Raw genomic sequence first — 57,671 nt, forward strand, 5'->3', positions numbered from 1 at the left:
GGAGGCCGCCGACGGCGGGGTCGTCGTCGGCACCCTGCACCGCGAGGCGGGCGGCCCGGACCGCTTCCTGACCTCGCTGGGCGAGTTGTACGCGCGCGGTGCCGCGGTCGACTGGAGCGCCGTGCACCGCGGCGGCCGCCGGGTCGACCTGCCCACCTATCCGTTCCAGCGGCAGCACTACTGGCTCGTACCGCGCCCCCTCGCACCACGCGACCTGCCCGCGGCCGAGGACACCGCCGCCTGGCGCTACCGGGTCGACTGGCGCGTCCGGCACGACCTGCCGTCCCGTCGTGCCACCGGGGACTGGCTCGTCGTCACCCCGGACGGCACCGACGTCACCGCCCACCTCGACGCCCTGCGCCGGCACGGCCTCACCCCCCTCGTGGTGCCGTGGGAAGCGGCCGACGACCGCACCACCGGCGCGGCACGGCTCCGCGCGGCCGCCGACGGGCACGAGCCCGCCGGCGTGCTCTCCCTGCTCGGACTCACCGACCGGCCCTGGTCGGACGAGACCGTGCTGCCCGCGGCCCTGCCGATGACCGTGGCCCTGCTCGGCGCCCTGGGCGACGCGGGTATCGACGCCCCGCTGTGGGCCGCCACCCGCGGCGCCGTCTCCGTCGGCCCCGCCGACCCCGTGACCGCGCCCGCGCAGGCCGCCCTGTGGGGTCTGGGCGGCGCCGCGGGAGTCGAGTACCCGGACCGCTGGGCCGGTCTGGTCGACCTGCCCGCCGTCTTCGACGACCAGGCCGCGCAACGCCTCCTGGCCGTCCTCACCGGTGAGCCGGGCGAGGACCAGGTGGCCCTGCGTCCGTCCGGCGTCCACTGCCGCCGCCTCGCGCACGCCGACCGGCCCGGCCCCGCACGGCCGTGGCAGCCCGGCGGAACCGTCCTCGTCACCGGTGGTCTCGGTGCCCTCGGCGGGCACGTGGCCCGCTGGCTGGCCACGGCCGGCGCCGAGCACCTGCTGCTGACCGGACGGCGTGGCGCGGACACCCCCGGCGCGGACGAGCTCACCGCCGAACTCCGCGCGCTGGGCGCCCACGTCACCGTCGCCGCCTGCGACGTGGCCGACCGGAACGCCGTCGCGGAGCTGCTGGCCGGCATCCCGGCCGAGACCCCGCTGACCGCCGTCGTGCACGCGGCGGGCGTCCTCGACGACGGTGTGGTCGACTCCCTCACCGCCGACCGCGCGGCCGGCGTGGCCCGCCCCAAGGCCGACGCCGCGCTCGTGCTCCACGAACTGACCCGCGAGACGGACCTGTCCGCGTTCATCCTGTTCTCCTCGCTGGCTTCCACCCTCGCCGGCACCGGGCAGGGCGGCTACGCCGCGGCCAACGCCTTCCTCGACGCGCTGGCCCTGCACCGCCGCGACCTCGGCCTGCCCGCCACCTCCGTGTCCTGGGGGCTGTGGGGCGGCAGGAGCCTGACCGACGAGGCGGTGGCCGCCCGACTGGTCCGCGACGGCCTGCCCGCCATGGACCCCGCGCGCGCCGTCGCCGCCCTGCCGCAGGCCGTCGGTTCGGGCGAACCACACGTCATCGTCTCCGACTTCGCCTGGGACCGCTTCGTCGCCGCCTTCACCTCCCTGCGGCCCAGCCCGCTCATCGCCGACCTGCCCGAGGTGGCCGCGCTCACCGCACAGGCCGCACCCGAGCGGACGGCCGCACCGGACCGGGCGGCGCTCCTGGAGCTGGTGCGCACGGCCGCCGCCGAGGCCCTCGGCCACGACGGCGCCGACGCGATCGGCCGCGACCGGGTCTTCAAGGACCTCGGCTGCGACTCGCTGACCGCGGTGGAACTGCGCAACAAGCTCTCCGCCGCGACCGGCCTGCGTCTCCCCGTCACCCTGGTCTTCGACCACCCGACCCCGGCCGCCGTCGTCGACCACCTGATGACGGAGCTCGGCGAGCCGGACGTCCGCACCGGGACCGCGATGGACGCGGCGGCCGCCGGCACCGACGACCCCGTCGCCATCGTCGGGCTCTCCTGCCGCTTCCCCGGCGGGGTCCGCACCCCGGAGGACTTCTGGCGCCTCATCAGCGAGGGCGGCGACGCCATCACCCCGTTCCCCACCGACCGCGGCTGGGACCTGGACGCCCTCTACGACCCGGACCCCGGCCACCACGGCACCACATACGTCCGCGAAGGCGGCTTCCTGCACGACCTGGCCGACTTCGACCCCGCCTTCTTCGGCATCTCGCCCCGCGAGGCGGCCACCATCGACCCGCAGCAGCGGCTGCTCCTGGAGACCACCTGGGAGGCCTTCGAGCGCGTCGGCATCGACCCTCGGTCAGTCAAGGGCAGCCGCACCGGCGTGTTCGTCGGCTCCAGTTACCACGACTACGGCCTGCGGGTGCGCAACGCCCCCGAGGAGGTGGAGGGTTACCTCGGCATCGGCAGCGCGGGCAGCGTCGCCTCCGGCCGCATCTCCTACACCTTCGGCCTGGAGGGCCCGGCCGTCAGCGTCGACACCGCGTGCTCGTCCTCGCTGGTCGCCATCCACCTCGCCGCGCAGTCCCTGCGCTCCGGCGAGTGCACGCTGGCCCTGGCCGGCGGTGCCGCCGCGATGGCGACCCCGACCTCGTTCATCGAGTTCAGCCGGCAGCGGGGCCTGTCCGCCGACGGCCGCTGCAAGCCCTTCGCGGCCGCCGCCGACGGCACCGCCTGGGCCGAGGGCGTCGGCCTGGTCGTACTGGAACGGCTCTCCGACGCCCGGCGCCTCGGCCACCCGGTGCTGGCCCTGGTGCGCGGCAGCGCCGTCAACCAGGACGGCGCGTCCAACGGCCTGACCGCACCCAACGGCCCCTCCCAGCAGCGCGTCATCCGCGACGCCCTGACCAGCGCCCGCCTGACACCCGCGGAACTCGACGTGGTCGAGGCGCACGGCACCGGCACGAAGCTGGGCGACCCCATCGAGGCACAGGCGCTGCTGGCCACCTACGGCCAGGACCGCGACCGGCCGCTGCTACTGGGCTCGGTCAAGTCGAACATCGGCCACGCCCAGGCCGCCGCCGGCATCGCGGGCGTCATCAAGATGGTGCTCGCCATGCGGCACGGAACGGTGCCCGCCACCCTCCACGTGGACGAGCCGTCGCCCTTCGTCGACTGGAGCGCCGGCCGCGTCGACCTGGTCACCGGGAACACACCGTGGCCGGAGACCGGCCACCCGCGCCGCGCCGCCGTGTCCTCCTTCGGCGTCAGCGGCACCAACGCCCACACCATCCTGGAGCAGGCCCCGGACGACGAACCGGCCGCCACCGCCGGCCGGCGCGAGCCGCTTCCGGTGCCGCTGGTGCTCTCCGCGCGCAGCGCACCGGCGCTGCGCGCCCAGGCGGACCTGCTCGACCGCCACCTCGCGGACCACCCGGACCTGCGGCTCGCCGACGTCGCCCACACCCTGGCCACCGCCCGCGCCCACCTGGAGCACCGGGCGGTCGTGCCGCACGGCGACCGTGACGCGGTCCGCGCCGCCCTGCGCTCGGTGACCGGCAGCGTGCCGCCCGCCGAGCCCCGCGTGGCGTTCCTCTTCGCCGGCCAGGGCAGCCAGCGGCCGGGCATGGGGCTGCGGCTGCACCGCGAGTTCCCGGTGTTCGCCGCCGCCTTCGACGCCGTGTGCGCCGCCCTCGACCCGCTGCTCGACCGCCCCCTGCACGAGGTACTCGGCGCCGCGGATCCCGAGGACGCCGGCCTGCTCGACCGCACCGCCTGGACCCAGCCGGCCCTGTTCGCCGTCGAGGTCGCCCTGTTCCGGCTCGCCGAGCACTGGGGTCTGCGCCCCGACCTGCTCATCGGCCACTCGGTCGGCGAACTGGCCGCCGCACACGTCGCCGGGGTGCTGTCCCTGCCGGACGCCGCCCTGCTGGTGGCCGAGCGCGCCCGGCTGATGCAGGCCATGCGCGCCGACGGCGCCATGGTGTCCGTGATGGCGCCCGAGGAGACGGTGCTGCCGTACCTCGCCGAGTACGGCGACCGGGCCACCGTGGCCGCGGTCAACAGCACACTGGCCACCGTCGTCGCCGGTGACGAGGACGCCGTGCTGGGCCTCGCCGACCGGCTCGCGGCCGACGGCCGCAAGACCAAGCGGCTGCGCGTCAGCCACGCCTTCCACTCCCCGCACATGGACGCGATGCTGGAGGAGTTCGGCCAGGTCGCGGCCCGGCTGGAGTACCACCCGCCGCGCATCCCCGTCGTCTCCAACGTCACCGGCGAGATCGCCGGCGCCGACGAGCTGCGCACCCCGGACTACTGGGTGCGCCACGTCCGCGGCACGGTCCGGTTCCTCGACGGCGTACGGGCCCTCGAACGGGCCGGCGTGACGGCGTACGTCGAGATCGGCCCCGACGGCTCCCTCACCGCGCCGGCCCAGGACTGCCTGGAGCACCCGGCCGTGCTGATCCCGCTGCTGCACCGGGACCGCGACGAGACCGAGGCGGTCACCGCCGCCCTCGGCCGCTACCACGCCGAGGTGGCCGCCCCCGACTGGGAACGGGTCCTCGAGGACCGCGATGTACGCCGAGTGCCGCTGCCCACCTACGCGTTCCAGCGCGAGCGCCACTGGCTCGACGACACCGCCGGCGCCGGCGACGTGACGTCGGCGGGTCTGCTCGCCACCGGACACCCGCTGATCGGCGCCGCCGTCGAGGTCGCCGGCACCGACACCTACGTGTTCACCGGCAGACTGTCCCCGCACGACACGCCCTGGCTGGCCGACCACGAGGTCTTCGAAGAGGCCCTGTTCCCGGCGACCGCCTTCCTCGAACTGGCCGTCAGGGCGGCCGACGAGGTCGGCTGCGCCCGGGTCGACGAACTGTCCCTCGCGGCACCGCTGGTGCTGCCCGAGGACGGGGCCGTCGTCCTGCAGATGCGCGTGGGCCCGCAGGACGCGGACGGCACCCGCGGCCTGGAGGTGTTCTCCCGGCCGCAGCACGCGCCGGACGGCGAGGGGTGGACCCGGCACGCCGACGGTGTGCTGTCGCCGGGCGCCACGCCCGTCGCGCCGGCCGCCGCGACGCTCACGCAGTGGCCGCCGCCGGGCGCCGAACCGGTCGACGTGACCGGCCTGTACGAGCGGTTCGCCGAGAGCGGCTTCGCCTACGGCCCGGCCTTCCAGGGCCTGACGGCGGTGTGGCGGCGCGGCGAGGAGGTGTTCGCCGAGGCCGCCCTGCCCGCCTCCCTGCGGTCCGAGGCAGGCCGGTTCGGACTCCACCCGGCCCTCCTCGACAGCGTGCTGCACTCCCTCGCCTTCGGCGTGCTCAGCGGCAGCGGCCGGGCCTGGCTGCCCTTCGCCTGGAGCGGAGTCACCCTGCACGCGGCCGGCGCCGCCGCCGTCCGGCTGCGGATGGCGCCCACGGGGGACAGCTCGATGTCCGTCGTCCTGGCCGACGGCACCGGAGCCCCGGTCGCCACGGCCGAGTCGCTCGCCCTGCGGCCCGCCGCGCCCGCCCGGACCGCGACGGGCGGCGGACGCACCCACCGGACCCTGTTCCGCCCCGAGTTCACCGAGATTCCGCTGCCCGCCGCCCCCTCGCCCGTTCCCGCGTTCGAGACGCGCGGCTACGAGCCCGGGCAGGACGCGGCTGCCGTGCGCCGCGCCACCCGGCGGGCGCTGGCCGACATCCGCGACTGGCTCGCCGCCGACCGGGCCGGCGCGAAGCTCGTCTTCACCACCCGCGGCGCGGTGCCGGCGACCCCCGACAGCGACGTGACCGACCTCGCGGGCGCCGCCGTCTGGGGCCTGGTCCGCTCCGCGCAGACCGAACACCCGGACCGGTTCGTCCTGGTCGACCACGACTACGAGGACCGGGACCGGGCGGCCGCCGCCGTCGCGCGCGTTCTCGCCGGAGCCGAGCCGCAGATCGCCCTGCGCGACGGACGGGCCTACGCCCACCGCATCGCACGCGTCCCCGTAGGAGCCGCGGACGCCGCGGACGCCGCGCCGCAGTGGGAGCGCGGCGGCACCGTCCTGGTCACCGGCGGCACCGGCGCGATCGGCGCCCACGTCTCCCGGCACCTGGTCACCGCACACGGCGTCAAACGGCTGCTGCTGACCAGCCGTACCGGCCCGGCCGGTGAGGGCACCGCACGGCTGCACCGGGAACTGACCGCACTGGGCGCCCACGTCGAGGTGGCCGCCTGCGACGTCGCCGACCGCGACGCCCTCGCCGCCCTCCTCGCCGGCGTCCCGTCCGAGCACCCGGTCACCGCCGTCGTCCACACCGCCGGTGTCGTCCAGGACGGCATCGTGGCGTCGATCACCGACGAGCAACTGGACGCCACTCTGCGGCCCAAGGTCGACGCGGTCCTCAACCTCCAGGAACTCACCGGACCCGACCTGTCGGCCTTCGTCGTCTTCTCCTCCATCGCGGGCGTCCTCGGCGGCATGGGACAGGCCAACTACGCGGCGGCCAACGCCTTCCTCGACGCCCTGGCCCACCACCGCAGGGCCCGGGGCCTGCCGGCCGCCTCACTGGCGTGGGGCCTGTGGGCCAACGACACCGGCATGAGCGGCCACCTCGACGCCAACGACTTCAAACGCATCGCACGCGGCGGCATCATCCCCTTCCCGCCGGCCGAGGGCCTGGAACTGTTCGACACCGCGCTCGCCGAGGACCACCCGGTCCTGCTGCCGCTGCGCCTGGACACCGACGCGGTCCAGGCGCAGGGCGAGGTGCCCGCGGTGCTGCGCGGCCTGGTGCGCCCGGCCGTACGGCGCACCGCCGCCGGCACCGGCACCGGCGCCGACGGGGCGGCGGGCCTGGCCCAGCGGCTGTCCGCCATGACGGACACCCAGCGCCGGCGGGCCCTGCTCGACCTGGTCCGCGACCACGCGGCCACCGTGCTGGGCTTCGCCGACGCCGGTTCCCTCGACGTCGACCGGGGCCTGCTGGAGGTGGGCTTCGACTCGCTGACCGCGGTCGAACTGCGCAACCGGCTGGGCGCCGCAAGCGGACTGAGGCTGCCCGCCACCCTGCTCTTCGACCACCCGACGTGCCGCGCCGTCGCCGGCCACCTCGCCGACGAACTCGCACCCGGACCGGAGACCGGGCAGCTTCCCGGACTGGCCGAACTGGAGCGGCTCAGCACGCTCCTGGACGACGAGCGCCACCGCGAGGAGCTGACCGGCCGGCTCCACGACCTGCTGGCCAAGGCACGCGGGGCCGCCGGCGGCGACGTCGTCGAAGAACGCCTCGACGCGGCCGACGACGACGAGATCTTCGCCTTCATCGACAACGAGTTGGGCATGTCGTGACCGCCGATCAACGCAGAGGGACAGCAGTGAACGACGACAAGCTCCGTACGTACCTCAAGCGGGTCACGGCCGATCTGCACCGCACGCGACAGCGGCTGACCCACCTCGAGGCGAAGGACACCGAACCCGTCGCCATCGTGGGCATGGCCTGCCGCTACCCCGGCGGCGTCAACAGCCCCGAGGACCTGTGGCGCATGGTCGCCGCCGGCACCGACGCCGTCACCCCGTTCCCGGACGACCGCGGCTGGGACCTGGAACGGCTGTACGACCCCGACGGCAGCCGGCCGGACAGCAGCTACGCCCGCGAAGGCGGCTTCCTCGACGACGTCTCCGGCTTCGAGCCGCAGTTCTTCGGCATCTCACCGAACGAGGCGCTCGCCATGGACCCCCAGCAGCGGCTGCTCCTCGAGACCACCTGGGAGGCCTTCGAACGGGCCGGCATCGACCCGCAGGCCCGGCGCGGCGACCAGGTCGGCGTCTTCGCCGGCATGCAGTACCAGGACTACGGCTCCCGGCTGCGCCGGGTGCCCGAGGAGGTCGAGGGCTTCCTCGCCGGAGGCAACTCCGACAGCGTCGCCTCCGGCCGCATCTCCTACACCTTCGGCTTCGAGGGCCCCGCGGTCAGCGTCGACACCGCCTGCTCGTCGTCGCTGGTCGCACTGCACCTGGCGGTCCAGGCCCTGCGCTCCGAGGAGTGCACGCTCGCTGTGGCCGGCGGCGCCATGGTGATGTCGACCCCCGCCGCGTTCACCGAGATGAGCCGGCAGCGGGGCCTGGCCGCCGACGGCCGCTGCAAGTCCTTCGCCGCCGGCGCCGACGGCACCGGCTGGGGCGAGGGCGTCGGCATCCTCCTGCTGGAGCGACTCTCCGACGCCCGGCGCCACGGCCACCCCGTGCTCGCCCTCGTCCGCGGCACCGCCGTCAACCAGGACGGCGCCAGTTCCCGGCTCACCGCGCCCAACGGCCCCGCCCAGCAACGGGTCATCCGCAAGGCCCTGACCAACGCCGGGCTGACCCCGGTCGACATCGACGTCGTCGAGGCGCACGGCACGGGCACCCCGCTCGGCGATCCCATCGAGGCACAGGCGGTGCTCGCCACCTACGGCCGCGCGCACAGTCCCGAACAGCCGCTGCTCCTCGGCTCGCTGAAGTCGAACATCGGCCATACCCAGGCCGCCGCCGGAGTCGGCGGCATCATCAAGATGGTGCAGGCCATGCGGCACGGCCAGGTGCCGCCCACCCTGCACGCGGACCGGCCCACGCCCCAAGTCGACTGGGAGGCGGGCACGGTCCGGCTGGCCACCGAACTCCAGCCATGGCCCGGGACGGACCGGGTCCGCCGCGCCGCCGTCTCCTCCTTCGGCGTCAGCGGCACCAACAGCCACGTCGTCCTCGAACAGGCACCGGAGCCCGGGGAACCGGGGGAGACCGGAACCCCCGACACCGACGGCGCCGATGCGGCGCCCGCCGCGGTGACCGCCCCACCCGTCGTGCCCTGGACGCTCTCCGCACGCAGCCCGCAGGCCCTGCGCGCCCGCGCGGCCCAACTGCGCGCCCTCACCGGCCTCGACCCGCTGGACGTCGGCCACTCCCTGACCACCACCCGAGCCGCGCTGGAACACCGCGCCGTCGTGGTCGGCGGCGACAGCGGCGACACCGACGCCGCACTCGCCGCCCTCGCCCGTGACGAGGAACACCCCCTCCTGGTCCGTGGCACCGCCCGGCCCACCCGCGATGTGGTCTTCGTCTTCCCCGGACAGGGCAGCCAGTGGACCGGCATGGCCGCGGACCTCCTCGACACCTCGCCCGTCTTCGCCGACCGGATCGCCCAGTGCGCCGACGCCCTCGCCCCCCACGTCGACTGGTCCCTCGAGGACGTCCTGCGCTCCGGCGGCCCTGACCGGGTGGACGTCGTCCAGCCGGTGCTGTTCGCCGTGATGGTCTCCCTCGCCGCCCTCTGGCAGGCGGCCGGGGTCCGGCCGGACGCCGTCGTCGGACACTCCCAGGGCGAGGTCGCCGCGGCCGTGGTGGCCGGCGCCCTCTCACTGGAGGACGGCGCGCGCATCGTCGCCCTGCGCGGCAAGGTGCTGAACACCCTCGTCGGCCGCGGCGGCATGACCGCCGTCGCCCTCTCCGCCGAGGAGACCCGGCGCCGCATCGGCCCCGGCCTGTCCGTCGCCGCCGTCAACGGCCCCTCGTCCGTCGTCGTCTCCGGCGACACCGCCGCCCTCGCCGCCCTCGACACCTGGGACGACGTACGCGTCCGCCGCGTCCAGGTCGACTACGCCTCCCACTCCGCCCACGTCGAGGAGGTCCGCGAGGAACTGCTCACCGCCCTCGCCGACCTGACACCCCGCAGCGCCGGCATCCCCTTCTACTCCACGGTCACCGGCGGACTGCTGGACACCACGGCCCTCGACGCCGAGTACTGGTACCGCAACCTGCGCCGGACCGTGGAACTGGAGACCACGGTCCGCGCCCTCGGCGCCGCGGGCCACGACGTGTTCGTCGAAGTCAGCCCCCACCCGGTGCTGACCACGGCCATCGAGGAGACCGTCGCCGGCACGGTGGTGGGCACCCTGCGGCGCCAGGCGGGCGGCTGGGACCAGTTCCTGCTCTCCCTCGCCGAACTCCACGTGACCGGCGTCCCCACCGACCTCACCGCGCTCCTCCCCGGCGGAACCCGCGTCGACCTGCCCACCTACCCCTTCCAGCGGGAGGCCTACTGGCTGGAGGACCACTCCGGCCGGCAGGGCGACGTCGCCCAGGCCGGCCTCGGCTCCGCCGACCACCCGCTGCTCGGCGCCGCCGTAGCACTCGCCGACACCGACGGCGCCCTGCTCACCGGACGGTTCTCCGCACGCACCCACCCCTGGCTCGCCGACCACAAGGTGCGCGGCGCGATCCTGCTGCCCGGCACGGCGTTCCTGGAACTCGCCGCCCGCGCCGGCGACCAGGTGGGCTGCCAACAGGTCGAGGAACTCCTCCTGGAAACCCCGCTCGTGCTGCCCGAGAACGGCGCCGTGGCCATCCAGCTCGCGGTCGGCGCCCCCGACCGGGCCGGCCGCCGCACGGTCACCCTGCACGCCGCCCCCGACGGCACCGACGAGTGGACCCGCCACGCGAGCGGCACCCTGTCCGCCGCGCCCGTCAGCCCCGCCGCCGACCTCACCGTCTGGCCGCCGCGCGACGCCACCCCGATCGACCCCGCCGGCCTCTACGACCGCTGCGCCGCGGCCGGCTTCGGATACGGCCCGGCCTTCCAGGGCCTGCGCACGGCCTGGCGCCTCGGCGACGAGCTCTTCGCCGAGGTCGCCCTCCCCGAGGACCAGCGGGACGCGGCCCGCCTCTTCGGCCTGCACCCCGCGCTGCTCGACGCGGCACTGCACGTCACAGCCCTCGCCGACACCGCCGAGGCCCGGCTGCCGTTCTCCTGGAACGGCATGTCCCTGCACGCCCAGGGCGCCACCGCCCTCCGCGTCCGCATCGCGCCCGCGGGACAGGACGCCGTCTCCGTACACGTCGCGGACCCCGCCGGCCGGCCCGTAGCCTCGGTCCGGTCCCTCACCCTGCGGCCACCCGCCGGGAACACCGTGCGCGCCCCCGGCGCCGACTCCCTCTTCCGCCCGGCCTGGACCCCGGTGACCGCGGTGCCCGGCACCGCAGGACCGGCCGCGACCGTACGCATCGAGTCCGGCGGCGACGTCCGGACCGCCGTGCACCACGCCCTCGCCGAAGTGCAGCGCTGGATCGCCGACGACGAGCCGGGACGCCTGGCGTTCGTGACCACCGGAGCGATGTCCACCGCCCCGGAGGAGAACGTCACCGACCTCGCGGGCGCCGCCGTGTGGGGCCTGGTCAGGTCCGCCCAGTCCGAACACCCCGGACGCTTCGTCCTCGTGGACACCGACACCGACGGCACCGAGACACCCCTCGTCGCCGGCGAGGACCAGCTCGCCGTGCGCGGCGCCCGCCTCCTTGCCCCTCGCCTGGAGCGCGCCCGCTCCGACGGCGCCCCCGCCGCCCTCGACGGCACCGTCCTCATCACCGGCGGCACCGGCCTGCTCGGCTCCCACCTCGCCCGGCACCTCGTCACCCACCACGGCGTACGCGACCTCGTCCTGCTCAGCCGCACCGGACACGCCCCGGAACTGCGCGCGGAACTGACCGGACTCGGCGCCGACGTCGACATCGTGGCGTGCGACGCCGCCGACCGCGCGGCGCTGCAAACGGTCCTCGACGGACTGCGCCGGCCGCTGCGCGCCGTCATCCATGCCGCCGGCGCGCTCGACGACGGCGTCGTCACCGCCCAGACCCCCGAGCGCCTCGAAACCGTCCTGCGGCCCAAGGCGGACGCCGCGGTCAACCTCCACGAGCTGACCCGCGACCTCGACCTGTCCGCGTTCATCCTGTTCTCCTCCGCCTCCGGCGTCTTCGGCGGCCCCGGCCAGTCCAACTACGCCGCCGCCAACGCCCACCTCGACGCGCTGGCCCAGCACCGCCGCGCTGCCGGGCTGCCCGCACAGTCCCTCGCCTGGTCCCTGTGGGAACCGGCCAGCGCGATGACCGGCCACCTCGACGAGGCCGACCTGCGCCGCATCGCCCGCTCCGGCATGCCGCCCCTCACCGTCGAGCAGGGTCTCGCACTGTTCGACCAGGCGCTGTGCGCCCCGGACCCGCTGCTCGTCCTGATGCGCCTGGACCTGCCCGTCCTGCGCGCCTCCGCCGACCCGGTCCCGCCGCTGCTGCGCCAACTCGTCCGCACCCCGCCCCGCCGGGCCGCCGCCGCGCAGGAGCCCGACGAGGACACCACCTCCCTGGCCGCACAACTCGCCGCCCTGCCCGCCGCCGACCGGCTCGGCGCCGTCGTCGACCTGGTCCGCACCCGCGTCGCCACCGTCCTCGGTCACGCCTCCGCCGACGTCATCGACGGCAGCAGGGCCTTCCGCGACCTCGGCTTCGACTCGCTCGCCTCGGTCCAACTGCGCAACCGCCTCAACGCGGTCACCGGCCTCAAGCTCCCGGCGACCCTGGTCTTCGACCACCCGACCCCCATCGCCCTCGCCGAACACCTCCTCGCCGAACTCGGCGAGGAACAGGACACGGCCGCCGAAGCGGTGCGGACCGTCGCCGTGGACGAGCCGATCGCCGTCGTCTCGATCGGCTGCCGCTTCCCCGGGGACGTCCGCACCCCCGAGGACCTGTGGAACCTCGTCGCCTCCGGCGGTGACGCCATCACCGCCTTCCCCGGCGACCGCGGCTGGGACCTGGAGGGCCTGTACGACCCCGAAGGCGCCCGCCGCGGCACCTCGTACACACGGGAGGGAGGCTTCCTCGCCGAGGCCGCCGACTTCGACCCCGGCTTCTTCGGCATCAGCCCGCGCGAGGCGCTGGCCATGGACCCGCAGCAGCGGCTCCTGCTGGAGACCAGCTGGGAGGCGTTCGAACGTGCCGGCATCCGTCCGCAGGATCTCAAGGGCAGCGCCACCGGCGTCTTCGCCGGCGTGATGTCCCAGGACTACGCGGCACGCGTCACCGAGGTGCCCGAGGAGATCGAGGGCTTCCTCGGCACCGGCACCTCGCCCAGCGTGCTCTCCGGCCGTATCGCCTACACCTTCGGCCTGGAGGGGCCGGCGGTCAGCGTCGACACGGCGTGCTCCTCCTCGCTGGTCGCCATCCACCTGGCGAGCCAGGCGCTGCGCTCGGGCGAGTGCTCGCTCGCCCTCGCCGGCGGCGTCACCGTCATGTCGACCCCCGTCCTCTTCACCGAGTTCAGCCGCCAGCGCGGTCTGTCCCCCGATGGCCGCTGCAAGGCGTTCGCGGATGCCGCCGACGGCGCGGGTTTCGGCGAGGGCGCCGGAGTGGTTCTGCTGGAGCGGTTGTCGGACGCCCGTCGTAACGGGCACCCGGTGCTGGCCGTGGTGCGCGGCAGCGCGGTGAACCAGGACGGTGCCTCCAACGGGCTGTCCGCGCCCAACGGGCCTTCGCAGCAGCGGGTCATCCGGCAGGCGCTGGCCAACGCGGGCCTGGAACCGTCCGACGTGGACGCGGTGGAGGCGCACGGTACGGGTACGTCGTTGGGCGACCCGATCGAGGCGCAGGCGCTGCTGGCCACTTACGGGCAGGACCGTGAGGCGGAGCGGCCGCTGTGGCTGGGTTCGCTGAAGTCGAACATCGGTCACGCGCAGGCGGCGGCGGGTGTGGCCGGTGTCATCAAGATGGTGCAGGCGATGCGGCACGGTGTGCTGCCCAAAACCCTGCACGTTGATGAGCCGTCGTCGCACGTCGACTGGTCGGCGGGCCGGGTGGAGCTGTTGACCGAGGCGCGGGAGTGGGTGGAGGAGGGTGCTCCGCGCCGGGCCGGTGTCTCCAGCTTCGGTGTGAGTGGGACGAACGCGCATCTGATTCTGGAGCAGGCGCCGGTGGGGGAGCCGGTTGAGGCATCGGGTGTGCCGTCGGGTGTGGTGCCGTGGGTGGTGTCGGGGCGTTCGGTGGGGGCGTTGCGTGCGCAGGCGGGGCGTCTTGGGCCGCTGGTTGATAAGGATCCTGCTGCCGTGGGTGCGGCGTTGTGGGGCCGGTCGGTGTTCGAGCATCGTGCGGTGGTGGTGGGTGGTTCGGCGGAGGAGTTCGCGGCGGGTCTGCGGGCGGTGGCGGATGGTGAGGCGTTGGCGGGTGGTGTGGCGGGGCCGGTGGGCAGGACGGTGTTCGTGTTTCCGGGGCAGGGGTCGCAGTGGTCGGGGATGGCGGTGGAACTGCTGGGGTCGTCGTCGGTGTTCGCGGCGCGGTTCGGGGAGTGCGAGCGTGCACTTCAGCCGTTTGTGGACTGGTCGTTGGCGGAGGTGGTGCGGTCGGGTGTGTATGACCGGGTGGATGTGGTGCAGCCGGTGTTGTGGGCGGTGATGGTGTCGCTGGCTGCGGTGTGGGAGTCGGTGGGGGTGCGCCCTGATGCGGTGGTGGGGCATTCGCAGGGGGAGATCGCCGCTGCTGTGGTGGCGGGTGCGTTGTCGCTGGAGGACGGTGCGCGCGTCGTGGCTCTGCGCAGCAAGGCCATCACCGTCCTGGCGGGTCGTGGGGGCATGGTGTCGGTGCCGTTGCCGGTGGATGAGGTCCAACGGTTGTTGCCGGAGGGTGTGTCGGTGGCGGCGGTGAACGGTCCGTCCTCGGTGGTGGTGGCTGGTGATCCGGCCGGTCTGGAGGCGGTGTTGTCCTCCGTGGAGCGGGCCCGCCGTGTGCCGGTGGACTACGCCTCGCACTCGGCCCACGTGGAGGAGATCCAGCAAGAGATCCTCAAGGCTCTGGAAGGTGTGTCACCGCGGACCGCCAGGGTGCCGTTCTTCTCCACCGTGGACGTCGGATGGGCCGACGGCACGGGCCTCGATGCCGGGTACTGGTACCGCAACCTGCGCCGGACGGTCCAGTTCGAGGCCGCGGTACGGGAGCTGGCCGGCGACGGCCACGACGTCTTCGTCGAGGTCAGCGCCCACCCCGTCCTCACCCTGCCCGTCGAGGAGACCGCCGACGTCCTGGCCGTCGGTACCCTGCGCCGCGACGAGGGCGGTCTGCGCCGGTTCCTGACGTCGGCGGGTGAACTGTTCGTCCGTGGCGTGGCGGTGGACTTCACCCCGTTCTACGGAGGCGTCCCGCCCTGCCGCGATCTGCCGACCTATGCCTTCCAGCATCAGCGGTACTGGCTGGAGGATTCCGTGTCGCGTGGTGATGTGGGTGCGGTGGGGCTGCGCAGTGCGGAGCATCCGTTGCTGGGTGCCGCGTTGCCGTTGGCGGAGGCGGGGGCGTATCTGTTCACCGGGCGGCTGTCGTTGCGGTCGCATCCGTGGCTTGCGGACCATGCGGTGAACGGGACGGTGTTGTTGCCGGGTACGGCGTTCCTGGAGCTGGCCCAGCATGCGGGAGCGCAGCTCGGGTGTGGCACGGTCGAGGAGCTGACCCTGGAGGCACCACTCGTCCTGCCCGACCGTGCCGGAATCGCGATCCAGGTCGTGGTCGGCGCGCCCGCCCCCGACGGCAGCCGGCGGCTGACGGTCCACGGCAAGGCCGAGGACGCGCCCGCCGACCAGGAATGGACCCGCTACGCGGGCGGCATGCTCGCCGAGGCGAGCGCCCCCGCCGACTTCACCGCCCATGCCTGGCCCCCGGCCGGGGCCGAGGCGATGGACCTCGACGGTTACTACGGCCGCATGGCCGACAACGGCTTCGTCTACGGCCCGGCCTTCCAGGGGCTGCGCGCCGCCTGGCGACAGGGCGACACCCTCTACGCCGAGGTCGCCCTCCCCGACGAACAGACCGACGACGCCGACGCGTACGGTCTGCACCCCGCACTGCTGGACGCGGCGCTCCAGGCGGCGGGCCTGGGCGCGTTCTTCTCCGACGACGGGGCACGGCTGCCGTTCTCCTGGCGCGGGGTCTCCCTGTCGGCGTCCGGCGCCGACGTGCTGCGCGTCCGGGTCGCCACGGACGGGCCCGACTCGATCACGATCGCGGCCGCCGACAAGTCCGGCGAACCCGTCGTGACCGTCGGCTCACTGGTGGTCCGCCCGCTCAACCCCGCCCTGTTCCGCACCTCTCGCGAGCTCCCGTACCACGTCCAGTGGCCGGTACTGACGCTCGACACCGACGGCAGGCACCCGGAGCCCGAGGTGTTCGCCGTCGGCGACGGCTCGGTCCACGAGGTGACCACGCAGGTGCTCGCCCGGCTGCAGGCGGCCCTCACCGAGGACCGCACCCTCGTCGTCCGCACCGAAGCGGCCGTGGCCACAGAGCCGGACGCCGACGTGGATCCCGCGCACGCCGCGGTGTGGGGCCTGGTCCGTTCCGCTCAGGCGGAGCACCCCGACCGCTTCGTCCTGATCGACTCCGACGAGGCGTCCCACCTCCTGATGGCCGCCGCCGCGGCGACCGGCGAACCGCAGCTCGTGCTCCGCGACGGCGTCGCCCACCGGCCGCGGCTGGCCCGCGCCGGCACCGGGGACACCCTGCTGCCACCCGCCGACGGCACGCCCGCGTGGCTGCTGCGCACCACGGAACGCGGCACGCTGGAGAACCTGGCGCTGCTGCCCGCGCCCGAGTTGCTCGCCCCGCCGGCCGACCACGAGGTGCGCATCGAGGTCCGCGCCGCCGGCATGAACTTCCGTGACGCGCTCAACGCCCTCGGCCTGCTCCCCGGCGAACCGGGCCCGATGGGCATCGAGGGCGCCGGAGTCGTCACCGCGACCGGGCCGGGCGTCACCGATCTCGCGGTCGGGGACCGGGTCTTCGGGGTGTTCCCCGGCTGCTACGGGCCGTTCGCGGTCGCCGACCGGCGGATGCTGGCCCGGATGCCCGAGCAGTGGACCTTCGAACAGGCCGCCGCCACCCCCGTGGTCTTCCTCACCGCCTACCACGGACTGGTCGACCTGGCAGATCTGAGCGCCGGCGAGACCGTCCTCGTGCACGCCGCCGCGGGCGGCGTCGGCATGGCCGCCGTCCAGCTCGCCCGCCACCTCGGCGCCGAGGTCTACGGCACGGCCAGCACCGGCAAGTGGGACGCGACCGGACTCGACGCCGGCCACCTGGCCTCCTCCCGCACCGCCGACTTCGAGAGCGCCTTCCTCACCGCCACCGGCGGCCGCGGCGTGGACGTCGTTCTCAACTCCCTCACCGGCGAGCTCATCGACGCCTCGCTGCGCCTGATGCCGCGCGGCGGACGCTTCATCGAGATGGGCAGGACCGACCTCCGCGACCCCGAGCGGGTGGCGGCCGCCTACGAGGGGGTGCGCTACCGCGCCTTCGAGCTGATGGACGCCGGCCTCGACCGGATCCACGCGATGCTGACCGAGGTGCTCGCCCTCTTCGAGCGGGGCGTGCTGACGCCGCTGCCGACCCGCAGCTGGGACCTGCGCCGCGCCCGCGAGGCGATGCGCTTCCTCAGTCAGGCCAAGCACGTCGGCAAGCTCGTCCTCACCCCGCCCCGCCGGCTCGACCCCGAGCGCGCGGTCCTGTTCACCGGCGGCAGCGGAGTGCTGGCCGGGCTCGTCGCCCGACACCTCGTGGCCGAGCACGGCATCCGCCACCTGGTCATGCTCAGCCGCAGCGGCGCCGCCCCGGAGATCTCCGGCGCCGACGTCCGCGCCATCGCCTGCGACGTCTCCGACCGGGACGCGCTGGCCGACGTACTGAACTCGCTGGACCGGCCGCTGACCGCGGTCGTGCACACCGCGGGCGTCCTCGACGACGGCGTCCTGGCCGACCTTACGCCCGAACGCCTGGGCCGGGTCCTGAGCGCCAAGGCCGACGCCGCCCTCCACCTGCACGAGTTGACGCGGGACCAGGATCTGGCCGCGTTCGTGCTGTTCTCGTCGGCTGCGGGCAGCTTCGGCGCCCCCGGCCAGGCCAACTACGCCGCTGCCAACGCCTTCCTCGACGGCCTCGCCCAGCACCGGCGGGCGGCAGGGCTGCCCGCCCAGTCCATGGCCTGGGGCATGTGGACGGAGCGCAGCGGCCTGACCGCGCGGCTGGACGACGGCGACGTCGCCCGGATGGCCCGGTCCGGCATGATGCCGCTCTCGACGGAGCAGGGCCTCGCCCTGTTCGACGCCGCCCTGGCGACGGACCTCGCGGCGCCCGTCATGGTCCGCGTCGACCACGACGCGCTGCGCCGGCAGGCGGAGACGCTGTCCCCCGTGCTGCGCGGCCTGGTGCGCACGCCCGTGCGTCGGGCGGCCACCGGCGCGGGCACCGGGTCGTCCCTCGGGGACCGGCTCGCGGCCATGCCGGAGCCGGAGCGACAGCGGTACGTCCTCGACCTCGTACGCGGCACCGCGGCCGCGGTCCTCGGCCACGCCTCCCCGGACCACGTCGAAGCCGGCAGGGCCTTCCGAGAGCTCGGTTTCGACTCGCTCACCGCAGTGGAACTGCGCAACCGGCTGACGCGGGCCACCGGCCTGAAGCTGCCGGCCACCCTCGTCTTCGACTACCCGACCCCCGTGGCCCTGGGCGCCCATCTCCTCGCCGAACTGGCGGGCACCCGCACCGCCGCGGCGGCCGCCCCGGTGGCAGCGGCCTCCGACGAGCCGATCGCCATCGTCGCCATGGGCTGCCGGTTCCCCGGTGGCGTCAGCACCCCCGAGGCGTTGTGGGAGCTGCTGGCATCGGGCGGTGACGCGATCACCGGGCTGCCCACCGACCGCGGCTGGAACGTCGGCCGCCTCTACGACGCCGACCCCGACCGCGCGGGGACCTCCTACGTGCGGGAGGGCGGATTCCTCGACGCCGCGGGCGAGTTCGACGCGGGTTTCTTCGGCATCTCGCCGCGCGAAGCGCTGGCCATGGACCCGCAGCAGCGGCTGCTCCTGGAAACCAGCTGGGAGACGTTCGAGCGGGCCGGCATCGACCCGGCCTCGCTCAAGGGCACGCCCGGCGGCGTCTTCATGGGCACCAACAGCCAGGACTACGTCACCCTGCTGGCCGGGACCCCGGACGCCGGCCAGGGCTACATCGCCACCGGCAACTCGGCGAGCGTCGTCTCCGGCCGGCTGTCGTACACCTTCGGCCTGGAGGGGCCCGCGGTCACCGTCGACACGGCCTGCTCCTCCTCGCTGGTCGCCCTGCACCTGGCGAGCCAGGCGCTGCGCTCGGGCGAGTGCACCCTCGCGCTCGCCGGCGGTGTCATGGTGATGGCCACACCGGGCGGATTCGTGGAGTTCAGCCGGCAGCGCGGCCTGGCCGCGGACGGCCGGTGCAAGTCCTTCGGGGCCGGTGCCGACGGCTTCGGCATGGCCGAGGGCATCGGCGTCCTGCTGCTGGAGCGGTTGTCGGACGCCCGTCGTAACGGGCACCCGGTGCTGGCCGTGGTGCGCGGCAGCGCGGTGAACCAGGACGGTGCCTCCAACGGGCTGACGGCGCCCAACGGGCCTTCGCAGCAGCGGGTCATCCGGCAGGCGCTGGCCAACGCGGGCCTGGAACCGTCCGACGTGGACGCGGTGGAGGCGCACGGTACGGGTACGTCGTTGGGCGACCCGATCGAGGCGCAGGCGCTGCTGGCCACTTACGGGCAGGACCGTGAGGCGGAGCGGCCGCTGTGGCTGGGCTCGGTGAAGTCCAACATCGGTCACGCGCAGGCGGCGGCCGGTGTGGCCGGTGTCATGAAGATGGTGCTGGCCATGCAGCACGGCATGCTCCCGAGGACGCTGCACGTCGACGAGCCGTCGCCGCACATCGACTGGAGCACGGGCAGGGTCGAGCTGCTGACCGAGGCCCGTGAGTGGCCCGACGGCAACGGCCCGCGCCGGGCCGGTGTGTCGTCGTTCGGTATCAGCGGCACCAACGCGCACGCGATCATCGAGTCGGTACCCCCGGCCGCCGCGCCGCCCGCCCCGCCCGCGACGGTCGTGCCGTGGCTGCTGTCGGGCCGTACGCCGGAGGCCGTGGTGGCCCTGGCCGAGCGGCTGCGGCCGCTGGCCGGCGAGAACCCCGTGGACGTCGGCCACACCCTGGCGACCCGCACCGCGTTCGAGTACCGCTCGGTCGTGGTCGGCTGCGATGCCGAGGACTGGACGGCCGGCCTGTCCGCCCTAGACAACCCGGTCGCCTCCGGTGTGGGCAGGACGGTGTTCGTGTTTCCGGGGCAGGGGTCGCAGTGGTCGGGGATGGCGGTGGAACTGCTGGGGTCGTCGCCGGTGTTCGCGGCGCGGTTCGGGGAGTGCGAGCGTGCACTTCAGCCGTTTGTGGACTGGTCGTTGGCGGAGGTGGTGCGCTCGGGTGTGTATGACCGGGTGGATGTGGTGCAGCCGGTGTTGTGGGCGGTGATGGTGTCGCTGGCTGCGGTGTGGGAGTCGGTGGGGGTGCGCCCTGATGCGGTGGTGGGGCATTCGCAGGGGGAGATCGCCGCTGCTGTGGTGGCGGGTGCGTTGTCGCTGGAGGACGGTGCGCGCGTCGTCGCCCTGCGCAGCAAGGCCATCACCGTCCTGGCGGGTCGTGGGGGCATGGTGTCGGTGCCGTTGCCGGTGGACGAGGTCCAACGGTTGTTGCCGGAGGGTGTGTCGGTCGCGGCGGTGAACGGCCCGTCCTCGGTGGTGGTGGCGGGTGATCCGGCCGGTCTGGAGGCGGTGTTGTCCTCCGTGGAGCGGGCCCGCCGTGTTCCGGTGGACTACGCCTCGCACTCGGCCCATGTGGAGGAGATCCGTCAGGAGATCCTGGACGTGCTCGCGCCCGTGTCACCCCGCGCGGCCAGGGTGCCGTTCTTCTCCACCGTGGACGTCGGATGGGCCGACGGCACGAACCTCGATGCCGGGTACTGGTACCGCAACCTGCGCCGGACGGTCCAGTTCGAGGCGGCCGTGCGCGAGTTGGCCGGCGACGGCCACGGCGCCTTCATCGAGGTCAGCGCCCACCCCGTCCTCACCATGCCCGTCGAGGAGACCGCCGAGGACATCGGCGGCGACACCGCGGTCCTGGCGGTCGGCACCCTGCGCCGCGACGACGGCGGCCTGCGCCGCTTCATGACCTCGCTCGGCACCGCCTGGGCGCACGGCGTGGACGTGGACCCGGCCGCGCTCTACCCGGGTGGCCGGCACGTGGACCTGCCCACCTATCCCTTCCAGCGTGAACGGTACTGGCTGGCGCCACCGTCCCCGGAGATCTCCACGGACTCCTGGCGCTACCGCGTCACTTGGCGCCGGGCCACGCCCGAGGCACGGCCCCTGCCCGGTACCTGGCTGGCGGTCGTCCCCGAGGGGCACCGCGAGGACGCCTGGGTGGCTGGCGCACTCCTCGCGCTCACCGAGCGCGGTGCCCGAGTCGAGGAGTACGTCGTCCCCGCCGGCACCCGTCGCCGGGAACTGGCCTCGGCCCTCGCCGACCGGGCACGGCCGGAGGGCGTGCTGTCGCTGCTGGCCCTGGCTGAGCGGCCCGACCCGGAACACCCGGGCCTGACCACGGGCCTGGCGCTCACCACCGTGCTCACCCAGGCGCTGCACGATGCGGGCTGGACCGCGCCGCTGTGGTGCCTGACCCGGGGCGCCACCTCCGCGGGCGGCGCCGCGGACCTGCGGCAGCCCGCGCAGGCGGCGGTGTGGGGGCTCGGTCGTGTCATCGGCCTGGAGCACCCGGAGTTCTGGGGTGGCCTGGTCGACCTGCCCGCCGAGTACGACGAGCGGTCCGCCGCCGAACTCCGCGCCGTGCTCGCGGGCGCCGGTGACGAGGACCAGTGGGCGGTCCGCGGCGGCACCACCCTGGTGCGCCGCCTCACCCGTGCCCCACAGGAGGGCGGGCCGGCCCGGAGGTCCTGGCGCCCGCGTGGCACCGTCCTGCTCACCGGTGCCACGGGCGCGGTCGGACCGTACATCGTCCGCTGGCTGGCCGCCGCGGGAGCCGAGCATCTGGTGCTGGCCGGCCGACGCGGCGGCGCGGACGTGCCCGGCGCCCCCGAACTCACCGCGGAACTTGCCGAGTCGGGGACACGCCTCGAGTACGCAGCCTGCGACGTCACCGACCGTACGGCGGTGGAGGCGTTGGTGGAGCGGCTGGACGCGGCGGGCACTCCCGTCCGCACGGTCGTCCACGCCGCTGCACTCATCCAGATCGCGTCGCTGGCCGACACCTCGCTGACCGAGTTCGAAAACGTCGTGCACGCCAAGGTCGCGGGCGCGGTCCACTTGGCCGAACTTCTGCCCGACCTGGACGCTTTCCTCCTCTTCTCCTCGATCGCCGGGGTCTGGGGCAGCGGCGACCACGGCGCTTACGCCGCCGCCAACGCCTTCCTCGACGCTTTCGCCGAGCACCTGCGCGCATGCGGCACACCGGCCACCTCCCTCGCCTGGGGCATCTGGAACACCCCGAACCTCGTGGAGTCGGCCGCCATGCCCGGCGGCCTGGACATGGACCGGGTACGCCGCCAGGGGCTGCCGTTCATCGACCCGGAGGCGGCCGTCGCGGCGCTCCAACGGGCCATGGACGACGACGAGACGTTCCTCGCCGTCGCCGATGTGGACTGGTCGCGCTTCGCGCCCGTCTTCACCTCCGTCCGGCCCCGTCCCCTGCTGGACGAAATCCCGGAGGTGGCGGCTCAGGCCCAGATCCTGGAGGAGTCCATCGCCGTCGCACCGGTGGCGGCCCGGCTGTCCGAGGCCGAACTCGTCGCACTCGTCCGCGAGGCGGTCGCCTCGGTCCTCGGTCACTCCGGAGCCGACGCGGTCGACCCCAGGCGCGCCTTCCGCGACATCGGGTTCGACTCGCTCACCGCGGTGGAACTGCGCAACCGGCTCAACGCCGCGACCGGACTGCGGCTGCCCACCACGGTCGTCTTCGACCACCCCAACGTCCATGCCGTAGCCCGTCATCTGCGCGCGGAGCTGACCCAGGACACCGCAGCCCCGGAGGCCACCGTCGTGGGCGCGGCCGAGGACGAGCCGATCGCACTGGTGGGCATGGCCTGCCGGTTCCCGGGCGGTGTCAGCAGCCCGGAGGAGCTGTGGGAGCTGCTGCGCGCGGGCGGTGACGTCGTCTCGGACTTCCCGGCCGACCGCGGCTGGGATGTGGACGGCCTCTACGACCCGGACCCCGACAAGCCCGGCACGTCGTACACCCGGCAGGGCGGCTTCCTCACCGCAGCGGGCGACTTCGACCCGGTGTTCTTCGGCATCAGCCCCCGTGAGGCGCTCACCATGGACCCCCAGCAGCGGTTGCTCCTGGAGACGGCGTGGGAGGCGTTCGAACGGGCCGGCATCGACCCGGAGAGCCAGCGGGGCGCGCGGGCCGGCGTCTTCGTCGGCACCGGCTATCAGGGGTACGGCGTCAACGCCGAGGTCCCCGAGGGACTCCAGGGCCAGATGGTCACGGGCGGCTCCGCCAGCGTCACGTCCGGCCGCATCGCGTACACCTTGGGACTGGAGGGGCCGGCGGTCAGCGTCGACACGGCGTGCTCCTCGTCGCTGGTCGCCATCCACCTGGCGGGCCAGGCGCTGCGCTCGGGCGAGTGCTCGCTCGCCCTCGCCGGCGGTGTCACCGTGATGGCCACACCGGAGGGCTTCATCGGCTTCAGCCGGCAGCGCGGACTCGCCGCCGACGGCCGCTGCAAGGCGTTCGCCGCCGCGGCCGACGGCATGGGAATGTCCGAGGGCGTCGGCATGGTCGTCCTGGAACGGCTGTCGGACGCCCGTCGTAACGGTCACCCGGTGCTCGCGGTGATCCGCGGCAGCGCCATCAACCAGGACGGCGCCTCCAACGGCCTGTCCGCGCCCAACGGTCTCGCGCAGCAGCGCGTCATCCGGCAGGCGCTGGCCAACGCCCGGCTGGAGCCCTCCGATGTGTACGCCGTCGAGGCGCACGGCACGGGCACGACGCTGGGCGACCCGATCGAGGCGCAGGCGCTGCTGGCCACCTACGGGCAGAACCGCGAGGAACCGCTGTGGCTGGGCTCGGTGAAGTCCAACATCGGCCACACCCAGCTCGCCTCCGGCGTGGCCGGTGTCATCAAGATGGTGCTGGCGCTGCGACACGGGGTGCTGCCCAGAACTCTGCACGTGGACGAGCCGTCGCCGCATGTCGACTGGTCGGCGGGCCGAGTGGAGCTGCTGACCGAGGAACGGCCCTGGGACGGGCCTCGCCGCGCCGGCGTGTCGTCGTTCGGCCTCAGCGGTACGAACGCGCATCTGATTCTGGAGCAGGCGCCGGTGGGGGAGCCGGTTGAGGCATCGGGTGTGCCGTCGGGTGTGGTGCCGTGGGTGGTGTCGGGGCGTTCGGTGGGGGCGTTGCGTGCGCAGGCGGCACAGCTTGGGCCGCTGGTGGGGGAGGACCGCGCGGCGGTGGGTGCGGCGTTGTGGGGCCGGTCGGTGTTTGAGCATCGTGCGGTGGTGGTGGGTGGTTCGGCGGAGGAGTTCGCGGCGGGTCTGCGGGCGGTGGCGGATGGCGAGCCGCTGACGGGTGGTGTGGCGGGGCCGGTGGGCAGGACGGTGTTCGTCTTTCCGGGGCAGGGGTCGCAGTGGTCGGGGATGGCGGTGGAACTGCTGGGGTCGTCGTCGGTGTTCGCGGCGCGGTTCGGGGAGTGCGAGCGCGCGTTGGAGCCGTTTGTGGACTGGTCGTTGGCGGAGGTGGTGCGCTCGGGTGTGTATGACCGGGTGGATGTGGTGCAGCCGGTGTTGTGGGCGGTGATGGTGTCGCTGGCTGCGGTGTGGGAGTCGGTGGGGGTGCGTCCGGATGCGGTGGTGGGGCATTCGCAGGGGGAGATTGCCGCTGCTGTGGTGGCGGGTGCGTTGTCGTTGGAGGACGGTGCGCGGGTCGTGGCTCTGCGGAGCCGGGCGATCAGGGGGTTGGCGGGTCGTGGGGGCATGGTGTCGGTGCCGTTGCCGGTGGACGAGGTGCGCGGGTTGTTGCCGGAGGGTGTGTCGGTCGCGGCGGTGAACGGCCCCTTGTCGGTGGTGGTGGCGGGTGATCCGGCCGGGCTGGAGACGGTCCTGTCCTCCGTGGAGCGGGCCCGCCGCGTCCCGGTCGACTACGCCTCGCACTCGGCGCATGTGGAGGAGATCCGGCAGGAGATCCTGGACGTCCTTGCGCCCGTGTCACCGCGGACCGCCAGGGTGCCGTTCTTCTCCACGGTGGACGTCGGATGGGCCGACGGCACGCGCCTTGATGGCGGGTACTGGTACCGCAACCTGCGCCGGCCGGTCCAGTTCGAGGCCGCAGTACGGGAGCTTGCCGGCGACGGCCACGACGTCTTCGTCGAAGTCAGTGCCCACCCCGTCCTGACGGTGGGGCTGGACGAGACCGTCGGTGACGAAGCGGTGATATCAGGCACCTTGCGCCGTGACGAGGGCGGTCTGCACCGTTTCCTGACGTCGGCGGGTGAACTGTTCGTCCGTGGAGTCGAGGTGGACTTCACCTCGTTCTACGGAGGCGTCCCGCCCTACCGGGATCTGCCGACCTACGCCTTCCAGCATCAGCGGTATTGGCTGGAGGCTTCCGTGTCGCGTGGTGACGTGGGTGCGGTGGGGCTGCGCAGTGCGGAGCATCCGTTGCTGGGTGCCGCGTTGCCGTTGGCGGAGGCGGGGGCGTATCTGTTCACCGGGCGGTTGTCGTTGCGGTCGCATCCGTGGCTGGCGGACCATGCGGTGAACGGGACGGTGTTGTTGCCGGGTACGGCGTTTCTTGAGCTGGCCCAGCATGCGGGAGCGCAGCTCGGGTGTGGCACGGTCGAGGAGCTGACCCTGGAGGCACCGCTCGTCCTGCCCGACCGCGCCGGACTGACCCTGCAGCTCTCGGTGGGCGTGCCCGACACGTCCGGGCGGCGCTCGCTCAACCTGTACGCACGGGAGGAGGACGCTCCCGCCGACCAGGAGTGGACCCGGCACGCGACCGGCACGCTCATCACCGGGGAGGCGACGGCGGAGGACCTGACCGGGCCGTGGCCCCCGGCCGGGGCCGAACCCCTGGACACCAGCGGCCTGTACACCCGCTTCGCCGAGCACGGTTATCAGTACGGTCCCGGATTCCAGGGGCTCAGGGCGGCCTGGCACCACGGCGACGACGTGTACGCCGAAGTCGCCCTGCCCGAGGCGCAGCACGATCGTGCCCGGCGGTTCGGCCTGCATCCGGCGCTCCTGGACGCGGCGTTGCACGCGCTGTGGCTGGCGGCCGTCCAGGGTGGCCCGTCAGCGGGCGACGCCGCCGGCATCCGGCTGCCGTTCACCTGGGGCGGGACGAGCCTGTACGCGTCGGGCGCGACGACCCTGCGGGTCCGGCTGACGACGACGGGCACCGACGAGGTCGCGATCACCGTCGCCGACGCCGCCGGAACCCCGGTCGCCGCCGTCGAGTCGCTGGTGACGCGCCCGCTCGTGGCAGGACAACTGGAGGCCGCCCGCGTACGGTCGCTGTACCGGGTCGACTGGCATCCGGCGACCGCCGACGGCACGCGCGTACCGCTGTACGAGGTGGGGGACTTCACCGGACCCGACGACGACGTGCACGCCGTCGCCCACCGGGCGCTGGGCCGGGTCCAGGAGTGGCTGGCCGCGGAGTACGAGGACGACCGGCGTCTGGTGTTCGTCACCCGCGGTGCGGCCGGGCCCGGAGCCGGGGACGCGGTGCCCGCGTCGGTGTGGGGCCTGGTCAGGGCGGCGCAGATCGAGCACCCCGGTCAGTTCGTGCTGCTGGACCTCGGTCCGGCCGACGACGTCCACCAGTGGCTGCCCGTCGCCGTGGCCTGCGGCGAACCGCAGGTCGCGGTCCGGGACGGTGCCGTACTCGCGGCGCGTCTCGTACGGGCCGCGCCGACCGGCGAGGAGCCGAAGTGGGACCCGAACGGCACGGTCCTCATCACCGGTGCGAGCGGTGTCCTCGGTGGGCTGACCGCACGGCACCTGGTGGACCGGCACGGAGTGCGCGATCTCGTTCTGGTCGCACGCTCCGGCCCCGATCCGGGTCTGGTCGAGGAACTGGCGGCGGCGGGCGCCCGGGTGGTGGCCGTCCGCTGTGACGCGGCCGACCGCACGGCGATGGCCGAGGTCGTCGCCGGCATTCCCGCCGACCGACCGCTGACCGGGGTGGTGCACGCGGCCGGCGTGCTCGACGACGCACCGGTCACGTCGCTGACGCCGGAGCAGATGGACCGCGTACTGCGCTCCAAGGCCGACGCGGCGCTGCTGCTCGACGAGCTGACGCGCGACCTCAAGCTCTCCGCGTTCGTGCTGTTCTCCTCGGCGTCGGCGACGTTCGGCGCGGCCGGTCAGGCCAACTACGCCGCGGCCAACGCCTTCCTCGACGCGCTGGCCGAGCGCCGCCGGGCCGCGGGCCTGCCGGCCCAGTCGCTGGGCTGGGGCTTCTGGGAGCAGCGCAGCGCCATGACCGGCGGCCTCGGTGACCGGGACGTGGTCAGGCTGACCGACGGGGGCGTACGGCCCATCGGCTCGGCCGACGGACTCGCGCTGTTCGACGCCGCGTCGGCCATGGACGACGCCGTGCTGGTCCCGATCCACCTGGACCTGTCGCCCCGCGGCGGGCAGATTCCGCCGCTGCTGCGGCACCTGGTGCGGCCCGCCGTGCGGCGGACCCGGACCGTGGCCGAGGGTTCGGCTGACGCGACGACGTTCCGGCAGCGTCTCGAAGGGCTGCCGGAAGAGGCGCGCCGGGACAGCCTGCTGGATCTGGTGCGGTCGGCGGTGGCCGGGGTCGTCGCCTACGACGGGCCCGACGCTGTCGACCCGGACACGACGTTCATGAGCCTCGGCTTCGACTCGCTGATGGCCGTCGAACTGCGCAACCGGCTCTCCGCCGCCGTCGGCATCCGGCTGACCCCGACGCTGGTGTTCGACTACCCGACGGCCTCGGGGCTGACCGGCCACCTCTACGACAAGCTGGGACTGGCCCCGGCCGAGCCACCCGCGGCGCTCGCGGAACCGGCAGGGGGCGCGGACGACGAGGAGGTCCGCGAGGCCGTCGCGTCCGTCTCCGTGGAGCAATTGCGCGCGGCCGGCGTGCTCGACGTGATCCTGCGGCTGGCGCGGGAGGCCCGTCGGCAGCCGGAGGCCGACCGGATCAGTCACATCCAGAGCATGGACGTGGAGGACCTTGTCCGCTTGGCCGGCGCCCTTGGCAATGACGAATCCTGACCCGGATCGACGTGTGTGGAGCTCAAGATGACTGCCTCTCAGGAGCAGGTGATCGCTGCCCTGCGCAGCGCACTGGTGGACAATGAACGTCTCAGGGAGGCCAATCAGCGCCTGTCGGAGCGGACCGACGAGCCGGTCGCGATCGTGGCCGTCGGCTGCCGCTACCCCGGCGGGGTCGCCTCGCCCGACGACCTGTGGACCCTGGTCAGCGAGGAGCGGGACGCCATCTCCCCGTTCCCCGAGGACCGCGGCTGGGACACCGGCCGGCTGTTCGGCGAGGGCGGACCCGACACGCTGACGTCCCGCGCCCGCGAGGGCGGCTTCCTCACCGACGCCGGCGCCTTCGACCCGGGCTTCTTCGGCATCTCCCCGCGCGAGGCGCTCGCGATGGACCCGCAGCAGCGGCTGCTCCTGGAGACCAGCTGGGAGGCGTTCGAGGGGGCGGGCATCGACCCGGGCAGCCTGCGCGGCAGCAGGACGGGCGTCTTCGTCGGCCTCATGGGCACCGACTACGGCGGCCCCCTTCACCACGTCCCGGACGGTGTCGAGGCGTTCCTCGGCATGGGCACCCAGTCGAGCGTGGGATCCGGCCGGATCTCGTACGTCTTCGGCCTGGAGGGCCCGTCCGTCACCGTCGACACCGCCTGTTCCTCGTCCCTGGTGGCGATCCACCTGGCCGCGCAGTCCCTGCGCGCGGGGGAGAGCGAACTGGCCCTGGCCGGCGGCGCGACCGTGATGGCGGGCCCCAGCCTGTTCATCGGCCTCAGCCAACAGGGCGGCGTCGCCGCCGACGGCCGTTGCAAGTCCTTCGCCGAGGGCGCCGACGGCGCGGGTTTCGGCGAGGGCGCCGGAGTGGTTCTGCTGGAGCGGTTGTCGGACGCCCGTCGTAACGGGCACCCGGTGCTGGCCGTGGTGCGCGGCAGCGCGGTGAACCAGGACGGTGCCTCCAACGGGCTGTCCGCGCCCAACGGGCCTTCGCAGCAGCGGGTCATCCGGCAGGCGCTGGCCAACGCGGGCCTGAAGCCGTCCGACGTGGACGCGGTGGAGGCGCATGGCACGGGTACGTCGTTGGGCGACCCGATCGAGGCGCAGGCGCTGCTGGCCACTTACGGGCAGGACCGTGAGGCGGAGCGGCCGCTGTGGCTGGGTTCGCTGAAGTCGAACATCGGTCACGCGCAGGCGGCGGCGGGTGTGGCCGGTGTCATCAAGATGGTGCAGGCGATGCGGCACGGTGTGCTGCCCAAAACCCTGCATGTCACCCGGCCCTCGACGCACATCGACTGGTCGGAGGGCGACGTCCGGCTGCTCACCGAGGCAGTTGACTGGCCCGAGTACCAGCGCCCCCGGCGCGCCGGCGTCTCCTCCTTCGGCGTGAGCGGCACCAACGCCCACCTCATCCTGGAGCAGGCTCCCGAGTCCGACGAGGAACCCGACGCGGCACCCCCTCCCGCACCCGGCACGCCGGTGCCCTGGCTGCTGTCCGCCCGGACGGCCGACGCCCTGCGCGACCAGGCCGACCGGCTCCGCACCCACCTGGCGGAACGGCCCGGTCTCACGCCGGCCGACATCGGGTTCTCCACCGCCACCGGCAGGGCCGCGCTGCCGCACCGCGCGGTCGTCGTCGGCGCCGATCGCGATGCCCTCGTCCGCGAGCTGGAGCTGCTGGCCCGCGACGAGTTCTCCGACCACACCGTCCTCGGCACCACCGCACCGGCCGGGAAGAAGGTGTTCGTGTTTCCGGGGCAGGGGTCGCAGTGGTCGGGGATGGCGGTGGAACTGCTGGGGTCGTCGTCGGTGTTCGCGGCGCGGTTCGAGGAGTGCGAGCGTGCGCTGGAGCCGTTTGTGGACTGGTCGTTGGCGGAGGTGGTGCGCTCGGGTGTGTATGACCGGGTGGATGTGGTGCAGCCGGTGTTGTGGGCGGTGATGGTGTCGCTGGCTGCGGTGTGGGAGTCGGTGGGGGTGCGTCCGGATGCGGTGGTGGGGCATTCGCAGGGGGAGATCGCCGCTGCTGTGGTGGCGGGTGCGTTGTCGCTGGAGGACGGTGCGCGCGTCGTGGCTCTGCGCAGCAAGGCCATCACCGTCCTGGCGGGTCGTGGGGGCATGGTGTCGGTGCCGTTGCCGGTGGATGAGGTCCAACGGTTGTTGCCGGAGGGTGTGTCGGTCGCGGCGGTGAACGGCCCGTCCTCGGTGGTGGTGGCGGGTGATCCGGCCGGTCTGGAGACGGTCCTGGCCTCCGTGGAACGCGCCCGCCGCGTCCCGGTCGACTACGCCTCGCACTCGGCCCACGTGGAGGACATCCGCCAGGAGATCCTGGACGCCCTCGCGCCCGTGTCACCGCACAGCGGTCGGATCCCCTTCTACTCCACGGTGACCGGCGGGCTGCTGGACACCACGGCCCTCGACGCCGATTACTGGTACCGCAACCTGCGCCGGACCGTGGAACTGGAGACCACGGTCCGCGCCCTCGCTGCCGCAAGCCACGGCGTGTTCGTCGAAGTCAGCCCCCACCCCGTGCTGACCACGGCGATCGAGGAAACCGCCGCCGGGACCGGGACCGGAACCGTGACCGGCACGCTGAGCCGTGACGCCGGCGGCTGGGACCGCTTCCTGCTCTCCCTCGCCGAACTCCACGTGACCGGCGTCCCCGTCGACTGGAGCGTGGTCTTCCCCGGCGCCCGCCGGGTCGCACTGCCCACCTACGCCTTCCAGCACAAGCGGTACTGGCTGGACCCGGCCATCGAACACCTCGGGGACGACGACGGCCACCCGCTGATCGGCCGGCCGCAGCCCGTCGCCGACAGCGGCACCCTGTTGCACACCGGACGCCTGTCGCTGCGTACCCACCCGTGGCTGGCCGACCACGCCGTCGGCGGCATCGTGGTGGTGCCCGGCGCGGCCCTGGTGGAGACCGTGCTGCACGCCGGGCGGGACCTCGGCTGCGGTCTGCTGGAAGAGCTGACGGTGGAAACCCCGCTCGTGCTCGAAACGGCCGCGCCGCTCACCGTCCAGCTGTCGGTGGAGGGCCCGGACCCGGCGGGACGGCGCCCGTTCGCCGTCCACTCCACGACGTCCGAGGGCCCCTGGACCCGGCACGCCACCGGATGGCTCGCCTCCGCCGGAGCCGGGGACACCCACGCGGCGCCGGACGACGCCCCGTGGCCGCCGGCCGGCGCCGAACCGGTGGACATCGACGGCCTCTACGGCGCCTTCGCCGAGGGCGGCATCGAATACGGCCCCGCCTTCCGGGGGATGACCCGCGCCTGGCGCAAGGACGGACGGATCTACGCGGAGGTGACCCTGCCCGAGCAGCAGCGGTCCGGGCTGCGGAGGTTCGGTGTTCACCCGGCGCTCCTCGACGCGGCGCTGCAGACCGTCGGGCTCTCCCGCGACGGGGACGAGGGCGGGCCCGTCCTGCCCTTCTCCTTCGGCGGTGTCGCCCTGCACGGCGAGGCCGGCGCCGACCTGCGGGTGGAGACCACGGTCCGGGGCGGGAACGAGGTGTCCGTCCGTGCCCGCGACCGCGCCGGCCGGCCCGTTCTCACGGTCGACTCCCTCACACTGCGCCGCCTCACCGGACTGGCCCGCCACGACTCGCTGTACCGGGTGACCTGGGTGCCCCGCCCGCTGCCGCGTGCGGGCGAGCGTCCCGACACCGTGATCCGTGTCGAGCCGGGCGCGCCGACCGCGCAGGCCGCCCACGAGAACACGTGCCGGATGCTCACCCGGCTCCAGGAGTGGCTGGCCGCCGACCACCCCGACGGCGCCCGCCTGGTCGTCGTCACCCACGGTGCCGTCGCCACGGGGGACGACGAGGACGTGACCGACCTGGCAGGCTCCCCGGTGTGGGGACTGCTCAGGTCCGCCCAGTCGGAGAACCCCGGCGCCTTCGTCCTCGTCGACACCGACGAGGAGAGCGAGCACCTGCTGGAGGCCGCGCTCTCCTGCGACGAACCCCAGATGGCGCTGCGCGGCGGCGAACTGCGCGTGCCCCGGCTGCACCGGTCCGCCCACGAGAGCACCGAGCGCGGGTTCGACCGGGACGGCACCGTCCTGGTCACCGGCAGCGCCGACGGCCTGGCCGGAGCGGTGGTCCGGCACCTCGCCACCGAGCACGGGGTGCGCCGGATCGTGCTGGCGAGCCGGCGCGGCCCGGGAGCCGAGGAGATCCAGCGGCTGGGCGCGGACCTCGAGGCCGAAGTCGTCGGCGCGGCCTGCGACATGGCCGACCGGGAGGCCGTGGCCGGGTTGCTGGCATCCTTACCGGAGCAGGCGCCGCTGACCGCGGTCGTGCACACCGCGGCCGTGCTCGCCGACGGAGTGCTCGCCTCGCTCACCCCCGAGCAGGTCGGCACCGTGCTGCGGCCCAAGGTCGACGCGGCGCTCCACCTGCACGAGCTGACGCGCGACCTCGGGCTGCGCGAGTTCATCCTGTTCTCCTCGGTCGCCGGCGTCCTGGGTGCCCCCGGCCAGGGCAACTACGCGGCGGCCAACGCCTTCCTCGACGCCCTGGCGCACCACCGGCGCGCCCAGGGCCTGCCCGCCCAGTCCCTCGCCTGGGGCCTGTGGGAGCAGCGCAGCGGCCTCACCCAGAACCTGGACGCGGCCGACGTGGCGCGGATCTCGCGCGGGGGAGTGGTGCCGTTCGACACCGCGCAGGGCCTGACGATCATGGACCTGGCGCGGGGCACGGGCGCGCCCGCGCTCGTGCCCGCGACCCTCGCGGCCACCGCACTGGAGACCGCGCCCGAAGACGCCCCGGCGCTGCTCAGGGACCTCGTGCGGGGCCCCGCCCGGCATGTGGCGGCGGCGCCCGAGCGGCGCGGCGCCGACGAACTGCGCGGCAGCCTCGCAGGCCTGGACGAGGAGGGCGGCGACGCCCTGCTCGGCGAGATCGTGCGCGGCCACCTCGCCACCGTGCTCGGCCACGCCTCGGCCGACGACATCGACGACGGCGCCGCCTTCCTCGAACTGGGCCTGGACTCGCTCACCGCCGTCGAGCTGCGCAACCGGCTGACCTCGGTCACCGGACTGCGGCTGCGCCCCACCGTCGCCTTCGACTGCTCCACCCCCCGGGCTCTGGCGCGGTTCCTGCGCACCGAGCTGCTGACGGCGCCCGCGGCCGAGCCGTCGGAACCGCCGGCCCCCGCCCGGCCCGTCGGCCCGATGGAGGCGGCCGGCGAGTTGTTCCGTTACGCCGCGGAGCAGGGCCGGCTGAAGACGGGCGTGAAGATGCTGCACCAGGCCGCCCAGCTGCGGCCCATGTTCACGGCGAGGGAGGGCCGCGAGGGCATCCCCGGCCCGCTGCGGCTGGCCACCGGCGCCAAGCGGCCCAGGATCATCTGCCTCTCCGCGTTCGTCGCCCTGGGCGGTGCCCACCAGTTCGTCCGGTTCGCCTCGTTCTTCGAGGACGAGTACGACGTCGCGGCGCTGGACGTGCCCGGCTTCGAGAACGGCGAACCGCTCGCCGCGGAACCGGAGGCGCTGGTCGACGTCTACGGCGACATGATCGCCGAACTGGTCGGCGACGACCCGTTCGTCCTCCTGGGATCCTCCTCCGGCGGTGTGCTCGCGCACGCGACCGCCGAGCGGATGAACCGGCGCGGCGTCGCCCCGGCCGGTGTGGTGGTCGTCGACGGCTACCCGATGACCAGCCCGCACATCAACCGGGTGCAGGACCAGCTGATCAAGGGCATGTTCGCACGCGAGGAGCGGTTCGTCAGGCTGGACGGCACCCGCCTGACGGCCATGGGCTGGTACTGCGGCATGTACGAGTTCTGGGAGCCGCGCGCGCTCGAGACGCCGACCCTGCTGCTGCGGGCCACCGTCCCGCTGAAGGGCATGACGGACGACCCGTCGGGCGAGGAGTGGCGCGCCGCGTGGCCCGCCACCAAGGTGCTCGACATTCCCGGCGACCACTTCACGGTCATGGAGGACCACCTGCCGACCACCACCCGGGCCATCAAGGACTGGCTGGAAAGTCTCTGACGCACAGGGCCCGCACGGCGGGGCGGGCCCCGCAGTCCGATCCCCCTCGACACCGCCCCGGCGCGGTCGAGGTGTTGTTCCCCCCTTTTTTTTCCGGACGGCCGGACCGTCGGGTCCGGCACACGATGTATGGAGGTATTCATGGCACTGGGTTACTTGCTCGGCGGAGGGGTCGGCACCGAGCCGCACGGGATCGAGCTGCACCGCGCGTTCCCCGTGATGCGGCGGCTGTACGAGCAGATCGCCGAGTGGACCGGCCTGACCGTCGGCCAGATCCTCAAGGAGGACCTGCCGGAGGGCCAGGAGGAGCGGCAGAGCGTCGGTTCCATCCGGGAGACCGCGCTCGCCCTTGCCGTGCACGACATCCTCGCCGAGCGGGGTGTGCACCCCTCCGTGCTGGGCGGTCTGAGCCTGGGCGCCATGACCAGCTGCTGTCTGGCCGGTGCCCTCACCCGGCAGGAGCTGTTCGGTCTGCTGCGCGGCACCCGCCTCTGCCCCGACCCGGACCCCTCGGACCCGGCGCACGCCCTCGCCATCGCGGCCGTCCCGGCAGGGCAGAGCGTCGAGACGTTCGTGGGCGGCACCGAGGGCGTGTACGTCGCCGGTGACATGGGCGACACCGCCGACGGCGCGCTGCGCCTCCACATGCTGGGCGGACTGCACGAGCCCCTGGCCGCACTGGCGGGCTCGCTGCCCGAGGGCCTGGTGACCCTGATGCCGGGCCGCGGCATCGCCCAGCACACCCCGCTGCGCGCCCCCTACCGGGCGTTCATCGAACCCCACATCGACGCCATCGGCTTCGCCGCGCCCCGGCTGCCGGTGATGTCCTGCCTGGACCGCAAGCAGCTGGCCTCGGGCGACGACGTGCGCGACCTGTTCAGGCGCAACCCCACCGACCCGATCAGCCTGCCGTACGTGTACGACGGCATGCGGGAACGGGACGTCCAGCTCGGTGTGGTGGTCGGACCCGCCATCCCGGCCGGAATGCTGCGCATCCCCTTCCCCGTCGTCCACGTCGAGCAGCCGGAGCACATAGAGAAGGTCGTCTCCAGCGTCTTCGAGCTCGGCATCGAGTACCCCGAGACGGGACTCGCCCCGTGCTGAACGCGAGCCCGTCCCCGGCCGACTGCGACAAACTCATCGACGGCTGGCTGGACACGGACCTGGACGAGTGGACCCGGAGGGTGGTCCGGCGTCACTTCGACCCCGAGACCGGCAGCCCTTATTGGCTGCAGCGGGCCGAGGAGCTGTCGTTCGACCCGCGGGACATCACGCGCCATGCCGAGCTGACCGCGTTCGGACCGTTCGACCTGGACGTGCTGCGCACGCGTGACCCGCGTGACTTCGTCCCGCTGGCCGTGCCCCGTCCGCTCACCGGCCGGGTGTGGGACTCGGGTGGCACCACCGGCGCGCCGTGCCGCGTCTTCTACACCCCGCAGATGCTCGTCCACCGGGGCGTGTGGCGCCGCTGGTCGTTCACGACCGAGGGCTTCGAACCGCACCGGACCTGGCTCCAGGCGACACCCACCGGACCCCACCTGATCGGCAACGGCGTCTGGGAGGCCGGGGACCTGCACCAGGGGATCGTGTACGCGATCGACATGGACCCCCGCTGGGTGAAGCGGCTGCTGCGCACCGCGCGCATGCCCGTCGCGCGGGACTACACCGAGCACCTGCTCGACCAGATCCTGGAGGTGCTGGAGACCCGGGAGGTGGACTACCTCAACACCACCCCGGCGCTGATGGTGGCGCTGATCCGGCGGGCCCCCGAGCGGGTCGCCGCGCTGCGCGGCGTCCGGCTGAGCGGCACCCACCTGGTTCCCTCGGTCCACCGGCGGATCACCGAGGCGCTGGACGGCGGCATCTGCGGCCTGAGCTACGGCAACACTTTCGGCAACGCGGCCGGCCTGCCGGTGGAGAAAGCCGGCGAGGTCATGCCGTACCTGCCCAACTTCCCGCAGGTGACCATGGCGGTCGTCGACAAGACCGACCCGATGACCGTGGTGCCCTACGGCGCCACGGGACGGGTCCGGCTGACCGTGCTGCACGACGACCTGTTCCTGCCCAACGTGCTGGAACGGGACGAGGCGATGCGGTACGACACCGGCGACCGCTTCCCCACCGACGGTGTCGCCAACGTGCGCCCGCTGGAGACGGCCAGTACCGCGGTCGAGGGGCTGTACTGAGTCGAGGGGCTGTACTGAAGTGAAGGACTGTCGCCCACCTCCCGCGATGCGGGCGACAGTCCCGTTCAGCCGAGCACCGCGGCCCGCACGCACAGCACGTCCGGCAGATGCGACGCCAACTGCCGCCAGCTGTCGCCGTCGTCGTCCGACGCGTACACCTCGCCGTTGCGGTTGCCGAAGTAGACGCCGGCCGGGTCCGCGCCGTCGTGGCACATCGCGTCGCGCAGCACCGTGCCGTAGTGGTCCTCCTGCGGCAGCCCCGCCGTGAGCGGCTCCCAGCTGCGGCCCGCGTCCGCCGTCCTGAAGACCCGGCAGCGCCGCCCGGCCGGCACCCGGTCGGAGTCGGCGTTGATGGGGAACACATAGGCCGTGTCACCGCGGTGCGGATGGGCCACCACCGCGAAGCCGAACGTCGACGGCAGACCCTCTCCGATGTCCGTCCAGCGCCCGCCCGCGTCGTCGCTGCGGTACACCCCCCAGTGGTTCTGCAGGTACAGCCGGTCCGGGTCGGCCGCGTCCCGGGCGACCTTGTGCACGCACTGCCCGAACTCCGGGTCCGGGTCCGGCAGGAACACCGCGGACACCCCGGAGTTCGACGGGGTCCAGCTCGCGCCGCCGTCCAGGGTGCGGAACACTCCCGCAGTCGAGACGGCCACCGTCACCGCCCGCGCGTCCCGCCCGTCGGTGAGCACGGTGTGCAGCCCCTCACCGCCTCCGCCCGGCATCCACTTCGGACGCGTGGGGTGCTCCCACAGCGGCCGGACCAGCTCGAAGGACTCACCGCGGTCCTCCGACCGGTACAGCGCGGCCGGCTCGGTGCCCGCGTACACCACGTCGGGCTCGGCCGCCGCCGGGTGCAGCTGCCAGACCCGCTCCAGCGAGGCCCCCGTGTCCTGGGGGAACTTCACGGCGGGCCTGGCCGGTTCGGTCCAGCTGCGGCCGAGGTCGTCGGAGTGGAACACCGAAGGACCCCAGTGCGCGCTGTCCCCGCCGGCGAGCAGCCGGGGGTTCGCCCCACGGGTGTCGATCGCGACCGAGTACACGGCCTGCGCGTTGAAGTAGGGACTCTCGTCGAACTCCCAGGCGCCACCTCGCCGGCGCCCGATGAACAGACCCTTGCGGGTGCCCACGGCGAGCAGTACCTCGGTCATGCCGATCACCTCCGCGACGTCGTCCTCGACGTCCTGATTCCGGACACGGGCCAGTGTGCACCCCACCACTGACAGTCACCCCAGGATCGGCCCGCGCCGCAGGTCGGCGCGGTGCGGCGGGCCCGCGCGGGCCCGGACGCCGGCGCATGCGGGCGCCCGCAGGCGTCAGTCTCCGCCCGGCAGCGCGCGCTCGACGATCGCGTCCAGCCCGGCGCTCGAGGGCAGCGTGCCGAAGGCGTGCCCCCAGTCGCCGCCCAGCCGGGTCGCGCAGAAGGCGTCGGCGACCGCGGCCGGGGCGTGCCGGACGAGGAGGGAGCCCTGGAGCGCCAGCGCCATCCGCTCCACCAGCCGCCGGGCGCCGGCCTGCGCGCCCTGTGCCAGCTGGTCCTTCAGCCCGGTCACCGCCGCGTCCAGCCGGGCGTCCGCCCCGCGCGTCAGCGCGAGTTCGTCGAACAGGGCCTGAGCGGTGGCCGGTTCCCGGCCCAGCGCCCGCAGCACGTCGAGGGCGTTGACGTTCCCCGAGCCCTCCCAGATCGACAGCAGCGGGGCCTCGCGGTAGTGCCGGGGCATTCCGGACTCCTCGACGTAGCCGTTGCCGCCCAGGCACTCGAGCGCCTCGGCGGTGAAGGCGGGGCCGCGCTTGGTGACCCAGTACTTCCCGGCCGCCGTCGCGATCCGGCGGAAGGCGGCCTCCTTGGCGTCCCCGCGCACCGCGCGGTCCGCCGCTCCGGCCAGCCGCAGGGTGAGGGCCGTGGCGGCCTCGGACTCCAGTGCCAGATCGGCCAGCACGTTGCGCATCAGCGGCTGGTCCACCAGCCGCGCCCCGAACGCGCTGCGGTGGCGCGCGTGGTGGCCCGCCTCCACGAGCGTCTTGCGCATCAGGGCCGCCGACATCATCACGCAGTCCAGGCGGGTGCAGTTGACCATCTCGATGATGGTCTTCACGCCCTGTCCCTCCGGGCCGACCAGCCAGGCCACCGTGCCGTCGAACTCCGGTTCGGACGAGGCGTTGGAGCGGTTGCCCAGCTTCTCCTTCAGCCGCTGGATGCGGAAGGTGTTGCGGGTGCCGTCGGGCAGGACCCGCGGCACCAGGAAGCACGACAGCCCGTCCGGGGCCTGCGCCAGCACCAGGAACACGTCGCACATCGGTGCCGAGGTGAACCACTTGTGCCCGCGCAGGGTGTAGACGCCGGGCTCGGCGGTCGGCGCCGCCGTGGTGGTGTTGGCCCGGACGTCGGAACCGCCCTGCTTCTCGGTCATCCCCATGCCGGCCAGCAGCCCGCGCTTGCCGGCCGGCACGCTCAGCCCCGGTTCGTACTCACGGCCGGTCAGCCCCGGCTCGTACACCGCCGCCAGGTCCGGCTGCCGGCGCAGGGCGGGCACGGCCGCGTACGTCATGGACGTCGGGCAGCCGTGTCCGGCGTCCGTGTGGCCCCACACCAGGCCCTTCGCGGTGCGGGCGACGTGCGCGCCGGGCCGGTCGTCCGCCCAGGGCGCGCCGGCCAGCCCTTCGGCGACGGCCGTGCGCATCAGGTGGTGCCAGCTGGGGTGGAACTCGACCTCGTCGATCCGGTGCCCGTACCGGTCGTGGGTGCGCAGCTCGGGTTCGTGACGGTTGGCCTGATCGCTCCACTCCTGCGCCTGCGCGCTGCCGGCCAGCCGGCCGAGGCGGCGCAGCTCCTCCTCGGCCCAGCCGGCGCCCTCCCGCCGCAGGCCCTCCAGCAGGGCGGTGTCGTCGGAGGCGTCGTAGGGGGTCAGGGACGGGGGCTGATTGGTGACGTCGTGCGTGACGTGATGGCCGGCGCCCGGGGCGCCGCCGTTCTGCTGCCGCTGGTCCGCGAGTGTGGTCGCCATGCCACGATGTTGCACTATTACTGCGGTCGCAGCAATCATGCAACATGATCGGCGACGTAGAGTACGGCCCCATGGGGAGGAACGAACCGGCGGCAGCGGACGCGCCCCTGCTGCGCCCGCTCTCCGCGCGGTCGGTCGTCCTGAGTCTGCTGCTCGGTATCCATCCGCCGGAGCTCCCGGCGAAGGAGCTCGCCCGGCTGGTGGAGGGCTTCGACGTCGGCGGGTCCACGCTCCGCGCGGCGCTCAGCCGGATGGTCGCCGCCGGTGATCTGCGGCGCACGGACGCCGGCTACCGCCTCAGCGACCGGCTGCTGGAGCGTCAGCGCCGCCAGGACGAGTCCCTGCGGCCGCGCACCCGCGCGTGGGACGGCGACTGGGAGCTGGTGATGATCACCGCGACGGGCCGGGGTCCCGCGGAACGGGCCGAGCTGCGCGCCCGGCTCGCCGCGCTCCGGCTGGCCGAACTCCGCGAGGGGGTGTGGCTGCGTCCCGGCAATCTGGAACGCCCTCTGCCCGCCGCGCTCGACCAGGTCGCCGAGCGCGGCACGGCCCGCCCCGCGCGGCCCGCCGGCGAGCTCGCCGCGACCCTGTGGCCACTGGACGCCTGGTCCGCCACGGCGCGGACGCTGCTCACTCACGTCGACCGCGCCGACCGCCCCGCGGACCGCCTGACGGCGTTCGCGGCCGTGGTACGCCACCTGCTCGCCGACCCGGTACTGCCCGCCGACCTGCTGCCCCCGGACTGGCCGGGCGAGCCACTGCGGGCCGCGTACGCGGTGTACCGGCGGGAGCTGACGGGCGCGGTGCGCTCGCGCGTGCCCGGCGCCTGACCCGCAACGCGCCGTGCGTTCCGGGAGGCGGCGCGGCCCACGGGCGTTTGCAGAACGGCTGCACGCCTGCCCCGCCACGGCGTGGGCGCTGCTCATTCACCCGGACCGGCTGACGGCGTCCGCGGCTGTGATGCGCATGTCCCGCCGACCTGCCGAGGACCGGCCGGGCGCGGTGCGCTCCCGCGTGCCAGGCGCCTGACCCGCAACGCGCCGTGCGTTCCGGGAGGCGGCGCGGGGTACGGGCGGCCGCGGAGCGGTTCGGACGTCTGCCCCGCCACCTAGAAGACCGCTGAAGATCTTGCTCCGCCCGCCCGACTCATCCCGGATTGCCGGTAAATGTCAATCTGTATGAACTGGTGCAAGCCGGGCGCGATTTCAAGATCTTCAGGACACTCCTAGCGGGCGCTGCTCGTTCACGCGGACCGGCTGTCGGCGTTCGCGGTCGTCGTGCGCGATTTCTCGCCGGGTGAGCCGGCGCGGGCCGCGTACGCGGGCTGCCGGCGGGAGCAGTCGCGTGAGGTGCGCCCGTGCGTGCCCGGCACGTGACCCGGAAGGCGAGGTGCGTTCCGGGCCGGCGCGCGGTGGGCGGACGTCTCAGACGGAGCGGTGGTACTGGTCCGGTACGTGGACCGTGCCGCCCAGCTCGCGGGCGGCGTGCCGGGCCCACGAAGGGTTGCGGAGCAGCTCGCGGCCGAGGAGCACCGCGTCCGCCTCACCGTTGGCCAGGATCTTCTCCGCCTGCTCGGCCTCGGTGATCAGGCCGACGGCGGCCACGGGCATCGGCGTCTCGTTGCGCACCCGCGCGGCGAAGGGCACCTGGTAGCCGGGCCCGGTGGGGATGCGGGCGCCGGCGGCGTTGCCGCCGGTGGAGACGTTGAGCAGGTCGATGCCGCGGGCGTGCAGCTCGGAGGCGAAGCGGACGGTGTCGTCGGCGGTCCAGCCGGCCTCCTCCAGCCAGTCCGTGGCCGAGACGCGGAAGAACAGCGGCTTGTCGTCCGGCCACTCCTCGCGCACGGCGTCGGTCACCTCGAGCGCGAAACGCGTCCGGTTCTCGTACGAGCCGCCGTAGGCGTCGGTGCGGTGGTTGGAGTACGGGGAGAGGAACTCGTTGATGAGATAGCCGTGGGCGCCGTGGATCTCGGCGATCTCGAACCCGGCGGCCAGCGCCCGGCGGGCAGCGGCGCGGAACTGCTCGACGATCTGCCGGATCTGCTCCACCGTCAGCTCGTCGGGGACCGGATGCCCCTCGGCGAAGGCGCGCGGGCTCGGCGCGACCGGCTGCCAGCCGTGGTCCTCGGGCCCGACCGGGGCGCCGCCCTTCCAGGGGCGCTCGGTCGACGCCTTGCGGCCGGCGTGCGCGAGCTGGACGGCGGGGACGGTGCCCTGCGCGGCGAGGAACCCGGTGATGCGGCGGAAGGCTTCGACCTGCGTGTCGTTCCAGATGCCGAGGTCGTACGGCGAGATGCGGCCCTCCGGTGACACGGCGGTGGCCTCGACGATGATCAGACCCGTGCCCCCGGCCGCGCGGGCCGCGTAGTGCGCGAAGTGCCAGTCGTGGGGTGCGCCCGCCTCGGGCCCCTCGGGAGCCGCCGAGTACTGGCACATGGGCGGCATCCACACGCGGTTGGGGATCGTCACGGCGCGCAAGGTGTAGGGCTCGAACAGCGTGCTCACGCGGGGCTCCATTCGGCGGATCGGGGATGGTGTGCGGTCGTACGATAAGCATCGTAGTACGGCGGATGTCAAACTACGAAGACTCTCGTACAATGGATGCTCCCGGAATGAATGTGGAGCCGCCGCCGTGACGACCGCCGCCCCCGCCCCCAGCAGCCGTGAGCTGCCGCACCCCGCGTGCGAGGAGATCCGGCTGGAGGGCGTGCTGCACGCGCTCTCCGACCCCGTGCGCCTGGGCATCGTCCACGAGCTCGCCGCCGAGGGTGTCGCGCTGGCCTGCTCGCACTTCGACGTGCCGGTCAGCAAGTCCACCACCACGCACCACTTCCGGGTGCTGCGCGAGAGTGGTGTGATCAGGCAGACCTACGAGGGCACCGCCAAGTTGAACGCCCTGCGTCGCGACGACCTGGACGACCTGTTCCCCGGTCTGCTCGACGCCCTGCTCGCCGCGGCCACCCGCCAGGCGGCCCGCCGGCGGCCGGCCTGACTGCCCCCGGAGGTCACGCACTCCGCTGACAGGGTGCCGTCCGCCGGACGGGGAGCGTGTTCCTCCGGAGGGAAACTGATCACACGGTTACGTTGCGTGTGTGCTCGAGGCGTCCTTTCTTCAGCTTTCCGATCGCTCTCCGGCAGAGAGCGCGGTGTCCGTGTGGCCCGCGTGGGAGGTGCGGGAGGGGGAACGGGCGACCCGGTGGCTCCATGTGCGGCTGGCCTTCGGCGACGGGGCCAGGATCGACGCGCTCGCGACGGTGTGCGAGGGGTGGGTCTGCGTCGAGGACGTACAGGCCCGGCCCGCGCTCACTCTCGAGGACCTGGCGGTGCTGGCCGACTGGATCGAGGGCCCGCTGGCCCACGCCTGCGGTGCCGAGGGCGGCCCGGCTCCCAGGGACGGGGCCGGCACGGGGGCACACCGGGACGGCTCCGCCGGGCCGCGCGGGCCGGACGGGCGGCGGCTCGTGGCGCAGGCGTACCGTGCGGCCCAGGAGCAGGGCGCCGATCCCGTGCTCGCGGTGATGGACGAGACCGGGTACAGCCGGCGCGGCGCTCTCCGGCTCATCGGCCGGATGCGCGACGCGGGTCTGCTGTCCCCGCGGCACGCCCGCCGCTGAGCCGCCGCGGGGCGGAGGCGGTCCGGCGCACCGTCACAAGAGGTTCCGCATCCGGTTGATCTCGCTCGTCTGCTGCGCCACCACGTCGTCCGCCATCTCCTCGACGGCGATGTTGTTGCCCTGACCCTTCACATCGGTCGCCATGGTGATTGCCCCCTGGTGATGGGCGATCATCAACGTGAGGAACAACTGGTCGAAGGCCTTGCCGTCGGCCGCCTCGAGCTGCTTGAGCTGGGCCGGGGTGGCCATGCCGGGCATCGTCGCGTGATCGTGCGCGTGCCCCTCGTCCCGTTCCGCCTTGTCGTGGCTCTTCAGCCAGCCCTTCATCATCTTGATCTCCGGCTGCTGGGCGGCGGCGATGCGCTCGGCCAGTTTGACGATCTTCGGGGATTCCGCGCGGTCCGGCACGAGGTCGGTCATTTCGAGCGCCTGCGCGTGATGCACGATCATCATCCGCGCGTACGTCACGTCGGCGGAGTTGGGGGAGTCGTCCTCCGCACGCTGCCGCGAGACCTCCTCGGCCGACAGGGTCCGGTTCTCCTCCCCGGGCTCCCCGGGCGCGATGACCGAAGGCCCGCTCGAAACGGCCGGCTTGGCGTCGTCCGAGCCCGAGTCGCAGCCCACGAGTCCGAGGACGGCCCAGGCGGCCAGCCCGGCGGCGACGGCGGACGGACGGGGCACACGGCGGTGGTGCACAAGGACCTCCTGTGGCTGGAAGTACCCCTCTTTGTGGAGGGCTGTTGGACACCTCGTGAGTGTCGGGCGACCGTCCTAGCACGCTTCCGCGCAACTTTGATCAAAAAACTTCCCTGACGATATCGCCCTCTGTTGGTATGTCCATGCTCAGACGATACTGCCGGTGCCAAAGCCGTTCCGAAGCGAACGGAACCAGGGAGGAAACAGTGATCCTGTTGAGAGATTCCCGAACGCGGCGCAGACGGCTGGGAGTTGCCGCGGCCGCGGGCGGCCTGCTGGCCGCCCTGCTCACCGCCGCGCCAGCCGCGGCGATCCCCGACCCCGGGGACTCGCCGGCCGACGGCAAGGAGGTCTCGCGCAGCGACCAGGCCGAGGCGCGCGAGGCCATCGAGAGCGGCGAGATCCCGGGCCAGGACGAGGTCGTCCACTCCGACAACATCAAGCACGTGGCCCACGTCCCCAAGGACGTGCTGTCCGGCACCAATTCGGACCTGGCCTTCCAGGGCCGGTACGCCTTCGCCGGGAACTACGACGGCTTCCGCATCTTCGACATCCGCAACCCCAAGGCGCCCAGAACCGTGGCGCAGGTGCTGTGCCCCGGCTCGCAGAACGACATCTCAGTCTCCGGCAACCTGCTGTTCCTGTCCACCGACTCCTCGCGCAGCGACAGCAGTTGCAACAGCACCACGCAGCCGGCGACCGAGAAGTCCTCGTGGGAGGGCGTGAAGGTCTTCGACATCAGCGACAAGCGCAACCCGCGCTACGTCGCCGCCGTCGAGACCGCCTGCGGCTCGCACACCCACACGCTGGTGCCCGAGCGCAAGAACGTCTACGTGTACGTCTCCTCGTACTCGCCGAACGCGGCCTACCCCGACTGCCAGCCGCCGCACGACGGCATCTCCGTCATCAAGGTGCCGCGCAAGGCCCCGCACAAGGCAGCGGTGGTCGGCTTCCCGGTGCTGTTCCCGGGTGAGGGCCCGGACGGCGGCGGCAACCCGGGCGGGCCCACCAACCCGGGCGTCTCCAAGACCACCGGCTGCCACGACATCACCGTGCTGCCGTCCAAGGACCTGGCCGCCGGTGCCTGCATGGGCGACGGCATCCTGTTCTCCATCCGGAACCCGGAGCGTCCCCGGGTGATCGACCGGGTGCAGGACAACGTCAACTTCGCGTTCTGGCACTCGGCGACCTTCAACCAGAAGGCGAACAAGGTCGTCTTCACCGACGAGCTGGGCGGTGGCGGCGCCGCCACCTGCAACGCGGAGATCGGCCCGAATCGCGGCGCGGACGGCATCTACGACATCATCGGCAAGGGCGACCGCAGCAAGCTGGTCTTCCGCAGCTACTTCAAGATCCCGCGGCACCAGGCGGACACCGAGAACTGCGTCGCCCACAACGGCTCGCTCATCCCGGTCCGGGGCCGTGACCTGATGGTCCAGGCCTGGTACCAGGGCGGCGTCTCCGTCTGGGACTTCACCAACTCCGCCAAGCCCAGGGAGATCGCCTACTTCGAGCGTGGACCGCTGACCACCGACAGCATCGTCACCGGCGGCTCCTGGTCGGCGTACTACTACAACGGCTACATCTACTCGAACGACATCGCCAAGGGCTTCGACGTCCTGAAGATCGACGACCGGCGCACGGACCCGGCCCGCGGGGTCCACATGCGTGAGCTCAACGTGCAGACACAGCCGGACTACTTCGACTGAGCGTCCGGCTCCGTCGCGAAGAACCGGGCCATGTCCGTCCGGTCCTTCCCTTCCGTCCCGCCGGGCACCTCGGTGTCCGGCGGGACGCCCATGTCCCAGTCGAGCCGGTAGCGCTTGAACAACTCCGCGCGCAGGACCGGCACGGGCATCGGCGCACCCGGCATCAGGGCCGCGTAGACGGCGCCCATCAGCAGCGCGCGCAGCATCGGATAGTCGGACTCGACGTCGCTGGAGCCGTGCCGGGCGACGGTGTCGCTCAGCAGCTCCGCCAGGCGCCGCTGCTCGGGGCAGGGCACGAATCCCTCGGCCTGCAGCAGTCCGGCCATGTGCTGGCGCATCAGCAGGGGACGGTCCCGCGCCAGACCCAGGACCGCGTCGATGGCCCGCGCCATCCGCTCCCGGCCGTCGTCCGTGCGCGGCTCGCGCTCCAGGGCCTCCTCCAGCGTCCGGTGCATCAGCCGGTGCACGGCGGACTGCACGAGCTGGCGTTTCCCCGGGAAGTAGTACGAGACCAGCCCCCGGGCGGAACCCGCCCGGTCGGCTATGTCGCTGAGCGTCGTCGCCTCGTACCCGTGCTCGCTGACCAGCTCGACGGCGGCGTGCAGGAGCCGCTCCTTCGAACGCCTCCGCAACTCTTCATTGACCAGGGCGCTGCGCGGGGACATGCTGGACTCCTGCGTTGACTGGCTGCCAGCCAACTATACTCAACGCGTGCGGCCGGGCCTTCGGGTCCGGTCCTGGCTGCTGTCCGTCTCGGGCGACGCGGGGGATCGTCCGAGGCGGACGGCCCGGGCCTGGGCTCCGCCGGGCGAGCGGCGGCGGCTCACGGATGCCGCTGCCGGTGCACGCCCGCGGCCGCCGTCACCAGCAGGGCGCCGAACAGCCAGCCGCCCACGACGTCCGTCGGCCAGTGGACGCCCAGCCAGACACGGGTGAGGCCCACCCCGGTCACCGAGACCACCGCCACGGCCAGCGCCGTGCGCCACAGGGCGCGGTCCACCCCGTGCCGGTGCAGGAGCCACAGCAGCAGGCCGCACACGAGCGTCGCGGTCATGGCGTGCCCCGAGGGGAAGGCCGCGTAGTGCGCGGAGTCGACCGGGTCCGGCCACACCGGGCGGTCCCGCCCCACCACGGCCTTCAGACCCTGCTGCACGGCCGTCCCGAGGGCCACCGTCAGCACCAGCCACCCCGCGGTCCACCGGTCCGCGTACCGCCACACCAGCAGCCCCGCCGCCACCGCGCACAGCACCCGCATCGTCCACGGGTCCCAGATCCAGTCCGTCAGGATGCGGGCGGCCTCGGTCAGCCCGGGTTCCGCCACGGCCCAGCGGTGGGTGGTGGCCGAGATGTCGCCGTCCAGGCCGAGCAGCGGTCTCCACTCGACGGCGACCAGGGCCAGCAGCAGCGCCGAGCACAGGGCCAGTGCTCCGGCGTACAGCGTGGCCGGACGGTGCTGCGGCGGCCGGGGCGGGGAATCGGTGCGGGGGGTGCTCATGAGGTGATCCTTGTCGACCGGCGGGGTCCGGTGCCAGTCATGCCACCGCCGCCGGCCCGGCACGGCCCGCGGACTATCCCAGTGCCCGCAATCCTGGTGCGAACGCCACCAGCACGGGCACCACCGGCACCAGCGACGCGACGGCGGTCAGCCGCAGCCGCCGCCACGGGGGCAGCCGGTCCTCGGGAGTGAGCAGCCGGTTCACCCGGGCCGGGACCTGCGCCTGTGGCTCCGGGTGCGGCCCGGGGCCGAACACGCCGCGGTGCTCGTTGAGTTCCACCAGGGCCAGGGCCGTGGTCAGCCTGCCGAAGCGGCGGGACGCCGTGTCGTCGGCGGCGAGTTCGACGAGCCGGTGCATCTCCTCGCGGAACGCCGCGAACACCGGCACCTGCGGGAAACCGCCCGCCAGCGCGGACGAACAGTGCAGCAGCCAGTCGTGCCGGGCCCGGGCGTGCCCCCGCTCGTGGGCCAGCACCGCGTCCAGCTGCCTGCCCTTCAGCCGGCGCAGCGCGGCCGTGGTGACGACCAGCCGGGGCGGGGTGCCGGGCAGCCACCACGCGTCGGGCCGCTCGCCCTCCAGGACCACGAGCCGGTCGGTGCCCGGCTCCTCTCCCGGCAGCATCGGGGCGCGCAGCCGCAGCCCGGCCCGGCGGGCCCGGCGCCGCGCACGAGCCCGCACGATCTCCCGGACCAGCATCGCGGCACTCCACAGGCCGCCGCACGCCAGTGCCACCGCGGTGGTCTGCGCCCAGAGCCCCGACGTCCCGAGGGAGTACGCCTCCACGACCGCGCCCGGCGCGGTGGCGAACACCTGGCCGCCCACCGCGTGCCAGGCGGCCGCCGCGCTGAACGTCATCGACAGGGCGCAGCACAGCAGGACGGCCGCGATCACGCACTGCCACGCCCACAGCGCCACCACCGGCTCCCGGTCGGGCCAGTCGGCCCGGGCGAGCAGCCGGGGACCCACGACGGCGGTCAGGACGCCGAGCATCAGCAGGACCGCGGGGAGGATCATGTCTGCAGCCTATGAGCGCGGGCCGCCGCGGGGTACGGGAGCGGCACCCGAAGTGACGCAGACAACGCCCGCGGCGTGGCCGCCGGGCCCTCCCTCACATCATCAGCAGCATCGCCACCATCGCGAGACCCATGGACAGCCGGCAGGCCCGCGCCAGCTCCGGCCGGTCACCCCAGCCGGGCTCCGGGCCGCTCCCCGCCGGCGCGGTCACGGGCACCAGACGTGCGCCCGTCACCAGCACATACGCGGCGAAGTACACCAGCAGGGCCCCGGTGAGCAGGGGTATGCCCGCGCCGCCGGGACCACCCGCCGGGTGTCCCTGCGCATGTCCGGGAGCGGCGGAGGCCATGGTCACGGTCATGTACACCATCGCCCCGGCACCGACCAGATGGTGCAGATGGCGGACGCCCGAGCGGGCCGCCCACAGCGCGTGCAGGCCGGCCGCCGCGAACACCGCGGCGTGCGCCGGCCAGGCCCAGGGCGGCGGGGTGAACGCCGTCGCGGGCACGGCCATCACCGCCATGCCGAATCCCATCAGCGCCTCGCCGCCCGCGGCCCTGCGCTGCTCCTCCACGGAGCTGCGCATCCGCAGCAGACAGTACGCACCGGTCGCCGCGCACAGCGCGACGAGCAGCCACCCCGACGACCCCGCTCCGTGCACACCCACCCCCCTCGACCTCGTACGGCGGTCGGTCACGAACTGCCCGCCCCCGACACCGGCCACGCGGGCGCACGGAGGTACACGGGGAGTGCTCGGGGGAGTGCACCAGGACACCCCACCCGCGCGTCGCCACCGTGCCCGCCCACGCCGGAGCGAGCCGGTGGTCCCCAGCACGGGCACGCACATGGAGGATCCACGGCCACGACGGCGACACCTTCGCCGCGGTGGTCCAACAGCGGCGGGCTGTTCACCCCGCCCTGAGCACCGCCCCCATCGAGGTCATCGGCGGCAACCGCTGCGCCGCTCTCCTACGGGCGGACGACGTCCCGCTGCACCATGCCGGGCTCTCCCGCGGAGTTCGGCCTGCGCGCTGCACCGCACCGGACCGCATGCCTGAAGCGGCCCACCGAGCGCTGACCGGTTCCACGCCGGGTCGGCGCCCGCGACCGCCTCACCGGCGCCGGACGCGACACGGTCGCCGGCATCCCGCCCGACGGCTCGTCCAGGCGAATGCCGCGCTGTCCGGTCCGGGCGGCACGGAACTCGGCGCGTCGGCCGCCCCGCGCGAGGGTGCCGCCCGCCCGCGCCCCCTCGCGGTGCTCACCGTTCGGCCCGGTACACGCCGAACATCGCCCCCTGCGGGTCCCGGAGCACCGCGATGCGCGGCCGTTCCGGGTGGGAGACGGGCTCCATCAGCACCGTGCCCTCCACCGTCGTGGTGGTGACCGCGGCGTCGTCCACGTCGTCCACGGCGAAGTACGGCAGCCAGTGCGCCGGCACCTCGTGCGGGAACTTCTCGTCCATCGTCACCATGCCGCCGAAGTCCGCGCCGTCGACGCCCCACTGGGGGTAGCGCAGGGACGGGTCCACGCTCCAGCCGAACACGGTGGTGTAGAAGGACACCGCCTGCTGCGGCGCGCGGGTGAGCAGCTCCACCCAGCCCAGGGACCCCGGGACGTCGAACACCCCGGCGCCCGGGAAGGTGCCCGCCTGCCACAGCTGGAAGACGGCTCCGGCCGGGTCCGCGGCCACCGCGAAACGTCCCGCGTCGAACACGTCCGTCGGGCCGAGCAGCGGCTGCCCGCCGGCCGCACGCACCGCGCGCAGGGCCGCGTCGGCGTCGGCCACCGCGAACGACACGGTCCACGCGACCGGCTGGGACTCCTGGTACAGCGGGGTCAGTCCGGCGACCGGGGCGTCGCCGAGACGGGCCACCGTGTAGCCGCCGGCCTCCTGCCGCTGATCCGTCTCGGGGCGCCAGCCGAACAGCCGCGTGTAGAAGCGCGCGGCCGACTCGGGGTCGGTGGTGCCCAGCTCGGCCCAGCAGGGCCCGCCGGTGACCGGTGCGGACAGTTCCATGGCGCTCCTTCCGTCCCTCCAGCACGCTAAGGCCGGCCCCCGGCCCCGGCCATCCGGCGCGAAAGCGGCTGGCGCCGGCCGGCGGTCCGGCCGTACCCTCGCCCCGTACCGCACCGCGTGGCGGGCCCGGCTCCCTCACCCTGCCCGGAGGTACCCCGTGCCCGCGCTCGCCGTACGCCCCTTCCGCCGCACCGACCGCGACCAGCTCACGGACCTGATCAACACGCATGTCGCGGCCGTCGTCCCCGGCGTCTCCGTCTCCGTGAACACCGTCCTCGGCGACCTGGAGCGCCAGCCCGGCGAGGTCGTCACGGACCCGTGGGTGGCCGAGCGGGCGACGCTGGTCGCCGAGCGGCGCGGACAGGTCGTCGCCGGCGCCCATCTGCTGCGCTACCGCGCCGACGCCGAGGTCGGCGAGAGCTACCGGGACGCCGGGGAGATCGACTGGTTCGTGTGCCGCCCGCCGACCTCGTTCCTGCCGGACGCCGGGGACGCCGGGCACCTCCTGATGCGGGCCTGCCTGGCCCTGCTCGCCCGCTGGAACGTCCGCGTCCGTTACGCGGACGGTGCCCTGCCGGCCCCCGTCGTGTACGGACTGCCCCGGAACTGGCCGCATGTGCGGGCCGTCTACGAGGGCGCGGGTTTCCGGCACGTCGGGGACACCGAGGTGATCCTCCTGGCCCGCGTGGCCGACCTGCCGCGGGAGGAGCCCGGTGCGGACATCGCCTTCCGGCGCACCGTGGGGGAGTGCGGCACCCGCTTCACGGCGTACACGGACGGCGATGCCCGAGGCTTCATCGAGGTCGACACGGCACTGGCCCGCCCCGAACGCCTCACACGGGCCGCCGGCCTCGCCGACATCGGCAACCTGCACGTCGAGCCCGCCGCCCGGGACACCGGCCTGGAGGAGCGGCTGCTGGCCCATGCCGCCGGCTGGCTCCGCCTGTGCGGCGTCGACCGCCTGGCCGCCTACGAGCCGGAGACCGACCACGCCGCGCTCGACCGGCTCACCCGCGCCGGCTTCGGCGAGCTGACCCGCACCGACCGCGGCTGGGAGCACCGCCCGGACTGAACGGCCGCCGTCAGATCCCCGGCCGGTACCGCAGCGGATGGTCGGCCGGGACCTCGACGAGGACGATCGGCGTCCCGTCCGGATCCGCGATCCACATCTCGATCAGCCCCCAGGGCTCGCGCACCGGGGGACGGACGATGTCGACGCCCCGGGCGGTCAGCTCCTCGTGCGCCGCCTCGAGGTCCTCGACCTGGAGCCACAGCCGGACGTCCGGCGACGCCGCGCCGGTGGCGTCCGAGCGGCCCGAGAGCTCCAGGAACCCGCCGCCGAGGAAGTAGACGGTGCCGCGCTCGGGTCCGGTGCCGAACTCGCGGTGGACGGCCAGACCGAGCTGTCCGCCGTAGAAGGCGCGGGAGCGCTCGGGATCGGTGGGGCGGAGCAGGACGCGGCTGCCCAGTACATGCACCATGCGGCCGAGCGTAGCGGCCGGGTTACTCTCGTCCCCGTCCGAGCCACGCCGCGGGCGACGCACACGAGCCGGGAGACCTGCCCATGGAATCCGCCACCGACACCGCCACCGCACTGTCCTTCCGGGACGCCACCGAGGCCGACGTGGACGCCCTCGTCGCGCTGATCGAGTCGGCGTACCGCGGAGACTCAAGCAGGGCCGGGTGGACCACCGAGGCGGACATCCTGCACGGGCAGCGGACCGACCCGGAGGGCGTGCTGGAGGTCGTCAGGTCCCCCGGCAGCCGGCTGCTGACGGTCGAGCGCGAGGGCCGGATCGTCGCCTGCTGCCAGCTCGAACACCGCGGTGCGCACGCCTACTTCGGGATGTTCGCGGTCAGCCCCGACCTCCAGGGGGCAGGACTCGGCCGGACGGTCCTCGCTCAGGCCGAGCGCCGGGCCCGCGAGACCTGGGGCGCGGACGAGATGCACATGACGGTCATCTCCGTACGGGAGGACCTGATCGCCTGGTACGAGCGCCGCGGCTACCGCCGCACGGGAGAGATGACCCCCTTCCCGTACGGCGACGAGCGCTTCGGCATACCGCAACGCGACGACCTGCGGTTCGAACTCCTGGTGAAGCGGCTGACGTGAGGCTCCCGCTCCGCACGCGCCGCAGGGCCCGGCTGTGCGGCGAAGCAGCGTCCCGCCGTGGGGCTCACGCGGTGAAGCGCCCCGTGCGTTTGATCTCCGGGTAGTCGGTGGTCGCCCCGTCGAGTTCCAGCGCGCGGACCAGCCTGAGGTGGTCCTGGGTGTTGACCACCCAGCCGTGGATGGCCAGGTCCGCCTTCCGTGCCCGCTCCACGATCTCCAGGGTGAGCCGGCGGATGTTGAGGCAGACGGTCGAGGCGCCGGCCGCGACCGCCCGCTCCACGACGTCCGTGCCGTAGCGGCTGGCGACCAGCGCCGTGCGCACCCCGGGCACCAGCCGCGCGACCTCGGTGATCGCCTCGTCGTGGAACGAGGCGACCTCCACCCGCCCCGCCAACTGCCGCTCGTTCATCACCTCCGCCAGCGCCCGCGCCGCCCGGACGTCCTTGACCTCGGCCTGGAGCGGGGTCCTGACGGCCTCCAGGACCTCGTCGAAGAGGGGGATGCGCTCGCCCTGCCCGGCGTCCAGGGCGCGCAGTTCGTCGAGTGTCCGCTCGGCGATGAGACCCGTGCCGTCCGTCGTGCGGTCCACGGTCGTGTCGTGCATGACGACGAGAGCGCCGTCCTTGCTCAGATGCAGATCGAGTTCGATGACGTCCAGACCCGCCTCCTGGGCGGCGACGAAGGACCGGAGGGTGTTCTCGGGGGCGACACCCATGACTCCGCGGTGACCGATGGTGAGGAAGTTCAAGGTTCCACTCGCTTCCGTCGACAGCGGCGGGGGGCCGCGTCCCTGCGGCCCTCCTGGACCGTATCGCCTGTGACCGCGCCGTCCAGAGGCTGAACATCGATTGCACACAGCGCCGTCCACTCGGGGGTTACGCAGTAAAAAATGCGGTGAACGGTGGGGTGTGGCAGGATATTTTCCGGAGGTGCCCCTTGCTGGGAGAAACCCTCTATGTATACGGTCCTCTTACGCGAGGTTCTCCCGTGGAGGATGGGACATGACGGAAATTCTTGTGCAGGTGGGTGCTGAGGGACGGGTTCCTTCGGCGACCAGGGTGATCGAGCACCCGGCATGGCCCGTGCTCAAGGATGCCGTGGAGCGGATCCGGCCCTGGCAGTCCAAGGACGGTTCGATCGACTTCGACGCCGACGGCGCCCCGCGGCGCGCCGACGCCGAGCGTGCGGTGCACGAGGTGATCGGCGCCGTCGAGGAGCTCTCCCCACTGCTGCCGCACGACGGCGCCTACCACGAGGCCCTGGCCAAGGACCTGGCCCGCTGGGCCGAGGGCGGCTTCGAGGTGCCCGACTTCCTCGACTCGCTGCTGGCCTTCCAGCCCGCCGCGAACCGCGAGGACGGCCTCCAGCACCTGGTCGTCTTCCCGATGTACACCCAGAACGGCAACCCCGACCGCAATCTCGAGGCGGTAGTGCTGCGCATGGTCTGGCCCGACTGGCTGGCCGAGCTGGAGCGCACCCGTTACGACAACCCGCTGTTCTGCGGCATCACCTTCGAGGACTTCACCGCGGGCTACGACACCAACTCCGCGGTCCTCTTCCCCGAGACCATCGCCGTGCGCGAGGCCCCCGAGCGCTTCACCTGGGGCGGCATCTTCTGCGACCGCGAGGCGGCCCGTTTCCGCCGCGTCACCGCGGCCGCCGTCGACATCCTCGGCCTGGAGCTGCCCGAGGACGTCGCCGCCATGGTGCACGACCAGAAGCGCTGCGAAGAGGCGTTCGTGCTGTGGGACATGATCCACGACCGCACCCACAGCCACGGCGACCTGCCGTTCGACCCGTTCATGATCAAGCAGCGCCAGCCGTTCTGGATGTACGGCCTGGAGGAGCTGCGCTGCGACCTCACCGCCTTCAAGGAGGCCGTGAAGCTTGCCGGCGAGGGTGTCCCGCAGGCCCGTGACGTGCAGGTCGCGGTGCTCTTCGACCGCATGTTCCGCTTCCCCGTCACCGGTGAGCGCAGGCGCAACTACGACGGCCTCGGCGGCCAGCTGCTCTTCGCCTACCTGCACAAGCACGACGTCGTCCGCTGGACCGACAACAAGCTCTCCATCGACTGGGAGCGCGCCCCGCAGGTCACCAACCAGCTGTGCGCCGAGATCGAGACGCTGTACCGCGACGGCATCGACCGCCCCAAGCTCGTCCACTGGTTCGCCGGGTACGAGCTGGTGTCGGCCTACCTCTCCCCGCACCCGGGCTCCAAGTGGGCCAAGGGCCCCGACGCCCTCGACCTGACGCTGCCCCCGCGCAAACTCGTCGATGACGTGCTTCCGGACGAGTTTCCGCTGAGCATGTTCTATGAGGCACTGTCCAAGAAGCTGAAGAACGTGATCGCGTCCACCAAGGGCATCACGGCGGACACTGCCGAGCGGGTCGCCGCGTGAGCGATCTCGTTCACAACACTGCTCAGGAGGCGAACATCATGGGGAACGGGGCGCTCGACGGTGCGGTGATCGCGGTGGCCGGCGCGGGAGGACCCGCGGGACGGGCGGCACTGCTGAGGCTGGCCGATGCGGGGGCGACGGTCGTCGGCTCCGACAACGACCCGGAGCGGCTGGCGGAGGCGGTCGACGCGGCACGCTACGCGCACGGCGGCGCCACCGTCATCGGTGACACGGTGGACCTGCTGGACCCGGATTCCACCCGTGAGTGGGCCGCGCGGACCGAGAAGGAGTTCGGCCGGGTCGACGGCCTGGTCCACCTGGTGGGCGGCTGGCGCGGCAGCGAGACCTTCACCAAGACCAGCGTGGACGACTGGGACTTCCTGGAGCTGCTGCTGGTGCGCACGGTGCAGCACACCACCCTCGCCTTCCACGAGGCGCTCCAGCGCAGCGACCGCGGCCGGTACGTCCTGATCAGCGCGGCCGGCGCGACCAAGCCCACCGCGGGCAACGCCGCCTACGCCGCCGCCAAGGCCGCCGCCGAGGCGTGGACACTGGCCCTGGCCGACTACTTCCGCAAGGCCGGGGGCGAGCAGGGGCCGACGTCGGCGGCTGCCATCCTGGTGGTGAAGGCGTTGGTGCACGACGCGATGCGCGCCGACCGCCCCAACGCGAAGTTCGCGGGCTTCACGGACGTCAAGGACCTGGCCGAGGCCATCGTCGGGGTCTGGGAGAAGCCCGCCGCGGAAGTGAACGGAAACCGTCTGTGGCTGACCGAGAAGCCGTGAACCCACCCAGGACCGACGCGCGTCGTCATCACGACCCGGACGTCCGCGGTTTCGCCAGCGACAACTACGCCGGGGCCCACCCGGAGGTGCTCGCCGCCCTGGCCGTGGCCAACTGCGGGCACCAGGTCGCGTACGGCGAGGACGCGTACACCGAGAACCTCCAGCAGGTGATCCGCAGTCACTTCGGACCGACCGCCGAGGCGTTCCCGGTGTTCAACGGGACCGGCGCCAACGTGGTGGCGCTCCAGGCCGTCACCGACCGCTGGGGCGCGGTGATCTGCGCCGAGAGCGCCCACATCAACGTGGACGAGGGCGGCGCGCCGGAACGGGTCGGCGGGATCAAGCTGCTCACCGTGCCCACGCCGGACGGCAAGCTCACCCCGGAGCTGATCGACCGGCAGGCCTACGGCTGGGACGACGAGCACCGTGCGATGCCGCAGGTGGTCTCCATAGCCCAGGCCACCGAGCTGGGCACGGTCTACACGCCCGACGAGATCCGCGCCATCTGCGAGCACGCCCACGCGCACGGCATGAAGGTGCACGTCGACGGCTCCCGGCTGGCCAACGCCGCCGCCACGCTGAACGTGCCGCTGCGCACCTTCACCAACGCGGTCGGCGTCGACCTGCTCTCGCTCGGCGGCACGAAGAACGGAGCCCTCTTCGGCGAGGCGGTCGTCGTCCTGGAACCGGACGGCATCCGGCACATGAGGCATCTGCGCAAGCTGTCCATGCAGCTCGCGTCCAAGATGCGCTTCGTGTCGGTGCAGCTGGAGGCCCTGCTCGCCCGGGACCTGTGGCTGCGCAACGCCCGGCACGCCAACGAGATGGCGCAGCGCCTGGCCGAGGGCGTTCGCGCGGTGCACGGGGTGGAGATCCTGCACCCGGTGCAGTCCAACGCCGTCTTCGCGCGGCTGCCCCACGAGGTGAGCGAGCGCCTGCAGAAGCGGTTCCGGTTCTACTTCTGGGACGAGGCGGCCGGCGACGTCCGCTGGATGTGCGCGTTCGACACCACCGAGGACGACGTGGACACCTTCGTGGCGGCGCTCAAGGAGGAGATGGCCCGCACCTGACCGCATGGCTGCATGCTGCATGGCTGTATAAGTATGCGGTCGCCCGGAAATGCATTGACTGTCGGCCGGCCGCATACCTATGCTCGGACGTCATGCAGCTGATCCAGGAAACGCCGGACCTTTCCGCGTATCTCGCCGCAGATGAGGCGATCGATCACCATCATCCGCTGGTCCGTGAGACGGCCGCGCGGCTCGCCGCGGGGGTGGCCGACTCGTATGAGTATGCGCGGGCGGCCTTCGAGTACGTGCGCGACGCCATCCCGCACTCGCAGGACTCCGGTGATCTCCGCGTCACCTGGCGCGCCTCCGACGTCCTGGAGCGGCGCACCGGCATCTGCTACGCCAAGGCCCACGCGCTGGCCGCGCTGCTGCGGGCCGAGGACATCCCGGCCGCGCTCTGCTACCAGAATCTCGGCGTCGTCCACGGCCTGGTCGCCGTGCGCTTCCGTGGCGCCTGGCACCGGCAGGACCCCCGCGGCAACAAGCCCGGCGTGGACGCCCGCTTCTCCCTGAACGGTGAGCGGCTGGCCTTCACGCCCGATCCGGAGTCCAACGAGATGGACTATCCAGTGCTGTATGCTGCACCACATCCGGTCGTCCTGAACGCCCTCAGGGCCGCCACCGGCCGGCCGCACCTGTGGCGGACGCTGCCCACCGCACTCCGAGACCAAGGCGGGTCATGACCTTCACACCGACCGTGTCCGACGCCGTGCGCGCCCTCGCACCCGGCTTCACCCACGTCACCGTCGAAGCACACGGTCTGGTCAACGGACCGAGTACGGAAGCGAGTTCCGCGCTGCTTGACGACGCGGCAGGCCGGCTCGCCGAGCGCCTGCGGGGACGGGCACCGCACGAGGACCCCCACATGGCGGCCTGGCGGGCGGCCTACACGGCGTTCGGCTCCAAGCCGTCGCGCACCCGCAACTCGGCCGAGGCGCTCGCCCGGCGGGCCCTGACAGAGGCGGGACTGCCCCGGATCAATCTCCTCGTCGACCTCTACAACGCGGTCAGCGTCGCCCACCTGATCCCGGTGGGCGGCGAGGACATCGACCGCGTCCGGGGCGGGATGCGACTCGTGCGCGCCACCGGCGAGGAGGACTTCGTCACCGTCGCCGGGGGAGAGGAGACGGTCGAACACCCCGACCCCGGCGAGGTGGTGTGGCGCGACGACGCCGGCGTGACCTGCCGCCGCTGGAACTGGCGCCAGGGCCCGCGCACCCGGCTCACCGAGGAGACCGTCTCGGGCGTCTTCCTGCTGGAGGGCATGGCGCCGCTGCCGGTCCCCGAGCTCGAGACGGCGGCCGCGGAACTCGCCGGCCTGCTGGAGAAGTTCAGCCCCGGCGCACGCGTCACGGTGCACCCCACCGTCTGAGCGGCCCCGGGCGGGCCGACGGCGGCGGGGTCAGTGCGCCTCGGCCTGGCGGACCTGCTCCGGGGTCGGCGCGGTGCCCCCGAGGTGGGCCGGCATCCACCAGGTGTCGTCCGGACCCTTGGGCCGCACCGGATACGCGCGCTGCGCCGCCTCCAGCAACTCCTGGACCCGCTCGCGCAGCTGACGGGTGATGGCCCCCGCGTACTTGTCCCTGGACGCCTCGATGGCCTCGCCCACGCGGATGGTGATCGGTGTGTGGCTGCGTCTGAAGTTGCGCGGGTGGCCCTTGGTCCACAGCCGCTGCGTGCCCCACACCGCCATCGGGATCAGCGGCACGCCCGCTTCCTGCGCCAGGCGGGCGG

At 73.5% G+C, this 57,671-nt stretch carries 27 protein-coding genes and 1 pseudogene (2 of these 28 only partly in view); 16 read left to right on the plus strand and 12 right to left on the minus strand.

The features are described 5' to 3' along the window. From AC5L3C_RS33260 to AC5L3C_RS33280, 5 genes and pseudogenes are all read left to right on the plus strand, one after another. On the plus strand, window positions 1-7,249 hold the 3' portion of the coding sequence (locus AC5L3C_RS33260; protein WP_493652829.1) for a type I polyketide synthase. It extends 7,091 nt beyond the left edge of the window; the window shows 7,249 of its 14,340 coding nt (coding positions 7,092-14,340); the start codon falls outside the window, past its left edge; it ends in the stop codon at window positions 7,247-7,249. A gap of 26 nt (window positions 7,250-7,275) precedes the next feature. Beyond that, window positions 7,276-27,846, plus strand: coding sequence for an SDR family NAD(P)-dependent oxidoreductase (locus AC5L3C_RS33265; protein WP_493652830.1), 20,571 nt, complete (start codon window positions 7,276-7,278; stop codon window positions 27,844-27,846). Between the two features lie 60 nt (window positions 27,847-27,906). Further along, a pseudogene (locus AC5L3C_RS33270) lies at window positions 27,907-33,831 on the plus strand (type I polyketide synthase); the annotation flags it as partial. Window positions 33,832-33,972: 141 nt separating this feature from the next. Beyond that, the gene (locus AC5L3C_RS33275) at window positions 33,973-34,935 is read left to right on the plus strand and encodes an ACP S-malonyltransferase (RefSeq protein WP_493652831.1); all 963 of its coding nucleotides are present in this window, start codon (window positions 33,973-33,975) and stop codon (window positions 34,933-34,935) included. After that, window positions 34,929-36,017, plus strand: coding sequence for an acyl-CoA synthetase family protein (locus tag AC5L3C_RS33280; RefSeq protein ID WP_493652832.1), 1,089 nt, complete (start codon window positions 34,929-34,931; stop codon window positions 36,015-36,017). Before AC5L3C_RS33275 ends, AC5L3C_RS33280 begins: the two co-directional genes overlap by 7 nt. Window positions 36,018-36,082: 65 nt before the next feature. On the opposite strand, the gene AC5L3C_RS33285 is transcribed toward AC5L3C_RS33280, so the two are convergent. Then, window positions 36,083-37,237 carry a WD40/YVTN/BNR-like repeat-containing protein gene (locus AC5L3C_RS33285; RefSeq protein WP_493652833.1) on the minus strand — a complete coding sequence of 385 codons (1,155 nt, stop codon included), beginning with the start codon at window positions 37,235-37,237 and terminating at the stop codon, window positions 36,083-36,085. Window positions 37,238-37,333: 96 nt separating this feature from the next. Further along, on the minus strand, window positions 37,334-39,022 hold the full coding sequence (locus AC5L3C_RS33290; RefSeq protein ID WP_493652834.1) for an acyl-CoA dehydrogenase family protein: 1,689 nt from the start codon (window positions 39,020-39,022) through the stop codon (window positions 37,334-37,336). A gap of 71 nt (window positions 39,023-39,093) precedes the next feature. Here AC5L3C_RS33290 and AC5L3C_RS33295 point away from each other — a divergent pair, with 71 nt between their 5' ends. Continuing rightward, window positions 39,094-39,852: a PaaX family transcriptional regulator C-terminal domain-containing protein gene (locus AC5L3C_RS33295; RefSeq protein ID WP_493652835.1), complete on the plus strand. Its 759-nt coding sequence runs from the start codon at window positions 39,094-39,096 to the stop codon at window positions 39,850-39,852. A 594-nt stretch (window positions 39,853-40,446) separates the two neighbouring features. Here the strand turns inward: AC5L3C_RS33295 and AC5L3C_RS33300 are convergent. Further along, entirely contained in the window at window positions 40,447-41,526 is a 1,080-nt protein-coding gene (locus AC5L3C_RS33300; RefSeq protein ID WP_493652836.1) for an NADH:flavin oxidoreductase/NADH oxidase, read from the minus strand. 127 nt (window positions 41,527-41,653) lie between these two features. Here AC5L3C_RS33300 and AC5L3C_RS33305 point away from each other — a divergent pair, with 127 nt between their 5' ends. Then, window positions 41,654-42,013, plus strand: a complete 360-nt coding sequence (locus tag AC5L3C_RS33305) for an ArsR/SmtB family transcription factor (protein WP_493652837.1) — start codon at window positions 41,654-41,656, stop codon at window positions 42,011-42,013. A gap of 154 nt (window positions 42,014-42,167) precedes the next feature. Beyond that, window positions 42,168-42,635 (plus strand): DUF6214 family protein, encoded by a 468-nt coding sequence (locus AC5L3C_RS33310; RefSeq protein WP_493652838.1) that lies wholly within the window; start codon window positions 42,168-42,170, stop codon window positions 42,633-42,635. Window positions 42,636-42,668: 33 nt separating this feature from the next. Here the strand turns inward: AC5L3C_RS33310 and AC5L3C_RS33315 are convergent, their stop codons facing one another. Beyond that, window positions 42,669-43,331: a DUF305 domain-containing protein gene (locus AC5L3C_RS33315; RefSeq protein WP_493652839.1), complete on the minus strand. Its 663-nt coding sequence runs from the start codon at window positions 43,329-43,331 to the stop codon at window positions 42,669-42,671. Between the two features lie 206 nt (window positions 43,332-43,537). On the opposite strand from AC5L3C_RS33315, the gene AC5L3C_RS33320 reads away from it, so the two are divergent. Beyond that, on the plus strand, window positions 43,538-45,040 hold the full coding sequence (locus AC5L3C_RS33320) for an LVIVD repeat-containing protein (protein ID WP_493652840.1): 1,503 nt from the start codon (window positions 43,538-43,540) through the stop codon (window positions 45,038-45,040). Here AC5L3C_RS33320 and AC5L3C_RS33325 read toward each other — a convergent pair. The 5 genes from AC5L3C_RS33325 to AC5L3C_RS33345 form a co-directional block, all read right to left on the minus strand. Continuing rightward, window positions 45,028-45,705, minus strand: coding sequence for a TetR/AcrR family transcriptional regulator (locus tag AC5L3C_RS33325; protein WP_493652841.1), 678 nt, complete (start codon window positions 45,703-45,705; stop codon window positions 45,028-45,030). The two genes, AC5L3C_RS33320 and AC5L3C_RS33325, sit on opposite strands and share 13 nt — an antisense overlap. Window positions 45,706-45,863: 158 nt before the next feature. Beyond that, on the minus strand, window positions 45,864-46,535 hold the full coding sequence (locus tag AC5L3C_RS33330) for a phosphatase PAP2 family protein (protein ID WP_493652842.1): 672 nt from the start codon (window positions 46,533-46,535) through the stop codon (window positions 45,864-45,866). A gap of 73 nt (window positions 46,536-46,608) precedes the next feature. Then, window positions 46,609-47,550, minus strand: coding sequence for a M56 family metallopeptidase (locus AC5L3C_RS33335; RefSeq protein ID WP_493652843.1), 942 nt, complete (start codon window positions 47,548-47,550; stop codon window positions 46,609-46,611). Window positions 47,551-47,644: 94 nt separating this feature from the next. Next, entirely contained in the window at window positions 47,645-48,211 is a 567-nt protein-coding gene (locus AC5L3C_RS33340) for a DUF5134 domain-containing protein (RefSeq protein ID WP_493654128.1), read from the minus strand. 600 nt (window positions 48,212-48,811) lie between these two features. Continuing rightward, entirely contained in the window at window positions 48,812-49,570 is a 759-nt protein-coding gene (locus AC5L3C_RS33345) for a VOC family protein (RefSeq protein WP_493652844.1), read from the minus strand. A 157-nt stretch (window positions 49,571-49,727) separates the two neighbouring features. Here AC5L3C_RS33345 and AC5L3C_RS33350 point away from each other — a divergent pair, with 157 nt between their 5' ends. Further along, window positions 49,728-50,642, plus strand: coding sequence for an N-acetyltransferase (locus AC5L3C_RS33350; RefSeq protein WP_493652845.1), 915 nt, complete (start codon window positions 49,728-49,730; stop codon window positions 50,640-50,642). 10 nt (window positions 50,643-50,652) lie between these two features. On the opposite strand, the gene AC5L3C_RS33355 is transcribed toward AC5L3C_RS33350, so the two are convergent. After that, a complete protein-coding gene (locus tag AC5L3C_RS33355; protein WP_493652846.1) occupies window positions 50,653-51,051 on the minus strand; it encodes a VOC family protein in 399 nt (132 codons plus the stop codon). Window positions 51,052-51,134: 83 nt separating this feature from the next. Here AC5L3C_RS33355 and AC5L3C_RS33360 point away from each other — a divergent pair, with 83 nt between their 5' ends. After that, window positions 51,135-51,683 carry a GNAT family N-acetyltransferase gene (locus tag AC5L3C_RS33360; protein ID WP_493652847.1) on the plus strand — a complete coding sequence of 183 codons (549 nt, stop codon included), beginning with the start codon at window positions 51,135-51,137 and terminating at the stop codon, window positions 51,681-51,683. A 64-nt stretch (window positions 51,684-51,747) separates the two neighbouring features. On the opposite strand, the gene AC5L3C_RS33365 is transcribed toward AC5L3C_RS33360, so the two are convergent. Then, complete coding sequence (locus AC5L3C_RS33365; RefSeq protein ID WP_493652848.1) at window positions 51,748-52,431, minus strand: glycerophosphodiester phosphodiesterase; 684 nt, start codon at window positions 52,429-52,431, stop codon at window positions 51,748-51,750. A gap of 253 nt (window positions 52,432-52,684) precedes the next feature. Here AC5L3C_RS33365 and AC5L3C_RS33370 point away from each other — a divergent pair, with 253 nt between their 5' ends. From AC5L3C_RS33370 to AC5L3C_RS33390, 5 genes are all read left to right on the plus strand, one after another. Then, window positions 52,685-54,082 (plus strand): DUF6421 family protein, encoded by a 1,398-nt coding sequence (locus AC5L3C_RS33370; protein ID WP_493652849.1) that lies wholly within the window; start codon window positions 52,685-52,687, stop codon window positions 54,080-54,082. 38 nt (window positions 54,083-54,120) lie between these two features. Continuing rightward, entirely contained in the window at window positions 54,121-54,867 is a 747-nt protein-coding gene (locus AC5L3C_RS33375; RefSeq protein WP_493654129.1) for an SDR family NAD(P)-dependent oxidoreductase, read from the plus strand. Then, on the plus strand, window positions 54,864-55,937 hold the full coding sequence (locus tag AC5L3C_RS33380) for a threonine aldolase family protein (protein WP_493652850.1): 1,074 nt from the start codon (window positions 54,864-54,866) through the stop codon (window positions 55,935-55,937). The genes AC5L3C_RS33375 and AC5L3C_RS33380 overlap by 4 nt, the downstream gene beginning before the upstream one ends. A gap of 92 nt (window positions 55,938-56,029) precedes the next feature. After that, on the plus strand, window positions 56,030-56,620 hold the full coding sequence (locus AC5L3C_RS33385) for a transglutaminase domain-containing protein (RefSeq protein ID WP_493652851.1): 591 nt from the start codon (window positions 56,030-56,032) through the stop codon (window positions 56,618-56,620). Next, window positions 56,617-57,309, plus strand: a complete 693-nt coding sequence (locus AC5L3C_RS33390) for a B3/B4 domain-containing protein (RefSeq protein ID WP_493652852.1) — start codon at window positions 56,617-56,619, stop codon at window positions 57,307-57,309. Before AC5L3C_RS33385 ends, AC5L3C_RS33390 begins: the two co-directional genes overlap by 4 nt. 30 nt (window positions 57,310-57,339) lie before the next feature. Here AC5L3C_RS33390 and AC5L3C_RS33395 read toward each other — a convergent pair whose 3' ends face one another. After that, window positions 57,340-57,671: the final stretch of a lysophospholipid acyltransferase family protein gene (locus tag AC5L3C_RS33395; protein WP_125508848.1), read on the minus strand. The gene runs 397 nt beyond the window's last position; the window shows 332 of its 729 coding nt (coding positions 398-729); its start codon lies off the right edge, out of view; its stop codon occupies window positions 57,340-57,342.

It is taken from the genome of Streptomyces speibonae, assembly GCF_984686075.1.

Bases quoted from the DNA above. Each gene is read 5' to 3' on its own strand.
- AC5L3C_RS33275 (WP_493652831.1), top strand. From the start codon at position 33,973: ATGGCACTGGGTTACTTGCTCGGCGGAGGGGTCGGCACCGAGCCGCAC.
- AC5L3C_RS33290 (WP_493652834.1), bottom strand. From the start codon at position 39,022: ATGGCGACCACACTCGCGGACCAGCGGCAGCAGAACGGCGGCGCCCCG.
- AC5L3C_RS33295 (WP_493652835.1), top strand. From the start codon at position 39,094: ATGGGGAGGAACGAACCGGCGGCAGCGGACGCGCCCCTGCTGCGCCCG.
- AC5L3C_RS33325 (WP_493652841.1), bottom strand. From the start codon at position 45,705: ATGTCCCCGCGCAGCGCCCTGGTCAATGAAGAGTTGCGGAGGCGTTCG.
- AC5L3C_RS33330 (WP_493652842.1), bottom strand. From the start codon at position 46,535: ATGAGCACCCCCCGCACCGATTCCCCGCCCCGGCCGCCGCAGCACCGT.
- AC5L3C_RS33335 (WP_493652843.1), bottom strand. From the start codon at position 47,550: ATGATCCTCCCCGCGGTCCTGCTGATGCTCGGCGTCCTGACCGCCGTC.
- AC5L3C_RS33345 (WP_493652844.1), bottom strand. From the start codon at position 49,570: ATGGAACTGTCCGCACCGGTCACCGGCGGGCCCTGCTGGGCCGAGCTG.
- AC5L3C_RS33355 (WP_493652846.1), bottom strand. From the start codon at position 51,051: ATGGTGCATGTACTGGGCAGCCGCGTCCTGCTCCGCCCCACCGATCCC.
- AC5L3C_RS33360 (WP_493652847.1), top strand. From the start codon at position 51,135: ATGGAATCCGCCACCGACACCGCCACCGCACTGTCCTTCCGGGACGCC.
- AC5L3C_RS33370 (WP_493652849.1), top strand. From the start codon at position 52,685: ATGACGGAAATTCTTGTGCAGGTGGGTGCTGAGGGACGGGTTCCTTCG.
- AC5L3C_RS33375 (WP_493654129.1), top strand. From the start codon at position 54,121: ATGGGGAACGGGGCGCTCGACGGTGCGGTGATCGCGGTGGCCGGCGCG.
- AC5L3C_RS33385 (WP_493652851.1), top strand. From the start codon at position 56,030: ATGCAGCTGATCCAGGAAACGCCGGACCTTTCCGCGTATCTCGCCGCA.
- AC5L3C_RS33390 (WP_493652852.1), top strand. From the start codon at position 56,617: ATGACCTTCACACCGACCGTGTCCGACGCCGTGCGCGCCCTCGCACCC.